The sequence below is a fragment of the Thioalkalivibrio sp. ALE17 genome (genome assembly GCF_000425605.1).
GTDB lineage: Bacteria > Pseudomonadota > Gammaproteobacteria > Ectothiorhodospirales > Ectothiorhodospiraceae > Thioalkalivibrio.
The window spans coordinates 156,618-211,838 of sequence record NZ_KE384404.1; the positions used below are offsets into that span (position 1 = coordinate 156,618).

54 protein-coding genes, 1 tRNA gene and 1 riboswitch (2 of these 56 running past the window's edge) are annotated in these 55,221 nt (G+C 68.3%); of the genes, 21 read left to right on the forward strand and 34 right to left on the reverse strand.

Going from position 1 to position 55,221, the window contains the following annotated elements; genetic code table 11:
* The 3 genes from H609_RS0111685 to H609_RS0111695 all read left to right on the forward strand — a co-directional run.
* Positions 1-478 carry the 3' portion of a methyltransferase domain-containing protein gene (locus tag H609_RS0111685; RefSeq protein ID WP_028485015.1) on the forward strand. The gene continues 275 nt to the left of window position 1, outside the view, so only the last 478 of its 753 coding nucleotides appear in the window; the start codon falls outside the window, past its left edge; it ends in the stop codon at positions 476-478.
* 10 nt (positions 479-488) lie between these two features.
* Positions 489-1,670 (forward strand): 8-amino-7-oxononanoate synthase, encoded by a 1,182-nt coding sequence (gene bioF / locus H609_RS0111690; RefSeq protein WP_028485016.1) that lies wholly within the window; start codon positions 489-491, stop codon positions 1,668-1,670.
* Positions 1,671-1,791: 121 nt separating this feature from the next.
* Positions 1,792-2,370 (forward strand): glycine zipper domain-containing protein, encoded by a 579-nt coding sequence (locus tag H609_RS0111695; RefSeq protein WP_018865900.1) that lies wholly within the window; start codon positions 1,792-1,794, stop codon positions 2,368-2,370.
* A 27-nt stretch (positions 2,371-2,397) separates the two neighbouring features.
* Here H609_RS0111695 and radC read toward each other — a convergent pair whose 3' ends face one another.
* Together radC and ilvD are read right to left on the reverse strand one after the other, a co-directional pair.
* On the reverse strand, positions 2,398-3,069 hold the full coding sequence (gene radC / locus H609_RS0111700) for a DNA repair protein RadC (protein ID WP_018876000.1): 672 nt from the start codon (positions 3,067-3,069) through the stop codon (positions 2,398-2,400).
* 85 nt (positions 3,070-3,154) lie between these two features.
* Positions 3,155-5,008, reverse strand: coding sequence for a dihydroxy-acid dehydratase (gene ilvD, locus H609_RS0111705; protein ID WP_028485017.1), 1,854 nt, complete (start codon positions 5,006-5,008; stop codon positions 3,155-3,157).
* A gap of 82 nt (positions 5,009-5,090) precedes the next feature.
* On the opposite strand from ilvD, the gene H609_RS0111710 reads away from it, so the two are divergent.
* The 3 genes from H609_RS0111710 to argA all read left to right on the forward strand — a co-directional run bounded on the left by H609_RS0111710 (position 5,091) and on the right by argA (position 7,579).
* Positions 5,091-5,363, forward strand: coding sequence for a heavy-metal-associated domain-containing protein (locus H609_RS0111710; protein WP_018865903.1), 273 nt, complete (start codon positions 5,091-5,093; stop codon positions 5,361-5,363).
* A 3-nt stretch (positions 5,364-5,366) separates the two neighbouring features.
* Entirely contained in the window at positions 5,367-5,840 is a 474-nt protein-coding gene (locus H609_RS0111715; RefSeq protein ID WP_028485018.1) for a DUF192 domain-containing protein, read from the forward strand.
* Positions 5,841-6,211: 371 nt separating this feature from the next.
* The gene (gene argA, locus H609_RS0111720) at positions 6,212-7,579 is read left to right on the forward strand and encodes an amino-acid N-acetyltransferase (RefSeq protein ID WP_028485019.1); all 1,368 of its coding nucleotides are present in this window, start codon (positions 6,212-6,214) and stop codon (positions 7,577-7,579) included.
* Positions 7,580-7,584: 5 nt separating this feature from the next.
* On the opposite strand, the gene dksA is transcribed toward argA, so the two are convergent.
* Positions 7,585-8,010: an RNA polymerase-binding protein DksA gene (dksA, locus tag H609_RS0111725; protein ID WP_018865906.1), complete on the reverse strand. Its 426-nt coding sequence runs from the start codon at positions 8,008-8,010 to the stop codon at positions 7,585-7,587.
* A gap of 161 nt (positions 8,011-8,171) precedes the next feature.
* Here dksA and H609_RS0111730 point away from each other — a divergent pair, with 161 nt between their 5' ends.
* Genes H609_RS0111730 through murU form a run of 3 tightly spaced genes read left to right on the forward strand, consistent with a single transcriptional unit; the run spans position 8,172 to position 10,630 of the window.
* Entirely contained in the window at positions 8,172-8,942 is a 771-nt protein-coding gene (locus H609_RS0111730) for a phosphodiesterase (RefSeq protein ID WP_028485020.1), read from the forward strand.
* Positions 8,939-9,934, forward strand: coding sequence for an aminoglycoside phosphotransferase family protein (locus tag H609_RS0111735; RefSeq protein ID WP_028485021.1), 996 nt, complete (start codon positions 8,939-8,941; stop codon positions 9,932-9,934). The genes H609_RS0111730 and H609_RS0111735 overlap by 4 nt, the downstream gene beginning before the upstream one ends.
* Positions 9,935-9,955: 21 nt before the next feature.
* The gene (gene murU, locus H609_RS0111740) at positions 9,956-10,630 is read left to right on the forward strand and encodes an N-acetylmuramate alpha-1-phosphate uridylyltransferase MurU (RefSeq protein ID WP_028485022.1); all 675 of its coding nucleotides are present in this window, start codon (positions 9,956-9,958) and stop codon (positions 10,628-10,630) included.
* A gap of 45 nt (positions 10,631-10,675) precedes the next feature.
* On the opposite strand, the gene H609_RS0111745 is transcribed toward murU, so the two are convergent.
* The 3 genes from H609_RS0111745 to H609_RS0111755 are packed head-to-tail and all read right to left on the reverse strand — an operon-like array spanning position 10,676 to position 12,564.
* Positions 10,676-11,164 carry a DsrE family protein gene (locus H609_RS0111745; RefSeq protein WP_019583061.1) on the reverse strand — a complete coding sequence of 163 codons (489 nt, stop codon included), beginning with the start codon at positions 11,162-11,164 and terminating at the stop codon, positions 10,676-10,678.
* Positions 11,165-11,186: 22 nt separating this feature from the next.
* On the reverse strand, positions 11,187-12,011 hold the full coding sequence (locus tag H609_RS0111750) for a hypothetical protein (protein WP_028485023.1): 825 nt from the start codon (positions 12,009-12,011) through the stop codon (positions 11,187-11,189).
* Complete coding sequence (locus tag H609_RS0111755; RefSeq protein ID WP_017942834.1) at positions 12,001-12,564, reverse strand: RNA polymerase sigma factor; 564 nt, start codon at positions 12,562-12,564, stop codon at positions 12,001-12,003. Before H609_RS0111755 ends, H609_RS0111750 begins: the two co-directional genes overlap by 11 nt.
* A 148-nt stretch (positions 12,565-12,712) precedes the next feature.
* Between H609_RS0111755 and H609_RS0111760 the strand changes: the two genes are divergently transcribed.
* The 3 genes from H609_RS0111760 to H609_RS0111770 are packed head-to-tail and all read left to right on the forward strand — an operon-like array spanning position 12,713 to position 15,636.
* Positions 12,713-13,171, forward strand: a complete 459-nt coding sequence (locus tag H609_RS0111760) for a hypothetical protein (protein ID WP_018875992.1) — start codon at positions 12,713-12,715, stop codon at positions 13,169-13,171.
* Positions 13,172-13,174: 3 nt separating this feature from the next.
* Positions 13,175-14,614, forward strand: coding sequence for a glutamate-cysteine ligase family protein (locus H609_RS0111765; RefSeq protein WP_028485024.1), 1,440 nt, complete (start codon positions 13,175-13,177; stop codon positions 14,612-14,614).
* 8 nt (positions 14,615-14,622) lie between these two features.
* A complete protein-coding gene (locus H609_RS0111770) occupies positions 14,623-15,636 on the forward strand; it encodes a M14 family metallopeptidase (RefSeq protein ID WP_018865914.1) in 1,014 nt (337 codons plus the stop codon).
* A gap of 49 nt (positions 15,637-15,685) precedes the next feature.
* Here the strand turns inward: H609_RS0111770 and H609_RS0111775 are convergent, their stop codons facing one another.
* The 4 genes from H609_RS0111775 to H609_RS0111790 all read right to left on the reverse strand — a co-directional run bounded on the left by H609_RS0111775 (position 15,686) and on the right by H609_RS0111790 (position 17,344).
* Positions 15,686-15,895: a hypothetical protein gene (locus tag H609_RS0111775; protein ID WP_018865916.1), complete on the reverse strand. Its 210-nt coding sequence runs from the start codon at positions 15,893-15,895 to the stop codon at positions 15,686-15,688.
* 166 nt (positions 15,896-16,061) lie between these two features.
* Positions 16,062-16,138 (reverse strand) — tRNA-Met (locus H609_RS0111780).
* A gap of 65 nt (positions 16,139-16,203) precedes the next feature.
* Positions 16,204-16,509 (reverse strand): ferredoxin, encoded by a 306-nt coding sequence (locus H609_RS0111785; protein ID WP_018865917.1) that lies wholly within the window; start codon positions 16,507-16,509, stop codon positions 16,204-16,206.
* Between the two features lie 97 nt (positions 16,510-16,606).
* Positions 16,607-17,344, reverse strand: coding sequence for a YdiY family protein (locus H609_RS0111790; protein ID WP_018875976.1), 738 nt, complete (start codon positions 17,342-17,344; stop codon positions 16,607-16,609).
* On the opposite strand from H609_RS0111790, the gene H609_RS0111795 reads away from it, so the two are divergent.
* Positions 17,343-18,641, forward strand: a complete 1,299-nt coding sequence (locus H609_RS0111795) for a (Fe-S)-binding protein (protein ID WP_081659445.1) — start codon at positions 17,343-17,345, stop codon at positions 18,639-18,641. The genes H609_RS0111790 and H609_RS0111795 overlap by 2 nt on opposite strands.
* 63 nt (positions 18,642-18,704) lie before the next feature.
* Positions 18,705-19,346 (forward strand): 2-polyprenyl-3-methyl-6-methoxy-1,4-benzoquinone monooxygenase, encoded by a 642-nt coding sequence (gene coq7, locus H609_RS0111800; RefSeq protein WP_018865920.1) that lies wholly within the window; start codon positions 18,705-18,707, stop codon positions 19,344-19,346.
* Between the two features lie 57 nt (positions 19,347-19,403).
* On the opposite strand, the gene speD is transcribed toward coq7, so the two are convergent.
* Together speD and H609_RS0111810 are read right to left on the reverse strand one after the other, a co-directional pair.
* Positions 19,404-20,213, reverse strand: a complete 810-nt coding sequence (gene speD, locus H609_RS0111805) for an adenosylmethionine decarboxylase (RefSeq protein WP_017942843.1) — start codon at positions 20,211-20,213, stop codon at positions 19,404-19,406.
* Between the two features lie 86 nt (positions 20,214-20,299).
* Complete coding sequence (locus H609_RS0111810) at positions 20,300-20,728, reverse strand: OsmC family protein (protein ID WP_018865921.1); 429 nt, start codon at positions 20,726-20,728, stop codon at positions 20,300-20,302.
* Between the two features lie 233 nt (positions 20,729-20,961).
* Between H609_RS0111810 and crp the strand changes: the two genes are divergently transcribed.
* Entirely contained in the window at positions 20,962-21,609 is a 648-nt protein-coding gene (crp, locus tag H609_RS0111815) for a cAMP-activated global transcriptional regulator CRP (RefSeq protein ID WP_018865922.1), read from the forward strand.
* A gap of 94 nt (positions 21,610-21,703) precedes the next feature.
* Here the strand turns inward: crp and trpC are convergent, their stop codons facing one another.
* From trpC to purE, 13 genes are all read right to left on the reverse strand, one after another.
* Positions 21,704-22,519, reverse strand: a complete 816-nt coding sequence (gene trpC / locus H609_RS0111820; RefSeq protein ID WP_018877234.1) for an indole-3-glycerol phosphate synthase TrpC — start codon at positions 22,517-22,519, stop codon at positions 21,704-21,706.
* A complete protein-coding gene (gene trpD, locus H609_RS0111825) occupies positions 22,516-23,550 on the reverse strand; it encodes an anthranilate phosphoribosyltransferase (protein ID WP_018875974.1) in 1,035 nt (344 codons plus the stop codon). The genes trpC and trpD overlap by 4 nt, the downstream gene beginning before the upstream one ends.
* A gap of 28 nt (positions 23,551-23,578) precedes the next feature.
* Entirely contained in the window at positions 23,579-24,757 is a 1,179-nt protein-coding gene (locus H609_RS0111830; RefSeq protein WP_018875973.1) for a multidrug effflux MFS transporter, read from the reverse strand.
* Between the two features lie 32 nt (positions 24,758-24,789).
* Positions 24,790-25,383 (reverse strand): aminodeoxychorismate/anthranilate synthase component II, encoded by a 594-nt coding sequence (locus H609_RS0111835; protein ID WP_028485025.1) that lies wholly within the window; start codon positions 25,381-25,383, stop codon positions 24,790-24,792.
* Positions 25,384-25,525: 142 nt separating this feature from the next.
* On the reverse strand, positions 25,526-26,320 hold the full coding sequence (locus tag H609_RS0111840) for a triacylglycerol lipase (RefSeq protein ID WP_018875971.1): 795 nt from the start codon (positions 26,318-26,320) through the stop codon (positions 25,526-25,528).
* 11 nt (positions 26,321-26,331) lie between these two features.
* On the reverse strand, positions 26,332-27,819 hold the full coding sequence (trpE, locus tag H609_RS0111845; RefSeq protein ID WP_028485026.1) for an anthranilate synthase component I: 1,488 nt from the start codon (positions 27,817-27,819) through the stop codon (positions 26,332-26,334).
* A 102-nt stretch (positions 27,820-27,921) separates the two neighbouring features.
* The gene (locus H609_RS0111850; protein ID WP_028485027.1) at positions 27,922-28,605 is read right to left on the reverse strand and encodes a phosphoglycolate phosphatase; all 684 of its coding nucleotides are present in this window, start codon (positions 28,603-28,605) and stop codon (positions 27,922-27,924) included.
* A gap of 23 nt (positions 28,606-28,628) precedes the next feature.
* The gene (gene rpe / locus H609_RS0111855) at positions 28,629-29,318 is read right to left on the reverse strand and encodes a ribulose-phosphate 3-epimerase (protein ID WP_028485028.1); all 690 of its coding nucleotides are present in this window, start codon (positions 29,316-29,318) and stop codon (positions 28,629-28,631) included.
* Between the two features lie 190 nt (positions 29,319-29,508).
* Entirely contained in the window at positions 29,509-29,832 is a 324-nt protein-coding gene (locus H609_RS0111860) for a c-type cytochrome (protein WP_018879363.1), read from the reverse strand.
* Between the two features lie 143 nt (positions 29,833-29,975).
* Positions 29,976-30,641 (reverse strand): energy-coupling factor ABC transporter permease, encoded by a 666-nt coding sequence (locus H609_RS0111865; protein ID WP_018875970.1) that lies wholly within the window; start codon positions 30,639-30,641, stop codon positions 29,976-29,978.
* A 2-nt stretch (positions 30,642-30,643) separates the two neighbouring features.
* A complete protein-coding gene (locus tag H609_RS0111870; RefSeq protein WP_028485029.1) occupies positions 30,644-31,261 on the reverse strand; it encodes a class I SAM-dependent methyltransferase in 618 nt (205 codons plus the stop codon).
* A complete protein-coding gene (locus H609_RS0111875) occupies positions 31,258-32,427 on the reverse strand; it encodes a 5-(carboxyamino)imidazole ribonucleotide synthase (protein WP_028485030.1) in 1,170 nt (389 codons plus the stop codon). Before H609_RS0111875 ends, H609_RS0111870 begins: the two co-directional genes overlap by 4 nt.
* Complete coding sequence (gene purE / locus H609_RS0111880) at positions 32,424-32,939, reverse strand: 5-(carboxyamino)imidazole ribonucleotide mutase (RefSeq protein WP_026280268.1); 516 nt, start codon at positions 32,937-32,939, stop codon at positions 32,424-32,426. Before purE ends, H609_RS0111875 begins: the two co-directional genes overlap by 4 nt.
* 266 nt (positions 32,940-33,205) lie before the next feature.
* On the opposite strand from purE, the gene H609_RS0111885 reads away from it, so the two are divergent.
* Entirely contained in the window at positions 33,206-34,102 is an 897-nt protein-coding gene (locus H609_RS0111885; protein WP_018877228.1) for a phosphoribosylaminoimidazolesuccinocarboxamide synthase, read from the forward strand.
* Positions 34,099-34,803: a dethiobiotin synthase gene (gene bioD, locus H609_RS0111890; protein ID WP_018865937.1), complete on the forward strand. Its 705-nt coding sequence runs from the start codon at positions 34,099-34,101 to the stop codon at positions 34,801-34,803. The genes H609_RS0111885 and bioD overlap by 4 nt, the downstream gene beginning before the upstream one ends.
* Here bioD and H609_RS0111895 read toward each other — a convergent pair.
* The 6 genes from H609_RS0111895 to tkt form a co-directional block, all read right to left on the reverse strand.
* Positions 34,743-35,519, reverse strand: a complete 777-nt coding sequence (locus H609_RS0111895; protein ID WP_018865938.1) for a lipid-binding SYLF domain-containing protein — start codon at positions 35,517-35,519, stop codon at positions 34,743-34,745. The two genes, bioD and H609_RS0111895, sit on opposite strands and share 61 nt — an antisense overlap.
* 104 nt (positions 35,520-35,623) lie before the next feature.
* Complete coding sequence (fba, locus tag H609_RS0111900; protein ID WP_018865939.1) at positions 35,624-36,688, reverse strand: class II fructose-bisphosphate aldolase; 1,065 nt, start codon at positions 36,686-36,688, stop codon at positions 35,624-35,626.
* Positions 36,689-36,766: 78 nt separating this feature from the next.
* Positions 36,767-38,197, reverse strand: coding sequence for a pyruvate kinase (gene pyk / locus H609_RS0111905; protein WP_018875965.1), 1,431 nt, complete (start codon positions 38,195-38,197; stop codon positions 36,767-36,769).
* Positions 38,198-38,235: 38 nt separating this feature from the next.
* A complete protein-coding gene (locus H609_RS0111910; RefSeq protein WP_018865941.1) occupies positions 38,236-39,414 on the reverse strand; it encodes a phosphoglycerate kinase in 1,179 nt (392 codons plus the stop codon).
* Positions 39,415-39,553: 139 nt separating this feature from the next.
* A complete protein-coding gene (gap, locus tag H609_RS0111915; protein WP_028485031.1) occupies positions 39,554-40,552 on the reverse strand; it encodes a type I glyceraldehyde-3-phosphate dehydrogenase in 999 nt (332 codons plus the stop codon).
* Between the two features lie 41 nt (positions 40,553-40,593).
* On the reverse strand, positions 40,594-42,594 hold the full coding sequence (gene tkt, locus H609_RS0111920) for a transketolase (RefSeq protein ID WP_028485032.1): 2,001 nt from the start codon (positions 42,592-42,594) through the stop codon (positions 40,594-40,596).
* 405 nt (positions 42,595-42,999) lie between these two features.
* Here tkt and metK point away from each other — a divergent pair, with 405 nt between their 5' ends.
* From metK to H609_RS0111940, 4 genes are all read left to right on the forward strand, one after another.
* Positions 43,000-44,172, forward strand: coding sequence for a methionine adenosyltransferase (gene metK / locus H609_RS0111925; protein ID WP_018865944.1), 1,173 nt, complete (start codon positions 43,000-43,002; stop codon positions 44,170-44,172).
* 33 nt (positions 44,173-44,205) lie between these two features.
* Positions 44,206-44,287, forward strand: a riboswitch (S-adenosyl-L-homocysteine riboswitch).
* Positions 44,288-44,306: 19 nt separating this feature from the next.
* Positions 44,307-45,719, forward strand: coding sequence for an adenosylhomocysteinase (gene ahcY, locus H609_RS0111930; protein WP_018875962.1), 1,413 nt, complete (start codon positions 44,307-44,309; stop codon positions 45,717-45,719).
* 95 nt (positions 45,720-45,814) lie between these two features.
* The gene (metF, locus tag H609_RS0111935; protein ID WP_018865946.1) at positions 45,815-46,669 is read left to right on the forward strand and encodes a methylenetetrahydrofolate reductase [NAD(P)H]; all 855 of its coding nucleotides are present in this window, start codon (positions 45,815-45,817) and stop codon (positions 46,667-46,669) included.
* A 5-nt stretch (positions 46,670-46,674) separates the two neighbouring features.
* Positions 46,675-47,418 (forward strand): 16S rRNA (uracil(1498)-N(3))-methyltransferase, encoded by a 744-nt coding sequence (locus tag H609_RS0111940; RefSeq protein ID WP_028485033.1) that lies wholly within the window; start codon positions 46,675-46,677, stop codon positions 47,416-47,418.
* 30 nt (positions 47,419-47,448) lie between these two features.
* Here the strand turns inward: H609_RS0111940 and H609_RS0111945 are convergent, their stop codons facing one another.
* The 3 genes in view from H609_RS0111945 to H609_RS0111955 are tightly spaced (at most 15 nt apart) and all read right to left on the reverse strand, a layout consistent with a single transcriptional unit that may run on beyond the window.
* Complete coding sequence (locus tag H609_RS0111945; RefSeq protein WP_018865948.1) at positions 47,449-47,940, reverse strand: hypothetical protein; 492 nt, start codon at positions 47,938-47,940, stop codon at positions 47,449-47,451.
* Positions 47,937-53,693, reverse strand: a complete 5,757-nt coding sequence (locus H609_RS0111950) for an Hpt domain-containing protein (protein WP_028485034.1) — start codon at positions 53,691-53,693, stop codon at positions 47,937-47,939. Before H609_RS0111950 ends, H609_RS0111945 begins: the two co-directional genes overlap by 4 nt.
* A 15-nt stretch (positions 53,694-53,708) precedes the next feature.
* Positions 53,709-55,221: the 3' portion of a methyl-accepting chemotaxis protein gene (locus tag H609_RS0111955; protein ID WP_018865950.1), read on the reverse strand. Its footprint extends 578 nt past the window's final position; 1,513 of the gene's 2,091 nt are visible here — the last part of the coding sequence; the start codon falls outside the window, past its right edge; its stop codon occupies positions 53,709-53,711.

A 55,221-nucleotide genomic window follows, 5' to 3' on the forward strand; every position in this document is an offset into this window, starting at 1 on the left:
GCTGGCCGACGCCTCGATAGATCTCGCCTGTGTCGCCCAGGCCGCGCACTGGTTCCGCCATGCCGACTTCCATCACGAGGTTGCACGCGTCCTGCGCCCGGGCGGCCTGCTGGCGATCTGGGGCTACGGCATCCTGCGCGCCGAGGACCCGGCGCTGGACCGCCTGCTGACCGACTTCCACGACACCACCCTGGCGCCCTGGTGGCCGGAAGAGCGCAGCCACATCCGCAGCCACTACAGCGACCTGCCGTTCCCCTGGCCGGAGATCGAAACGCCCGAGTTTCGGATCGACCGCGACTGGGACCGCGACACCCTGCTCGGCTACCTCGGCACCTGGTCGGCCATCCGCCGCGCGCAGGCCGTCGGGCAGGATCCACTGGCCGCACTGGAGCCGGCCCTGCGCGCGCTGTGGCCGAATACGGACATCACCGCCCGCGTGCACTGGCCGATCTTCCTGCGCGCCGGGCTGCGGCCGTGAGCGATTCACCATGAGCGAGTCGCTGCAGGCCTTTCTGCAGGCCCGCCTCGACCGCGTGCGCACGGACGGTCGCTGGCGCCGTCTGCGCACGCTGGACGGGCCGCAGCAGCCGGAGCAGGTCATCGACGGTAAATCTATCGTCGCCTTTTGCTCCAACGACTACCTGGGCCTGGCGGCCGATCCGGCCGTCGCTGCCGCCGCCCGCGAAGCCCTCGACCGCTACGGGGTCGGGGCCGGGGCCGCCCATCTGATCAACGGCCACACCCGCGCGCATGTGGAACTGGAGCAGGCGCTGGCGCGCTTTACCGGGCGCGAGCGCGCGCTGCTGTTCTCCACCGGCTACATGGCCAACCTGGCGCTGGTACAGACGCTGGCCGGCCGCCACGACACGGTGTTCGAGGACCGCTGGAACCATGCCTCGCTGATCGACGCCGTGCGCCTGGCCGGCGCGCGCAGCCAGCGCTATCACCATGCCGATCCCGGGCACCTGCGCGAACGTCTGGAGCAGGCTCCCGATCGCGGTCACCGTCTGATCGTGACCGACGGGGTGTTCTCCATGGACGGCGACATCGCCCCGCTGCCGGAACTGGCCGCGCTGGCGCGCGAGTTCGACGCCTGGCTGATGGTGGACGACGCCCACGGCCTGTCGGTGCTGGGCGCGACCGGCGGCGGCAGCTGCCAGCACCACGGCCTCGGCGCGGACGACGTGCCGATCCTGATGGGCACGCTGGGCAAGGGTTTCGGCACCGCCGGGGCCTTCGTCGCCGGCTCCGAGGCCCTGATCGAGGCCCTGATCCAGACCGCGCGCCCCTACATCTACACCACCGCGATGCCGGCCGCCCTGGCCGCCGCCACGCTCGCCTCCGTGCGCATTGCCGAGGCCGCCGAGGATCGCCGTGCGCACCTGCAGGGCCTGCTGCAACGCCTGGGGGCAGGCCTGGACCGGCTCGGCCTGCAGCACCCGCCGCCCCTGACCCCGATCCAGCCGGTCCACATCGGTGACGCCCGCCGCGCCAGTGCCGTAGCCGAGAGACTGCTGGCCGCCGGCTTCCTGGTCCCGGCCATCCGCCCGCCGACGGTCCCCGAGGGCCAGGCGCGGCTGCGCATCACGCTGTCCGCCAGCCACACCGAGTCTCAAGTGGATACGCTGCTACGGGCGCTGGAGCACGCGCTCGCCGCCACCACCACGTGAAACCGCGCACAGTCCCGACACGCAGCCGTTCACGCTTCCGCAAAACACCCCGCCACGTTAAACAACCGTTCAGCGAAACAACGCCAAGCTGGGCCCGTATCCGATCAAAAGGAGACGGACCATGGCACGGAAACGCACCCAATCCCGTCGCGGCCTGCCCGCGCACCTGAAGGTACTGGCCGCCGCACTGCTGTTCGGATTTGCCGCCGATACCCTGGCCTCGCCACCGCCCTGGGCACCGGCCCACGGCTGGCGCGCGCAGAACGACCCGGGCTATCACGGCTACCACGGTCACAGTTATGACCGCTGGGAGCGGGATTACGGCGTGATGGACGGGCGCTGCAACCGCGACGCGATCGGGGCCGCGATCGGTGGCGGCGCGGGGGCTGTGATCGGCCATCGGGTTGGCGATGGCGACCCGGTCGCGATCCTGATTGGCGCGGCCGGCGGCGCGGTGCTGGGCGGCATGATCGGCCGCCAGATGGATCGCAACGACCAGGCCTGCATGGGACACGCCCTGGAACTGGCCGAGACCGGCCAGACCGTGCACTGGCGCAATGCCCATGACCAGCCGGTACAGCTGACCCCGCGCCGCAACCGCGACAGTGGCTGCCGCGACTTCGAGATGACCATCGACGGCCAGCGTCACACCGGCACCGCCTGTCCGTCGGAGCCCGGGCACTGGGAGATCCGCGGCTGACCGGCGGGGCCCGCCAGGGACAAGGCGCTACAACTCGCCGCGCTCGGCCAGGGACACGCTCTCGTCGGCGACGATCACATGATCGAGGACCCGGACGTCCACGAGCCCAAGGGCATCGGCCAGGCGGCGGGTGATGGCGACATCCGAGCGCGACGGCTCGGCCACGCCCGAGGGGTGGTTGTGCGCCAGGATCACCGCCGCCGCGTTGTGCCGCAGGGCACGCCGCACCACCTCGCGCGGGTGTACGGAGGCACCGTCGATGGTGCCGCGAAAGAGCTCCTCGAAGGCGATCACCCGGTGGCGGTTGTCCAGGAACAGGACCGCAAAGACCTCGAAGGGATAGTCGCGCAGGCGCGCCGCGAGGAACTGGCGGGTCGCGGTCGGCGAGGTCAGCGCATCGCCACGCTCCAGATCGGCGGCCAGGTGCCGCCGCCCCATCTCGAGCACCGCCTGGAGCTGGGCGTACTTGGCATCGCCCAGCCCCGGCGCCGCGCAGAACCCCGCCTGATCGGCCTGTAAAAGCGGCCGCAGCCCGCCGAAGCGGCCGAGCAGGTCGCGCGCGACATCGACCGCGCTCTTGCCGGCCACGCCGGTGCGCAGAAAGATCGCCAGCAGCTCCGCATCGGAAAGCGCGGCCGCGCCGCGCTCGATCAGCTTCTCCCGCGGACGCTCGGCCGCGGGCCAGTCGGTAATCGCCATCCCCACCTCCCTGTGGTTCGGTCGTTTGGTTTTTCGGTCCAGGGCGCCGCTCAAGACATCCTGCAAGCCCGCCTGTTGCCCTCGCTCAGTCCTCGAAGCGGGAGATGTCGCGCACCGCGCCGAAGGCGGCGGAGGTCGTCATCAGGGCGTAGGCGCGCAGGGCCTGGGTGACCTCGCGGTTGCGCGACTCGGGCTTCCAGGCCTTCGCGCCGCGGGCCTCCATCGTCTCGCGCCGGGCCGCCAGGGTGGCGTCGTCGACGTCGATGCGGATCTCGCGCCCGGGGATGTCGATCTCGATGGTGTCGCCTTCCTCGATCAGGCCGATCGCGCCGCCCTGCGCGGCCTCCGGGGAGACGTGGCCGATGGACAGCCCGGAGGTGCCGCCGGAGAAGCGCCCGTCGGTGATCAGCGCGCATTCCTTGCCCAGCCCCTTGGACTTCAGATACGACGTCGGGTAGAGCATCTCCTGCATGCCGGGGCCGCCCTTCGGGCCCTCGTAGCGGATGATCACGACGTCACCCGCCTGGATGCGGTCGCCGAGAATCGCCTCGACGGCCGCGTCCTGGCTCTCGAACACCCGCGCGGGGCCGGAGAACTTCAGGATGCTCTCGTCGACCCCCGCGGTCTTCACGATGCAGCCGTCCGGGGCCATGTTGCCGTAGAGCACGGCCAGGCCGCCGTCGGTCGAGTAGGCGTGTTCGATGTCGCGGATACAGCCGTTCTCGCGGTCGATATCCAGGCTGTCCCAGGTCTTGTCCTGGCTGAACGCGACCTGGGTGGGCACGCCGCCCGGCGCCGCCTTGTACAGGGCCTCGGATTCGGCGGCGTGGCGCATCACGTCCCACTGTTCCAGGGCCTGGCCCATAGTATCGGCGTGGACCGTCGGGATGTCGCGGTGGATCAGCCCGCCACGATCCAGCTCGGCGAGGATGCCGACCACGCCACCGGCGCGATGCACGTCCTCCATGTGGTAGAGCTGGGTGGCCGGGGCCACCTTGCACAGGTTCGGGACCTTGCGCGAAAGGCGGTCGATATCGGCCATGGTGAAGTCGACCTCGCCCTCGCGCGCGGCCGCCAGCAGATGCAGCACGGTGTTGGTGGAGCCGCCCATGGCGATGTCCAGGCTCATCGCGTTCTCGAAGGCCTCGAAGGTGGCGATCGAGCGCGGCAGCACGGATGCGTCGTCCTGCTCGTAGTAGCGCTTCGCGAGTTCGACCACGCGCCGACCGGCCTGTTCGAACAGCGACTTGCGCCCGGCGTGGGTGGCCAGCAGCGAGCCGTTGCCCGGCAGCGACAGGCCCAGGGCCTCGGTCAGGCAGTTCATCGAGTTGGCGGTGAACATGCCGGAGCAGGAGCCGCAGGTCGGGCAGGCGGAGCGCTCGATGGACTCCACCTCCTCGTCGCTGGCGCTGGAGTCGGCGGCCTTGACCATCGCGTCCACCAGGTCCAGATGGATGACCTTGTCGCTACCCGGCGCCTGCACCTTGCCGGCCTCCATCGGGCCGCCGGAGACGAACACCACCGGGATGTTCAGGCGCATCGCGGCCATCAGCATCCCGGGGGTGATCTTGTCGCAGTTGGAGATGCACACCAGCGCGTCGGCGCAGTGGGCATTGACCATGTACTCGACCGAGTCGGCGATGATCTCGCGCGAGGGCAGCGAATAGAGCATCCCGCCGTGACCCATCGCGATGCCGTCATCCACCGCAATGGTGTTGAACTCCTTGGCCACACCACCGGCCTTCTCCACCTCGCCGGCGACCAGCTGCCCCAGATCCTTCAGGTGCACGTGCCCGGGCACGAACTGGGTGAAGGAGTTGGCAATGGCGATGATCGGCTTGCCGAAGTCACCATCCTTCATGCCGGTGGCGCGCCACAGGGCGCGGGCGCCGGCCATGTTGCGGCCGTGGGTGGTGGTGCGGGAGCGATAGGCGGGCATGGTCGGGTCTCGTGAACGTTTACGCAGAAGCGGAATCGTACATAATGAGTCGTACAAACCCCAGTATCCCGAGGTCCCGGCAATGAAAATCGAGGTCGAGAACATCAAGTGCGGCGGCTGCGCCAGCTCCATCCGCAAGGGCCTGCTGCAGGTCGAAGGCGTCACTGAGGCCGAGGTCGACGTGGAAGGCGGCGCCGTCGAGGTCCAGGCCCCGGACAGCGCCCGCGAGGCGGTCGCCGCCAAGCTCGCCAGCATGGGCTACCCCGAGGTGGGATCGGTCTCCGGCTGGCGTTCCACCAGTGCCAAGGCCAAGTCCTTCGCCAGCTGCGCTGTGGGGCGCATGAGCGGCGATTAGGCCGTGCCACTCCGATCGCCGGGCCGGTCCTGGGCCGGGCTGGCCTGGCTGATCCTGTTCGTCGGCCTTGGCGCGGGGTGCGCGCAGGCCGAAAACGGGCTCCCGACGGCCGACCTGGACATCGGTGAACAGACCCTTACCGTCGAGATCGCCGCGACGGACCGCGCCCGCCGGATCGGCCTGATGCACCGCGACCACCTGCCGGACGACCACGGCATGCTGTTCATATGGCCGCGTCCGGCGCAGTACGGCATGTGGATGCAGAACACCCGCATCCCGCTGGATGTGGCCTTTATCGATGCCGATTACACCATCACCAACATAGCATCCATGACACCCCACTCCACCCGCATCCATGAGGCGAAACGCCCCGTGCGCTACGCGCTGGAGGTCAATGCCGGCTGGTTCGAGCGGCACGGCGTCGCGGCCGGCGATCGCGTACCCGACCTGGAGCGAATCGTCGGCGGGAACGACTGACACCTTTCCAGCACAACGCGGCCCGGGCTGCCGACGCGCAAATTGATCCGTGTTTTCACTAGGGAAACACGGATCAATGTACACGCTCGCGCTCGAGTCGCTTTTGCGTGCGAACAAGGCGCGGTGACTGCCGTGCAGTCGTTCTGCACAAGGGAGCCGCAACGCCGTGGGCATGCAAAAGCGGCCGAGCCCCTTCGGGGTTGGCACCCCAGGTTCCCCGATCCTGCGTTGCGGCCCTTGCCGGTAGAACCACTACCGGCTGCGCACCGCGCCTTGCCTCGGAAAACCTGGGGTGCCAACGCGAGTGTGTACATTGATCCGTGTTTCCCTAGACTGTCGGCTCAGGACATCCTCAGGAAACGGACGCGCACGTGACCACCACGCCCCACCCATCCGCCCGCCCCGGCGCACCCTTGCGTCGAGCCCCGCAGCCCGGGGAACTCGCGTGGTTCCGCGATGCCGTGCCCTATATCGCGGCCCACCGCGGACGCACCATGGTGATCGCGCTGGCGGGCGAGGCCGCCCAGGCGCCGGAATTCCCGGCGCTGATGCGCGACATCGCCAAGCTCAATGCCCTCGGCATCCGGGTGGTGCTGGTCTACGGCGCCCGGCCGCAGATCGAGGCCCGCATGGGCGAGCGCGGGCTGACCCCGGCCTATGCCAATGGCCTGCGCGTGACCGACGCCCCGGCGCTGGAGGCCGTGCTGGATGCGGTCGGCCGACTGCGCCTGCAGATCGAGGGGCTGCTGTCCCGCAGCCTGGGCCAGCCGGGTACCGGCAACGCGCGGCTGCGTGTGGCCAGCGGCAACTTCGTCACCGCCCGCCCGCTGGGCGTGCGCGACGGGGTGGACTTCCATTACACCGGCGAGGTCCGCGGGGTGGATACCAACGCGCTCGCGGCCTTGCTGGAGCGCGAGCAGGTCGCCCTGGTGTCACCGCTGGGCTACTCCCCCACCGGCGAGGTCTTCAATCTCTCCGGGGAAGACGTCGCCACCCAGGTGGCGATCGCGCTGAATGCCGACAAGCTGATCTTCCTGACCGAGGCCGGCGTGCTGCGTGACCCGGAACACGGCGTGCTCGACCAGCTCACCGTACCGGCCGCGCAGGAGTTGCTGGAGACCAGCCCCGACCTGCCGGAGGAACTGGCGAACCACCTGAGAAGCGCAATCGATGCCTGCCACCAGCGCGCGATGCGGGTGCACCTGGTGGATCGGCACGACGACGGCGGGCTGCTGACCGAACTCTTTACCCGTCAGGGGATCGGGACCCTGGTCTCGCGCGAGCCGCTGGAACGCCTGCGCCCGGCCACGCTCGACGACGTGGGCGGCATCCACGCGCTGCTGGAACCGCTGGAGGCCGAAGGCATCCTGGTGCATCGCGCGCGTGAACACCTGGAGCTGGAGATCGACCGCTTTCAGGTGCTGGAGGCCGACGGCCTGATCATCGGCACCGCCGCGCTGTATCCGTTCGAGGCGGATGCGGCGGAGATCGCCTGCCTGGCCCTGCATGGCGACTACCGCGGCAGCGGGCGCGGCGACCGACTACTGCAGGCCATGGAACAGCTGGCGCGGGAGCAGGGGATCCGGCGGGTGTTCGTGCTGACTACGCGCACCGCGCAGTGGTTCCAGGAGCGTGGCTACACCCCGGGCCAGGTGGATGACCTCCCCGCGAGCCGCCAGACCCGGTACAACCAGGCGCGCAACTCGCGGGTCTTCACCCGCAGTCTGGCGGAAGACTAGCCGCGCTATTGCGCGTAGCGGGCCTCGTCGCGCTCGTGGGCCTCCTGGGCGGCAACGCTCAGGGTGGCGATGGGCCGCGCCTCCAGTCGGGCAATCCCGATCGGCTCGCCGGTCTCCTCGCAGTAGCCGTATTCGCCGCGGTCGATGCGCGCCAGCGCCGCGTCGATCTTGTTCAGCAGCTTGCGGTAGCGATCCCGCGTGCGCAGCTCCAGGCCGGCATCCGTTTCGTGGCTCGCCCGGTCGTTGGGATCGGGCTCCTGCCAGCTCTCGCTGCGCAGGTGCTCCAGAGTCTGTTCCGATTCCTCGATCAGCTCGGCACGCCAGGCCTCGAGCTTGGCGCGAAAGTAGTCCAGCTGACGCGGATTCATGTAGGGTTCGTCCTCGGACGGGCGGTACCCGGAATCCGGGCGGGTCTTGGCATCTTGGCTCATCTCGGGCCCCTCGCCAGGCCCCTTTCCGCCCCATGCGGAAAGGCCCCGGCGCGATACGCGGTACACCCGATCGAGTATAGGGCAATCCCCCCGTCGGGCGGCAAACAGAAAAACCCGCCCCGATGCACATCCCTGGAACCACGGACACCGACACAGCCCGCATGCAGCGCATCCTCCAGATCAGCGACACCCACCTGGGCCGGGAGCCAGGCCCGATCCGGGCCGGCTACCCCGACAGCGACCGCCAGCTCGCACGGGTCCTCGAGGCACTGGCCCGGAACGAGGACCGGCCGGACCTGCTCTGGCTGACCGGCGACCTGGCCGAGGATCCCACGCCGACCGCCTACGCGCGTCTGCTGGGCCTACTCGACCAGCACGTAAAGGGCTGGCCCGTCGCCGGACTGGCCGGCAATCACGACGACTGGCACACCCTGCACCGCGCGTTCGACACGGCCGGGTACCCCCTGGACGGCCACCGCATACAGGGCGACTGGCTCCTGATCGGCGTCAATTCGGCGGTCGCGGGCCAGGCGACCGGCCGTATCGAACCCGCCGAGCTGGAACGACTGGATCAGTTACTGACCAGCCATCCGGAGCACTGGGGCTTGATCGCCATCCATCACCCGGTCGTCCCGATTGGCAGCGCATGGATGGACCGGATCGGCCTGACCAATCCGGACGACCTGTTCGCGGTGCTGGATCGCCACCCGCGCGTGCGCGCCTGCCTGTTCGGGCATATTCACCAGGACTTTCGCGGCGAGCGCCAGGGCATCGAGCTGCTCGGCTGCCCCTCCACCTGCATCCAGTTCGCCCCCGGATCCGAACGCTTCGCGCTGGATACCGAGGCCGCCGGCTATCGCGTGCTGGACCTGCACCCGGACGGACGGCTCGACACCCGCATCCAGCGCGTGAGCGAGGAGGCTCGCACATGATCCCGGACGATACCCGCAGCCATCAGCTCCGGGCTTGGCTCGCGCGCCAGCCAGGCGATTTCACGGACCTTGCCCTGTTGCGTGCGGATGCCAGTTTCCGCCGTTATTTCCGCCTGCGCCGCGATGGCGAGCCGGTGGTGCTGATGGACGCCCCGCCGGAGCGCGAGGCCACCGAACCGTTCGTGCAGATCGCGGGGCTGCTGGAGTCGCTGGGTCTGCGCCCGCCGCGCGTGCTGACGCACGACCCGGCAGCCGGATTCGTCCTGCTCGAGGATCTGGGTGACCGGACCTTTACCCGGGCACTGGCCGAGGGGTCCACAGAAGGCCCGCTGTACGACCGCGCCATCGACACCCTGCTCCAGCTCCACAGCGCCTGGCCGGCCAGGGCCGCGACGGCCCCGGCCCTGCCCGCCTACGACATGCCGCGTCTGCTCGACGAGGTCGCCCTGTTTGTCGACTGGTACTGGCCGGAACAGCGGGGAGCGCCGCTGGCGACGGCCCGGCGCGACGCCTTCCTGCAGGCCTGGCGATCGGCGCTGGACGGGCGCCCGAGCCTGGACGGGACCCTGGTCCTGCGCGATTTCCACGTCGACAACCTGATGCTGCCCCCCGGCGAGGACCGGGCCTGCGCCGTGCTGGATTTTCAGGACGCAGTCATCGGCAGCCCGGCCTACGATGTCGTCTCGCTGCTGGAGGATGCCCGCCGCGAGCCGTCCCCGGACACCGTGGCGCAGGGCCTGGAGCGCTACCTCGCGGCTGCATCCTGGGACCGCGCGGCATTCATGCACCACTACCGGGTCCTCGGCGTCCAGCGCACCACCAAGATCCTCGGGATCTTCGTGCGCCTCGCGCGGCGCGATGCCAAGCCCCGCTACCTGGAGCACCTGCCCCGCCTGCACCGCTTGCTGGCGCAGGGGCTGATGCATCCGGAGGTGGAGCCGGTCGCTGCCTGGTTCCGTACCGACATGCCCGAACGCTTGCAGGACAACTAGACCATGGGGACACACGGATCCATGCGCGCGATGATCCTGGCCGCCGGCCGCGGCGAACGCATGCGCCCGCTGACCGACCACTGCCCGAAACCCCTGCTGCCAGTCGGCGGGCGCCCACTGATCACCTACACCCTGGACCGCCTGGCGGCCGCGGGCTACCGCGAGGTGGTGATCAACCTGGCGCACCTGGGCGAGCAGATCCGCACGACGCTGGGCGCGCAGCACGCCGGTCTGGCGATCCACTACTCACCAGAGCCCGAGGGGGCCCTGGAGACCGCGGGCGGCATCCGCAAGGCGCTGCCGCTGCTGGGCGACGCGCCGTTCCTGGTCGTCAACGGCGATGTCTGGTGCGACCATCCGCTGACCCCGCCGGAGACCCTGCGCCGGTCCACCAACCGGCCCCTCGCGCACCTTGTGCTGGTGGACAACCCGGAGCATCACCCGCAGGGCGACTTCACCCTGAAGGACGCACAGATCGGACTCGACGACGGCGAGGCCCTGACCTTCAGCGGCATCGGCTGGTACGACCCGGCCCTGTTCCGCGATCTGCCGCCCGGCCGCCATGCGCTCGGCCCCCTGCTGCGCCCGGCCATCGCCGCCGGCCGCATCACCGGGGAGCACCACACCGGAGACTGGCGCGACATCGGTACCCCGGAGCGCCTGGCGGCACTGGACGCCGAGCTGGGGAAACGCTGAGCGCCCGCCGTCACGAAGTGAACGGCACCCGCGCCATCGCCCCGATCAGGGCTTGATGTAGGTATACCCGGCGCGCTGCAACCGGGTCAGTTCCACGATGCCGCTGGGCACCACATCCTGCTCCGCCACCTCGTGCAGATCCTCGCGCTCCAGCCCGCGCGAGGCCATCGTGTTGCCGCACACCAGGAAGCGGACATCCTGCAGTTTCAGGGTATTCACCGTACTGCGCAGATCCGGATCGCTGCGCGCGTGCTGCAGCAGGCTGATGCCACTGCCATGCATTAGCACCTTGATCTCCAGCGGTGAGCCATCAGGGCTGCCATCGATGTGATTCTGCAGATTACGCAGGGCGTTCAGGTGGAGCTCCGGGTCATCGGAATTGATGTGATAAACCACCCGGAGCGGCTCGTCGGCGGCCGGGGCGTCGGCGACCGTGCCAAACAACAATGCCGTCGCGCCGCCCGCGGTCAGCATCAACAGAAACGCCCCGGCCAGAAACCAGCCGGGGCGTCTTGTGCGGTTCGCGGGCGACATGCGGGGTGCCGGCAAGGCCGGATCAGACCTTGATGTAGATCCAGCCCTCGGCCTGACGGCGGGCCGCCTCGGCGACGCCGGAATCGATCAGCTCGGCCTGCGGCAGGATGTCGACCGTCTTGCCCTCCTCGCGCGCCAGCCGGTTCAGGGTCTGGGCACAGGCGGTGAAGCGCAGCGTGGGGTAATCCTGCGCCATGCTGGCGACCCGCTCCGGATACGGGGCGCTGTCGGTACGCAGCAGGTCCATCGCATTGTTGTGCACCACGACCTGCACGTTCAGCTCGCGCCCGACGGCGGCCGCCTCGCGGTACATGCTCTCGATGTCATCCAGGAGCTCCGCCATCGCGCGGCGATCGGCTTCATTGATATGCAGCAGGATCTGGTCGGTCTCGGTGGCGGAAAACACCTGCTGTGGCGCCGCCGCGCCGCCCGCGACGTCATCGCCGGCGGCCATCTGCGCCATGGCCCCGGCGTCCTGATCGATCGCGGCCGACGGCTCGCCGCCGAAGAAACCGGCATCCCGGGTGATCTCGTAGCCGCCCAGCGAACCCACGACCAGCGCGAGCACCCCGGCGGCGACCGAAGGGAACCAGGCCGAACGACCGCCGCGCGACAGCCGGCAGCGCCCGCCGGGGGCCCCGGTGCGACCGGCCGGCACATCCTCGTACGCCATGTTCACCAGCTCCTTGAGCTGGTGCATGTCGCAGACTTCGCGGCTCAGGTGCTCGCTGGAGGCAATCGTCTTCAGGGTGTGGAGACGATCCTCGGGCGAAAACTCGCCATCCACGAAGGCGTTGAGGATCTCCTCGCTGGGGCGGTTCCTTGCACTCAGTCGTTCATTCGACATGCCGATTCCTCACTACCTTGAGATAGGGTGTATCGGCCGCTTTCCCCGTGTCGGCCTGCTGCTCCAGCAGCACCTTCTTCAACTGTGCCCGAGCGCGGCTCAGGCGACTCATCACGGTGCCGATGGGTACATCCAGCACCTCCGAGACCTCGGAGTAGGCAAAGCCTTCGAGGTCCACCAGCGCGACCACCTGCCGGTGATCGGTGCTCAGTTCGGCCATCGCCCGGTGAACGTCCGCCACCATGCGGTTGCGTTCGGTCTGCTGCTCCGGGCAGTCCTCGCAGGGCAGCTCCATGCTGTCCACGTCCACCGTGTCCTTCTGCCGCCGTCCCCAGTCGCGGTAGCAGTTGGTCATGATCCGGAACACCCACGCCTTCAGGGCGCTCTCGTCCTGCAGCGACTTCAGCCGGGTCAGGGCCTTCATCATCGCCTCCTGCACCAGATCATCCGCCAGCGCGGCATCGTGACACCACGCAAAGGCCATGCGGTACATCTGGGGCCGCAGGTCGCATACCTTCTGGCGCAGCCTGCGCTGCGCGAACCAGGTTGCCATGTTGTGTTTCCTCCATCCGCAGGCCGTACATGCGGCCTTGCTTGTTCTTGTACCCTGTAGGACGCTACCGGGCGCGGGGCTATTCCGATACTCCGGCCTTGCGACCGCACAAATCGCGCATCCCCGATTCCGTCGATCAGGATACCCAATGCCATTCGATCCGCAACAACTGGAGCGCGCGTTCGCGTTCGACCCTGACACCGTGCAGGACCTGCGCGAGCGCTGGTCACGGCTGATCACCGACGCGGTCTGGGGTGAACTCAAGACCGGCACCATCGGGGCCGTCCCGCGCCTGCGCAAGCGCCTGCTGGAGCTGGGCGAGAACCTGCGCTCCATGCTGTCGGACCGCGCCTGGATCCCGCACGAACGCGAACGCGTGAAGGGCGCGATGGCCGCCAGCCTCAACCTGCGCGACAGCCTGCAGCAGACCGACCGCGCCGCCAAGCTACTGAACGGTGGTGCCGATTTCGAGACCTTCGAGGCCGACTACCTCGCCTTCCGCAAGCACCTGCTGGCCTTCATCGAGCACCACGAACAGATCTGGGGCGACCTCCTGGAGAGCCTCTACGACGAGGCCCCGGACACCGACGACCGGGACGAGGACTAGATCTTGGGCCGGGAAATCCGCGAAGAGCACTTCGGCGCGGCGGATTTCGACCGTTTCCACGAGGCCCTGGCCGACGAGACGGCCCGGCTGCTGGACTGGCTGCGCACACAGCCGGCGACCGACTCCGCGCCGCCGCCGCGGCTCGGCTTCGAGATCGAGGCCTGGCTGTGCGACGCGCAAGGGCGCCCGCTGCCGGTCAACGAGGCCTTTCTCGCGGCGATGGACAGCCCACTGGCCACCCTGGAGCTGGCCCAGTTCAATGTCGAACTGAACAGCAGCGTCTTCCGCGCCGGGCCCGGCTGCTTCGGCGCGATCCTCGAGGAGCTGCGCGAGACCCTGCGCCAGGCGCGGCGAGCCGCCCGTCATGCCGGAGCCGACCTGCTGATGGCCGGGAGCCTGCCGACCCTGGAGCCAGCCGATCTCGGGCTCCACCACATGTCCCGGCAGGCCCGCTACCGGGCGCTGAACAGCGCCATCCTGGAACAGCGCGCCCAGCGCCCGCTGGAGGTGGATATCGTCGGCCACGAACACCTGCAGCACCGCCACGCGGATGTGATGCTGGAAGCGGCGGCGACCTCCTTCCAGGTGCATATCGAGACCCGGCCCGATCGCGCCCATCGGGCCTACAACGCCTCGCTGGTGGCGGCCGCTCCGGTCCTCGCCGCCGCCGGGAACACGCCCTACATCTTCGGCCACGACCTGTGGGCCGAGAGCCGCATCCCGCTGTTCGAGCAGTCCGTGGAGGTAGGCGGATTCGCCAACTCGGCACGCGGCCCGATCCGGCGCGTGACCTTCGGCACCGGCTATCTGCATGACTCGATCGGCGAGCTGTTCACCGAAAACCTGGAGCACTTTCCGGTCCTGTTGCCGGTGGCACTGGACGAACCGGCCGACCAGCTGGCTCACCTCGCCTTCCACAACGGGACCATCTGGCGCTGGAACCGCCCCATCGTCGGCTGCGATGCGGATGGCCACCGCAGTCTGCGCCTGGAGTTCCGCTGCCTGCCCGCAGGCCCCTCACTGATCGACATGCTGGCCAACACGGCCTTCGCCCTGGGCCTGATCGAGCACCTGGTCGCCGAATCGCCGGACGGCACGCTGGAGACCCCGTTTTCCGAGGCCCGCGACAACTTCTACAATGCAGCCCGACACGGACTGGACGCGCGCCTGCGCTGGGGCCACCGCGAACCGGCCCCGGCGCCCCGCCTGATCACCCGCGACCTGCTGCCCCGAGCAGCCGAAGGCCTGGAGCGCCTGGGCATCGAGCGCAGCGAACGCGACGCCCTGCTCGGGATCATCGCCGCGCGCGTGGCCAGCCGCCAGACCGGCGCACGCTGGCAGCGGGACTGGGTCGCACGCCACGGGCGCGACTGGCCCGGGCTGGTTCGCGCCTATCGTGGCTGGCAGAACACCGGCGCGCCGGTCCACACCTGGGGACTCTGAGGAAACCCGTGACGCAATCCATCATCGAACACTTCGAACTACCCGACGGCTTCCTCGAAGCCACGCCCGAGACGTTGCACCAGTGCGTGCCCGGCCCGGCCCTGATCCACCTGGAAGGCCAGCGCGAACCCGCGGTGGCCGTGGTCCTGTTGCTGCACGGCAACGAACCGGTGGGCCTGCACGCGGTACAGCAGCTCCTGCGTCATTACACCGGGCGGCCGCTGCCACGCGCCCTGACGCTGATCGTGGGCAACCCGCAGGCGGCGGCGGTCAATCAGCGCCACCTGGACGACCAGCCGGACTTCAATCGCATCTGGCCGGGCACCGAACAGGCCGGTTCGCGCGAGGCCGATGTCTTTGCCGAGCTCTGCCGCCGCCTGGAGGGACGCGGCCTGTTCGCCGCGATCGACCTGCACAACAACACCGGGCGCAACCCCCATTACGCCTGCATCAATCGCCTGGAGTCCCCGTTTCTGAACCTGGCCGCGCTGTTCGGGCGCACCGTGGTCTACTTCACCCGGCCGCGCGGGGTTGCCTCCATGGCCCTGGCACGCATCGCGCCGGCCGTCACTCTGGAGTGCGGCCACCCCGGCGACGCCGCCGGCGTGGACCACGCCCGCGAGATGATCGACGCGGTGCTGCACCTGGACCACTTCGTGCCCGAACCGCCACGCGAGGGCGCCATCGAGCTCTTCCACACGGTGGCTCAGGTCCGGGTGCGCCCCGGCTTGCAGGCCGGACTGGAGGCACAGCACGACGTGCGCCTGGAACCCGACCTCGACGGCCTGAACTTCCAGCTGCTGCCCGCCGGTTCCCGCCTGGTACAGGTGCACGAAGATGCCGACGAGCCGCTGGTCGCGATCGCCGAGGACGGCTCCGAGGTCACCGGGGATTATCTGGAGCGCGCCGGCCAGGAGATCCGGCTCAAGCGCCCGGCCATGCCGTCCATGCTCACACTGGACACCCGGGTCATCGCCCAGGACTGCCTGTGCTACCTGATGGAGCCGCTGTCCCTGCCCTAACCCATGCTGACCCATGGGCCGGCCGCAGCCGGGAGGACGCGATGCGCGATCAGGCGTCGCGTTCGACGCGCTCGAGGACCTGGGCTACGTGATCGCCCTTGCGGTAGTTGGGGAGGTCACGCTGCATGTCGGCCAGCGCCTTCTCGCGCGCCTGTTCGCTGTCGTACCAGCGATAGGATTCCCAGTCCGGCCCCAGCAGGTGCGGCATGGCCATGGTGCTGCCTTCCGGCAGGCGGATGCGGATTCCGTAGCGTTTCATGGATTCGTCCGAGGTTGCTCCCTTGAGGGGCCGCCCGCGCGCAGGCACGCGACCCGGCGCGCAGTCTATCCGAGCCCCTGCATACCGGCAATACAACACCGCCGCGCCGGGTCCCCAAACAAAACAGGGGCTGTCATGTCGCTGACAGCCCCTGTCCGGGATTCGGTGGTGGCTACGCCCTGATTCGAACAGGGGACCCCATCATTATGAGTGATGTGCTCTAACCAGCTGAGCTACGTAGCCACGCGGGCTGCGAATTCTCCGGAGGCCGGCGCATAAAGTCAAGCCAGCGCGGCGCCGGGCGGGGTTCAGATCTGCAGGCGTTCGACCACGCGACCGTTCTTGAGGTGTTCTTCCAGGATCTCGTCGATGTCGCGCTCGTCCTGGTAGGTGTACCAGACGCCCTCCGGGTAGACCACCGCGACCGGACCCTCGTTGCAGCGATCCAGGCAACCGGCGGTGTTCACGCGCACCTGGCCCTTGCCGTGGATGCCCATGGCCTTGGCCTGGGTCTTGGCGTAGGCGCGCATCTCGGTCGCCCCGTGGTCCTCGCAGCAGTTGCCGTCCTCGCGGCAATTGGTGCAGAAGAAGATATGGCGCTGGTAGTAGCCCATGGAAGTCTCCAGTGATCCCTGCGGCTTATGATAACGCTGCCGCCCGCAACACGACGGATGGCAACGTTCGCGTCGGTGCCTTCAGCGCGCCGACGCTTCAGCGAAAGCGATAAACCAGACTCACGTCCGTGATGGTGTCGGTATTTTCCACGCCGGGCTCGACGTCGGTGTTGTGCTTGACGGTAAAGCTGGTGCGCAGGGACATCCGACTGGTGACATCCGCGGTCAGGGCGAGGATGTTCTCGATCTCGGTGTTGTCGCTGCCGGTCAGGACCAGCAGCTCGTCGGTAAGACGGGCGTTCTCGCTGATCTCCCAGCGGAAATTGCCGGCCAGGCGACCGACCGGCTCGCTCTCGGTCTCGCCAGTGGTGCGGATGCGCACCTGGCGCATACCGGCACCAATCTCGCCGTCCAGCCGCACGCGTTCGCCGTCGATCAGGCGACGACCGTAACCGGCCGTGGCCGAGCCCTGGTAGTCGTAGTTGCTGAAGCGATCCCGCTCGTAGCGCAGCGCCCCGAACAGATAGTCGTGTTCGCCCAGCTTGCGGTCCGCCTGGTAGCCGGCGACGTAACGCTCGCCGGTAGTCTCGTCATCCTCCTCGTGGAAGTAGGCATCCAGCCGGATGCGATTCCGCCAGTCGATGGTGGTGTGCTCCGCGCGGAAGCGCCCCGAGGCCGTGGTGGATTCGGTATTCCCGGTGGTCATGGAAGCCCCCAGCTCGATCGTCGACTGCCAGCCTTCGGCCTCCCAGGCCAGGCCCTGCGAGACTGGTATGCTCAGCAGGATGAGCGAGGCAAACGCAGACCCGACGGGCCGAAACGAACGCACGAGCATGGGAAACCTCCCGGAATCAAATGAAGGCAAAACCCTAGCAAAGCCGCTGGGGGCATCGGACCAGCCCCTGAGATTCTCGGGGCTTTCCGCCGCCGACCAGTGCGTACACTGCGGGCTGTGCCTGCCGCACTGCCCGACCTATGGCTGGCACGGCGTCGAGGGCGACTCTCCGCGTGGACGACTGACCCTGATGCAGGGTCTGGCGCAGGGCCGGCTTGCGCCCGAATCCGAGCGCCTGCGCGGGCACCTCGAGGGGTGCCTGGGCTGTCGTTCCTGCGAGGCAGTGTGCCCGGCACGGGTGCCCTTCGGGGCGCTGATCGATCGCGCCCGCGAGATCCTCGACGAGCACCCGGCCGCCCCGTCGCGGGCGGACCGCTGGCGGCACAGCGTCCAGCATCGGGCGCTGCTGCATCCAACCCTGCGCAGCCTTGGGGGACTGGTCGCGCGGACCGGTGCACGCCTGGGGGCAGAGCGCCTGCTCCCGCGCGGCGGCTGGGAACGCAGCCTCGCCCATACCCGGGACTCCCTGGTCCCCGCCCCCCGGCTGCGCCCAACCGCGAGGCCGGACGAGGCCGACGTCCTGCTGTTCACCGGCTGTATGGACCGCTTCTTTACCGGGCCCGACCTGGACGCGGCGCTGCACGTCCTCGAGGCCCTCGGTCTGCGCGTGGCGATCCCGCAACGGCAGGTCTGCTGCGGCGCGCTGGACCAGCACACCGGCCATCGCGCGGCCGCGCAGGCCCTGCAGACACGAAACCTCGAGGCCTTCGGCGACGGGGATCAGCCAGTCATCGCCCTCGACAGTGGCTGCGAGGCCACGCTGCGCGAATACCCCGAGGGCACCCTGGGCCGGCGCAGCCTGAGCCTCACGCGCTTCCTGGCGCAGCACCTGGAAGCGGGCACCACCGCGGACCTCTGGGATGACACCCCCGTCCGGATCGCGCTGCATCTGCCCTGCACCCAGCGCAACGTCACCCGCGAGGCGCGCGAACTGCCCGCTTTGCTGGAGCGCCTGCCCGGGGTCTCCCTGACGCCTGTGGCCGGCGCACCGAATTGCTGCGGCGCGGGTGGCACTGCGATGCTGACCCAGCCGGCCATGGCGGACGGCCTGGGCACCGAGACGCTGCAGGCGCTCTGCGATGGCACGCCGGACGTGATCATCAGTCCAAATGTCGGGTGCAGCGTGCACCTGCGCGCCCTGGCCGGCGACCAGGCGGATATGCCGGCCATCCTGTCACCCGCGCGATTCCTGGCGCGGCGGCTGAAAAACCCTGCCCACGACCCCGCTGGGCGCTGATCCCGGGCCCCGCTTGCGGTACTCTTGAGGGGTACGCCTTGATGCCCCAACCGGACCGGAACCATGCGCCGACTCTCCCCGCTGGATCACCTGATCAACCAGGCCGATGCCTTCGTCAAGGTCATCTCCGGCCAGGCCCGTTCCACCGGCCGCCCGTCGCCGGGCGGGGACGATATCGGCCCGCATCTGGAGGATCATGAGCGCGACCTGTCCACCCGTCTGATGCGCGTGAACCACGCCGGGGAAGTCGCGGCGCAGGGGCTTTACCAGGGCCAGATGCTGACCGCCCGCACCCCCGCGATCCGCGACCACCTGGACCAGGCCTCGCGCGAGGAGGGCGACCACCTGCACTGGTGTGCGCGTCGGGTGCACGACCTGGGCGGGCGCACCAGCCTGCTGGGGCCGTTCTGGTATGTCGGCTCGTTCGGGATGGGTGCCCTGGCCGGCCTGACCGGCGACGCCTACAGCCTGGGCTTTATCGACGAGACCGAGCGCCAGGTGGAACGCCATCTGGACCGCCACCTGGAGCGGCTGCCGGCCCAGGACGAGGTCTCGGCGCGCATCCTGGCGCAGATGAAGCAGGACGAGGTGGAACACGGCGCGCATGCCATGGCGCTGGGCGGCAAGGCGCCACCGTGGCCGGTGCGCAATCTGCTGATGCCCCTGACCTCCAGCGTGATGACGCGCACCGCCTACTGGATCTGACTCGCCAGGCGAGAGGACGGGCGTCAGGTGCCGCGCGCAACGCGCGGCGCATGCCGCTCAGCTCGGGCGGCTCATGTTCTTGCCGTAGAAGATCTCCATCATCTCGTGCTTGAGCAGCTTGGAGATGCGCTTGGCCTCCTTGGCCGAGTAGTCGTCCTTGCCCAGCCCGAACAGGTAGCTGTCGAGGTCAAAGTCCTTCAGCACCATCTTGGTGTGGAACAGGTACTCCTGGTACACGTTCACGTCCACCATCTGGTACTTCTCCTTGGTATCGCGCGAGAGGAAGTCCTGGATGGAATTGATCTTGTGATCGATGAAGTGCTTCTTGCCGCGCACGTCGCGGGTAAAACCGCGCACGCGGTAGTCCATGATCACGATGTCCGATTCGAAGCTGTGGATCAGGTAGTTCAGGGCGCGCAGCGGCGAGATGCGCCCACAGGTGGACACATCGATATCGGCACGGAAGGTTGCAATCCCGCCCTCCGGGTGCGCCTCCGGATAGGTATGCACGGTGATGTGGCTCTTGTCGAGGTGACCGACCACCGTCTCCGGCAGCGGGCCGGGGCCCTCGGTGTAGCCGATCTTCTCGGTGGCCACCGGCTCCTCCGAGATCAGCATGGTCACCGACGCGCCCTGCGGATCGTAGTCCTGGCGCGAGATATCGAGGATATTGGCCCCGATCAGATGGGCCACATCGGAGAGGATCTGCGTCAGCCGCTGGGCGTTGTACGCCTCGTCGATGTACGCGATGTATTCGTCGCGATGCCGGTCACCCGAGGCATAGCAGATATCGTAGATGTTGAAGCTCAGGCTCTTGGTCAGGTTGTTGAAACCGTGGAGCTTGATCTGCTTCTTGTGACGAGGCATGGCGTGTCCTCTTGCCCGGGCCGCAGCGAGCGGCGAATTGTAGACGCCTCGGCCTCCGAGTCCAAGGAAAGAACCCGGGTTCCCGTTCAGCGCGGGGCCGGCCCCTCGACGATCTCGAAGTCGTGGGTCACCTTCGCCGAGGCCCCCAGCATCAGCGAAGCCGAGCAGTACTTCTCGGCCGAGAGCCCGACCGCGCGCCCCACCTGCTTCTCCGACAGGTCATGGCCGTACACCCGAAAATGCACGTGGATATCGGTAAAGACCTTGGGCACGGTCTCCGCCCGGGTGCCTGCGACCGTCACCTCGCAGTCCAGCACCTGCTGGCGCGCCTTCTTCAGCATCGCAATCACGTCGAAGCTGGTACAACCGCCCATCCCCAGCAGCAGCATCTCCATCGGCCGCGCGCCCAGGTTGCGGCCGCCCGCGTCCGGCGCGCCGTCCATCACCACCGCATGACCGCTGTCGGTCTCGCCGACAAAGGCCACCTGGTCCAGCCATTTCACTTTCACCTGCATCGCGCTCGTCCTTTAAAGAGGTGCCAATCAATGAACCAGTGCTCCCTTCCTGCTGTTGGATGAAGGGATCCATGCCTATACTTCAGAGGGACTCTACTCAGGGCGGACCTGCTGCACAAAATCAGTGGCCTGTCGGCGGATTTTGTGAACGGTTCCAGCCACCCCGGCGTGCGGGGGCCAGATGCTGCATTACACTGGCGCACATCCACAGGAAGCTGCTATCGGACGTGACCATGGAAGCCTTGAACAACCCGTTCGTCTACCGCCCGGCCCAGCCGTCGCCCGCGCTGGAGCGTTTTCTCGGCTACTGCCACCGCCGCCAGTACCGCAAGCGCACCACCATCATCCATTCGGGCACGGTTCCCGACACGCTGTACTACGTCGTCAGCGGCTCGGTCTCGGTACTGGGCGAGAACAACGGGCACGAGCTGGTGCTGGCCTATCTGAACAAGGGCGAGTTCTTCGGTGAGCTGGGCATGTTCGAGGACGACCCGCGCAGCGCGACCGTCACCACCCGCGAGGACACCGAGACCGCGGAGATCCCCTACACCCAGTTCCGCGAGATCGTCCAGCGCGACCCCGAGATCCTGATGCTGCTGACCAGCCAGATCGCCACCCGCCTGCGTCAGACCTCGCGCAAGGTGATGGACCTCGCGTTCGTCGACGTCACCGGCCGTATCGCCCACACCCTGCTGGATCTCGCCCGCCAGCCCGACGCGATGACCCACCCGGACGGCATGCAGCTGCGCATCACCCGCCAGGAGATCGCGCGCATTGTCGGCTGCTCGCGCGAGATGGCCGGTCGCGTGCTGAAGGATCTGGAAGAGCGCGGCCTGATCACCGCGCACGGCAAGACCATCGTGGTGTTCGGCACGCGCTGACGCCCGTGCCGCCGCGCCGGGCCCTGCGGCCGGAAAGGGCGTAGTACCTGGCCACCGCCTCCAGCCTGAAGGCACGACGCCCCGCTGGAGGCGGTTACGATTCGCCGCGGAACAACTGCCCCAGGGCCTTGCCCGGATCCTCGGTCCGCATAAAGGCCTCGCCCACCAGGAAGGCATGGATCCCGGCAGCCTGCATGCGCGCGACGTCCTCGCGGGTGTGGATGCCGCTCTCGGTTACCAGCAGCGCGCCCTCCGGCGCCTGATCCTTCAGCTCCAGCGTGGTTTCCAGTCGGGTCTCGAAGCTGTGCAGGTCGCGGTTGTTGATGCCGATCAGGTCGGCGCCGATCTTCCTCGCCCGTTCCAGCTCCTCGGCATCATGCACCTCCACCAGGGCATCCATGCCCAGCTCGCGGGTCAGGAAGTACAGCTCGTGCAGGGCCGTGTCGTCCAGCGCCGCGGCGATCAGCAGCACGCAGTCCGCCCCCAGCACCCGCGCCTCGTAGACCTGATAGAGGTCGATCACGAAGTCCTTGCGCAGGATCGGCAGCTGGCAGGCCACGCGCGCATCGCGCAGGTCGCCATCGCGCCCCTTGAAGAAGTCCACGTCGGTCAGCACCGACAGGCAGGTGGCCCCGTGTTCCTCGTAGCTGCGGGCGAAGGCCTCCGGGTTGAAGTTGGGGCTGATCTGGCCCTGACTCGGGCTGGCCTTCTTGATCTCCGCGATCACCGCGGCGCGGCCGGCGTCGATGTCGCGCTGCAATGCCGCGCGGAACCCCCGCGGCGCAGGCGCCGAGCCCATCCAGCCGCGCAGCTCGCGCAGCGGCCAGAACGCCTCGCGCTCCTTCAGCTCCTCGCGCTTGCGCTCCAGGATGCGCTGCAGGATATCGGGTACTGCGTTGGCTTCGGTCATTGTGCTTCCTTGTTTGCCAGTCGTGCGCTGGTCGCCTGCAGGCGCTCCAGCCGTTCGCGGGCCGCGCCGGAGTCGATGGCCCGGGCGGCGGCCTCGACGCCCGCGGCCAGCGTGTCCGCGCCACCGCCGGCGTAGATCGCCGCCCCGGCGTTCAGCAGCACGATGTCACGCGCCGCGCCCGCCTGGCCGTCCAGCACACCGCGCAGCATGTCGGCCGAGGCCTCCACGCTGTCGACGCGCACGGCATCCAGTGCGGTGGTCGCCAGCCCGAAGTCCTCCGGACGGATGGTGTATTCGCGGATCTCGCCGTCCCTGAGCTCGGCCACCCGGGTGGGCGACGCGATGCTGATCTCGTCCAGGCCGTCCTCGGCATGCACCACCAGCACATGCTCGCTGCCCAGGCCCTTCAGGGCCTCGGCCAGCGGCCGCACCCAGGCATCCGAGAACACGCCGAGCACCTGGTTCGGCGCCCCGGCCGGGTTGGTCAGAGGCCCCAGCACATTGAACAGCGTGCGCACGCCGAGTTCCTTGCGCGGCCCGATCGCGTGTTTCATCGCGCCATGATGGGCCGGGGCAAACAGGAAGCCGACGCCGACCTCCTCGATGCAGGACCCGACCGCCTCCGGCGACAGCCCGAGATGGATCCCCAGGTGCTCCAGAACATCGGCGGAGCCGGATTTCGACGACACCGAACGGTTGCCGTGCTTGGCCACCCGCACCCCGCCGGCCGCCGCCACCAGCGCCGAGGCGGTGGAGATGTTGAAGGTGCCGGAGGCGTCGCCGCCGGTCCCGCAGGTATCCACCAGTCCGGTTCGCGGCACATCCACCCGAGTGGCCAGCGAGCGCATCACGCCGGCCGCCGCGCGGATCTCCTCGATCGTCTCGCCCTTCATGCGCAGGGCCACCAGGAACCCCCCGATCTGGGCATCGGTGGCCTCGCCGGTCATCACCGCCTGCATCACCGCGGTCATGGTGGCCGCGTCCAGGTCCTGGCGCTCGATGAGGGCCGCTATCGCTTGTTGCACCGTCACGGGTTGCTCCTGCGGAAAATCGAAGCCGCTAGTTTAACGTCCGCGCCGGGGCGCGACGACCGCGCGCCTCCGGCCCGCTCCACCACAGCAGCGCCGCGGCGGCCCAGATTACCAGCGACCCGCCGATCAGCCACGGCAGGTGGTCGTCCAGTCGGTCCACCAGGAACAGCGCCAGCAGGGCACTGAACCCCAGTTGCAGGAAGGCCTGCATGGCCGAGGCCATGCCACGGGCGCCCGGATAGCAGTCCAGCGCCAGCAGGTTCAGCGACGGAACGGCCGTGGCCAGGGAAAAGCTGTACAGCGCGAACGGGAGCGTCACCGCGACCACCGAACCCTCGGTGAGGATCCCCAGCGCCACCAGCGCCAGCGAGATCCCGGCCAGCCCCACGCCGATACTGATCGCCAGCGGCGGACTCAGCAGACTGGCGGTGCGCCCGGCCACAAAACCGCCCACCACCAGGCCGCCCACCAGCGGCAGAAACAGCCACCAGAAGTCCTGTTCCTGTCCGCCCAGGTGGACATAGATCACCGTTGGCGAGGCGGCGACGAACAGGAACATCGCCCCGAACAGCCCGGCATGTACCAGGGCCGGGCGCAGAAACGGCGGGTTGCGCAGGGTCCCGAGATACCCCCGCAGGATCAGGGCCGGCTTGCCGGAGGCGCGGCCGACCGGTGGCAGGGTCTCCGGCAGCCAGGCCCGGATCGCCAGTAACAGGATCACGCCGTACAGGGTCAGGAACAGGAATACCGAGCGCCAGCCGAACCCCGCCTGCAAATAGCCGCCGACAATCGGGGCGGCCGCCGGGCCAATCGCGAACATCATGGTGATCAGCGCCAGGACACGGCGCGCATCGGTGGCCTCGAAGCGATCGCGCACCACTGCACGCCCGACCACAATCCCGGCCGCCGCGGACAGCCCCTGGGCCACCCGCAACCCGATCACCTGCCAGTACTCCACCGCCAGCACCAGCAGCAGCGAGCTGAGCACGTATCCGGCGAGCGCCCACAGAACGACCGGGCGCCGACCGAAGGTATCCGACAGCGGACCAGCCACCAGGGTGGCGAGCGCAAAGGCGACCAGGTACGCCGACAGGGTCGCCTGCATCGCGCCGGAGTCGACCCGCAGGGCCTCCGCCATCGCCGGGAACGAAGGCAGATAGGTATCCAGCGAGAACGGCGCCAGCATCGACAGCGGCGCCACCAGCAACGCGAAGCGCCACCGGGTGCGTCGAGTCTGGGTCACGCCGGCTGGGGCAGGCGACGGAGGAAGTTGTCGAGCAGTTCGTGGCCCTGGCGGGTCAGGATGGATTCCGGGTGGAACTGCACGCCCTCGACGTCCAGTTCGCGGTGGCGCAGGCCCATGATCTCGTCGCGCGCGCCGTCCTCGCGCTGGGTCCAGGCGGTGACCTCCAGGCACTCCGGCAGCGAGGACGACTCGACCACCAGCGAGTGGTAGCGCGTGGCCTCCAGCGGATTCTCCAGCCCGGCGAACACCCCCACCCCGGTGTGATATACCGGCGAGGTCTTGCCGTGCATGATCTCGCGGGCGCGCACCACGCGCCCGCCGAAGACCTGGCCGATCGCCTGGTGCCCGAGACAGACCCCGAGGATCGGGATCTCGCCGGCGAAGCGCCGGATCACCTCCAGCGATACCCCGGCCTCGTTCGGCGTGCAGGGTCCCGGCGAGATCACGATCCCCTCGGGGGCGAGTTCCGCGATCCCGTCCGGGGTGATGCAGTCGTTGCGGTGGACCACCACCTCGGCCCCCAGCTCGCCCAGATACTGGACCAGGTTGAAGGTGAACGAATCGTAGTTGTCGAGCATCAGGATCATGTCGAACGTCCCTGCAGAACGGAGGAAACAGGACCGCTACGCGAATCGATGTTCACGCGCGTAGAGCGGACAGGGCCCAGCATAACCCGGCCCCGGGTCCGCCGGCCCGCAACCGCATGGGCGCTGGCGAAACCCGGCACGCTCATCGCGGCAACAGCAGCGCGGCCAGCAGGGTGCCGTCGGCGGCCTCCAGCCGGTGCCCGCCGGGGCTCGGCAGGGTGTGCGCCCGGCCGCGCAGGGCCGGGAGACGATTCATGTCCTGACTGGCCGCATCCACCCACGGGTCGGCCAGGCGCACCACCGACACGTAGCGGATGGGCGGGTGTTCCCGCGTATTCAGCCACTCGAGGTGGGCCGCATCCGGCGAGGTGCCCTCCGGCCCCCAGAGACCCTCGCGCCGGTGCATACCCTCGATCCCGATAAACGGGGCATACAACCCCAGGGCAGAATCGGCCAGCGCATCCGTCACCGAACGCGCCAGGGCGGACCAGCCGCTCCCCGCATGCGGAGCGGAAAACGTCACCAGAGTGGAGATTGCCGGGTGCGGCTGGCGCACCAGCAGCTCGCGCGCCACAACACCGCCACTGGAATGCCCGACCAGCACCAGTTCCTGCCCCGGATGGCGCCGCGCCAGGGCCTCGACGACCTGACCCAGCGCCCGCGCGCGCTCGGGCGGCACTCCGCCCGCCGGCAGGTCCACGGTATAGAACTGGCGCGGGGCCGGGTCGGGAGCACGATCGAACCAGGGGGCCTCCGGCCGAGCCCGGCCGCCATCGGCATACCCGGCGGCGTTCAGGGCCGCGGTGACGCCGGCATGGCGAAAGCCGTCGCCGCGATCCCAGCCACCGGGCACCAGCACCACGATCTGCGCCGCCGCCAGCCCCGGTAGCAGCCATACCAGCAGCGCCAGCAACAAGATGCGAAGGCGGCCGCGCATAGTTGGCCCTCTCAGTCGCGGTGGCGCCGGGGCCCCAGGCCACCCAGGGCGGTCTCGGCCGCGCGCACCACCGCACGTCCCTTGTTCAGGGTCTCCTGCCACTCGCTCTCGGGTACCGAGTCGTGCACCACGCCGGCCCCGGCCTGGATATGCAGCTCGCCGTCGTGCAGCACGGCCGTGCGGATGGCGATCGCGGTGTCCATGTTGCCGGACCAGGAGAGGTAGCCGACCGCGCCGGAGTACGGGCCGCGCTTGACCGGTTCCAACTCGTCGATGATCTCCAGTGCCCGGATCTTCGGCGCACCGGAGACCGTCCCGGCGGGGAAGGTCGCGCGCAGCACATCCATCGGCGAGTGCCCCGGGGCCAGTCGGCCCTCCACGTTGGAGACGATGTGCATCACGTGCGAATAGCGCTCGATGCTCATGGTGTCGGTCACCTCCACCGAGCCGATCTCGCAGACCCGGCCAACGTCGTTGCGTCCGAGATCGATCAGCATCAGGTGCTCGGCGCGCTCCTTCGGGTCCGCCAGCAGTTCGGCCTCCAGCGCGCGATCTTCCTCCTCGGTGCGCCCGCGCGGGCGGGTGCCGGCGATCGGGCGCACGGTCACACGGTCGTCCTCCAGGCGCACCAGGATCTCCGGCGAGGCCCCGACCACGTGGTGGTCGTCCAGGTCCAGGTAGTACATGTACGGCGAGGGGTTCAGCGCACGCAGGGCGCGGTACAGGTCCAGCGGCGGTGCGGAGAACGGCACGCTCATGCGCTGCGCCAGCACCACCTGCATCACGTCGCCGTCCATGATGTATTCCTGTGCCCGCGCGACCGCGGCCTGGAAACCCTCGGCCGACCACCCCGGCACGTACTCCGGCACCGCATGCGGATGTGGTGGATCCTCCGGGGGCACCAGCGGCTCGCCGAGACGGGTCTCCAGCTCATCCAGACGCGTGGCCGCCACGGCCTGGCCATCGGCCTGGGTCGCATCGGCGTGCACCACCAGGTACAGCCGGCCGGAGAGGTTGTCGTAGACCACGACCTCCTCCGAGACCATCAGCAGGATGTCCGGCAGCCCCAGGGCATCGGGCTTTTCCGGGCCTTCCAGGCGCGGCTCGATCAGGCGCACGGTCTCGAACCCGAAATAGCCGACCAGACCACCGGTGAAGCGCGGCAGGCCCGGCAGTTCGGCCACCTTGAAGCGCGCCTGGTAGGCCTCGACCCAGGCCAGCGGGTCGGTCTCCGTGGTCTGTTCGACCACCTCGCCATCGGTCTCCACCGTGATGTCATGGCCGTGCACCCGCACCCGGGTGCGTGCCGGCAGCCCGATAAAGGAATACCGACCCCAGCGCTCCCCGCCCTGCACCGACTCGAACAGGTAGGAGTACGGCCGGTTGGCCAGCTTCAGGAAGATGGACAGCGGGGTTTCGAGATCCGCCAGGACCTCGCGCACCAGCGGGATGCGGTTATAGCCCTCGCGGGCCAGCTGATCGAACTGTTCGGGGGTCATCACAACGGTTCCTGACAAGGGGGATGGACGGCGCGGCGGATCATTCACCGTCTCGCCATCGCTCCGTTGTCCGGTCCGTTGCAATCATGGGTCCGTGTTTCCCTAGGCCGCCCGAGCGGGCAGCAGTCCGGGCAGTTCGTCCAGCCGGTCGAGAACCGCGTCCGGGTCCTCGTCGCGGATGTCGTCGCCGTGATTGTAGCCGTAGGTCATGCAGACGATCTGGAAGCCGGCGGCGCGCGCCGCCTTCACGTCGCTCTTCGAGTCCCCGACCATCAGCGCCTCGGAGGGGTCGACACCCAACTCCTTCGCCGCATGCAGCAGCGGCGCCGGGTCCGGCTTCTTCTGCGGCAGGGCGTCGCCAGCGACCACGATCTCGAAGTCGTCGAGGATGCCCTTCTCGCGCAGCAGCGGCACCGTGAAGCGCTCGGCCTTGTTGGTCACGCAGCCCAGGCGGAAGCCCGCGGCCTTCAGCTGGTCCAGCCCCTCGCGCACCCCCGGGTACAGCGGCGAGCGCCCCGCGGTGTTCTCCTGGTAGATGCGCATGAAGACGGGCAGCGCCCGCTCGAAGGCCTCCGGGTCCGGCTCGCCCTCGAGGTCGTTCACCAGCGCCCGCTTGACCAACCGTTCCACCCCGTTGCCGACCCAGTTGCGCACGGCCGGCTCGCCACGTTCGGGCAGCCCCAGTTCGCGCATCATCGCGTCCACGCTGTAGGCCAGGTCCGGCACGCTGTCGATCAGCGTGCCGTCCAGGTCAATCAGGATCATGCGGGGGCGTTTCAGGGACATCCCGGTCTCCAGTGGCCGTCGATTCAGGCCTTGGCCAGCTCGTCGCGCATCTGCTGGATGATGCTGTCGTAGCGGTTCGGATCGGAGTCGCTGCCGGCACCGAAGATCGCAGACCCGGCAACGAAGGTGTCAGCCCCGGCGGCCTTGATCTCGCGGATGTTGTCGGCCTTCACGCCGCCGTCGATCTCGAGGCGGATATCACGCCCGGAGTCGTCGATCATCTTGCGCGCGGCGCGCAGCTTGTCGAGCGTGGCCGGGATGAACTTCTGGCCACCAAAGCCCGGGTTCACCGACATCAGCAGGATCATGTCGACCTTGTCCATCACGTACTCGAGATAGGACAGCGGCGTGGCCGGGTTGAACACCAGTCCGGCCTTGCAGCCCTCGGAGTGGATCAGCTGGAGGGTGCGGTCGATGTGGTCGGAGGCCTCCGGGTGGAAGGTGATGTAGCTGGCACCGGCCTGGGCGAAGTCCGGGATGATACGATCCACCGGCTTGACCATCAGGTGCACGTCAATCGGCGCGGTCACGCCGTGCTTGCGCAGGGCATCGCAGACCAGCGGGCCAATGGTCAGGTTCGGCACGTAGTGGTTGTCCATCACGTCGAAGTGGACGGTGTCGGCCCCGGCGGCCAGGACGTTGTCGACTTCCTCGCCCAGGCGGGCAAAATCGGCGGACAGGATGGACGGGGCGATGAAATCGGGTTGTGCCATGGAAAGCCTCGCAGGAATCTCTGGGATAGCGGGACCGACCATCGGCCACGCTCTCGGAACCGCGAAACTTTACCGGATGCCGCCATGCCAGGCAAAAGGCGACGCATGTGACGCGCCCTCCAACGCAAACGGGCCGGGGGAGAACCCCCGGCCCGTCGCGGTCTCGCCTGCCAGCGGCAGTGCGCCCGGATCAGTTGAACTCGGCCGCCATGTAGCTGGACAGATTGGCGATGTCGTCATCGCTCAGCCCCTGGGCCTGCGGACGCATCAGGGCCGTGTGATCACCCACCTCCTCGCCGGCGCGATAGCGCTCCAGCTTGTCGGTCAGGTAGTCCGCGTCCTTGCCGGCCAGTGCCGGGAAGATCGCCTGGCCCTGACCCTGCGCGCCGTGGCAGCTGGCGCAGGTGTTCTGGTACTTGGTCTGGCCGGCCTGGATGTCGGCGGCCTGCGCCATGGTGGACAGCATCAGGACACTGCCGGCGATACCGGCCAGCACGAACAGCTTGGTTTTCATTGTTGTGGTCTCCTCGTTCTCGATCCTGGACGGAGTTCACGCCCCGCCTTGATGCGAACATTAGCAGGCGCTTCCTGAATGCTGCATTAACACAGAATCAAACAGGGGCATCCCTGCAGCGCGGCACCAGGCCATTCTCGGCCTCAGCGGCCGTGGATGTAGCGCTCGTCCGACCAGGTCGCCAGCCACTCGGGGCGCACCATCACCAGCCCGGTAATCACGATCCCGTTGACCACCGCCTCGGGCAGCACCAGCAATGCCAGGTAGCGCAGGTAGTCGCGATAGATGTCGACCCAGGCCAGCTCGGTGAACAGGCCGTAGATCGCCGCCGAGGCCAGCACGGTCGCCACCACCGAAAGCGCGCCGCCGAGGAAGCCCACCGCATAGAGATAGATGAACATGTGCGCGGGCAGGTAGTTCTGGGACAGCCGCAGCAACCCCCAGGTGACCGCGACCGGCAGGATGCCGGCCAGCAGGACCGTCAGCGGGAAGGCCGCCAGCGGCAGGGCGCCGAACAGGCCCAGGGTCGCCACCACCAGAAACACCATCAGGATCGCCAGCTGCCAGCCGAACATCAGGGTCACGGTGGTCATGCCAAGGAAGTGCAGGGCGAGGCCATCGAGCGTCTGCGCCCGCAGGCTCCAGATCAGCAGCAGGCACAGCGTGGCGATCACGAACAGCTGCGCGCGACCGGGCACGAAGAAGGCCTCCCAGGGCATGCGCCGGAGCATGACCAGCATGCCGAGGCCCAGCAGCACGGCGGACAGCACGCGGAGCGCGACCGGGAGTTCGCCCGCCCCCTCGACCATGGTCAGTCGGGCTCGCGCACGGCGGCCGCGACAGTGTACTCGCGGCCCTGCTTGACCTTGTCGTAGTTGCCGAACACGTCCTTGAACCCCTTCTCGATGAACCGCCGCAGTCCGGTAATGGTTACGACATAGATGCGTCCGCCGGGGTTCATCTGCTCGTGGGCGTCCAGCAGATAGGTCTGCAGCATCTCGCGCCCGACCTTGGCCGGCAGATTGGAGGTCACCAGATCGAACCGCCGATCGCGGATGCGCGAGAAGCCGTTGCTGGTCAGACACTCCACATTGGCGATGCCGTTGAGCTCGGCGTTGCGCTGGCTGTACTCCACCGCCAGATAGTTGGTATCGACCAGGGTCGTCAGCCCCTGCGGGGCCTTGCGCGCAAGCGTCAGGCCGATCGGGCCGTAGCCGCAGCCAAGGTCCAGGCAGGCGTCCGCCGGATGCACCTCGATGCGCTCCAGCAGCATGCGGGTGCCGTCGTCGATTCGCCGCGGGGAGAACAGCCCCCAGGTGGTGCGAAACCGCAGATGCTCGCCCGCCAGGGTGTCCTCGAACTCAAGGTCGCGCTTGAGCTCCGCCTGTCGGGCGCGTCGCGCCTGGGCATTTGGGAATGCCTCGGTCATGCGGCGCCCTCCCCGCCGGCACTGGCCAGGCCCTGCCACAGGGTCTCGGCAGTGGAGGCCACCGCGGTGGCATCATCCTCGCCCGGCAGGCCGAGTACGTTCACATGCCCCATCTTGCGCCCCGGGCGCGCCTCAGCCTTGCCGTACAGGTGCAGTCGCGCCCGGCCGGCCGCCAGCACGCCCCGCCAGTCGGGCGTGCCGCCCGCGGGCCACAGGTCACCCAGCAGATTCACCATCGCCACCGGCGCGGTCAGCAGGGCCGGCGCCAGCCCCAGGGCGCAGACCGCGCGCACCTGCTGCTCGAACTGGCTGACGGTGCAGGCATCCAGGCTGTAATGCCCGGAATTGTGGGGACGCGGCGCGATCTCGTTGACCAGCAGTTCGCCGTCCGCCGTGAGGAAGAACTCGACCGCCAGCACCCCCTGATAGTCGAGCCGCTCGGCGACGTGCCGGGCGATGGCCGTGGCGCGCTCGCGCACCTCGTCCCCGGCCCGTGCCGGGACGCGCGTCAGGTGCAGGATGCCGTCACGATGGGTGTTCTCCGCGACCGGAAAGGCCTCGGTGGCGCCATCGGCGGTACGCGCAACCAGCACCGACAGCTCGCGCTCCAGCTCCACCCGGGACTCCAGCACGCAGTCCACCTGGCCCAGCTCGGCATGCGCCGCCGGCAGTTCGCCGGCCGCGGCCAGCCGCACCTGCCCCTTGCCGTCATAACCCAGGCGCGCGGTCTTCAGGATTGCCGGGAAACCCGGGGCTCCGGCATCGGTTTGCACCTCGGGCGTCAGACCCGCCGGCACCGCCTGCCACGGGGCCACCGCCACGCCGATCTCGCCGAGAAAGGCCTTCTCCTCGAGGCGGTCCTGGGCAACCGTCAGGGCGCGTGGCCCGGGGCGCAGACAGGCGTGGGCATCCAGCCACTCCACCGCGGCGCGCGGGATGTTCTCGAACTCGGTGGTAATCACCTCGCAGGCCCCGGCCAGCGCCTGCAGGGCATCGGGGTCGTCAAAGGCCTGGCACAAGTGGCGCGCTGCCACCCGCCCGGCCGGGCTGGCCGGGTCCGGGTCGAGCACCCAGACGGCATAACCCATGCCCTGTGCGGCCTCCACGAAATAGCGGCCGAGCTGCCCCCCACCGAGCAGCCCGAGAGTCGCAGGTGGCTGGATCATGACGGGTCCGGCGGCAGGGTCTGCCCGAGCACGGCCTGGCTCTGGGACTGGCGGAAGGCATCCAGACGCTCGCGCAGTTCGGGATCGGTATTGGCCAGCATCGCGGCGGCAAAGAGCGCCGCGTTGGCGGCCCCCGCCTCGCCGATCGCGAAGGTCGCCACCGGGATCCCGCGCGGCATCTGGACGATGGAGAGCAGCGAGTCCTGGCCCTTCAGGTGACGCGAGGCCACCGGTACGCCCAGCACCGGTACCGGGGTCTTGGAGGCGAGCATCCCCGGCAGGTGCGCGGCCCCGCCCGCCCCGGCGATGATCGCCTGCAGCCCGCGCCCGCGCGCCTGTTCGGCGTACTCGAACAGCAGATCCGGCGTGCGATGGGCGGAGACCACCCGGGCCTCGAACGGAATGCCGAGTTCATCCAGCACATCCACCGCCCGCTCCATCGTGGCCCAGTCGGAGGTGCTCCCCATTACCACGCCCACGCGCGGCGCCCTATTGCCAGCCGTCTCAGTCATGGCCCGAACGATAGCGACCCCGGCCCCACCCGACAAGCCGTGTTCACCACGAAGCACACGAAGGCACGAAGAAAACCCCGGTCGGAGCTACAGAGACATGATGCGATTCGCTTTGCTCTGCACATCTCTGCACATCCTGCCGCCCCCGATACCATTACGGCCTTCTCTGTGCTCTCTGTGTCCTCCGTAGTGCAACCGCCGTTGACCTTCTTCGTGTCTTCGTGAGCTTCGTGGTGCATCAAGCCCGCGCCCGGTAGAATCGCCGCATGACCGATACCCTGCTCGAAAGCCATATCCCCGACCTGGAACTCGTCCATCGCGGCAAGGTGCGCGACCTTTACGCGGTGGATGCCGATCACTGGCTGATGGTCACCACCGACCGCCTGTCCGCGTTCGACGTGATCCTGCCGACCGGCGTGCCCGGCAAGGGCCGGGTGCTGACCGAGATCACCCGGTTCTGGATGGACAAGATCCAGCGCGAGCTGGGCATCCCCAACCAGCTGACCGATATCCCGCTGGAGCAGGTCATCCCGGACCCGGCGATTCGTGCCCCACTGGAAGGACGCAGCCTGGTGATCCGCCGGCTGGAGGCCCTGCCGGTGGAGGCCGTGGTGCGCGGGTACCTGATCGGCTCCGGCTGGAAGGACTACCAGGCGAGCGGCGCGGTCTGCGGCATTCCGCTGCCGGACGGGCTGGAACTCGCCTCGCAGCTCCCGGAGGCGATCTTCACGCCCAGCACCAAGGCGGACGTCGGTGACCACGACGCCAATATCGACTTCGATGCGGTGGTCGCCACCATCGGCGCGGAGCGGGCCCGCCAGGTCCGCGATGCGGCGCTGGCGATCTACGCGATGGCACGCGACTACGCGGCCGGGCGCGGGATCATCATCGCCGACACCAAGTTCGAGTTCGGCGTCGACGCCAACGGCACGCTGCACCTGATCGACGAAGTGCTGACCCCGGACTCCTCGCGCTTCTGGCCGGCCGACCAGTACGCGCCGGGGCGCAGCCCCGAGTCCTTCGACAAGCAGTACGTGCGCGACTACCTCGAGACCCTGGACTGGGACAAGCAGCCGCCGGGCCCCGAACTGCCCGCGGCGGTGGTGGAACAGACCGCCGCGCGCTACCGCGAGGCCCTGGAGCGCCTGACCCGCGCCGCATGAGCGAGACCCTGCAGGGCCTGTTCGTCACCGGCACCGATACCGGCGTCGGCAAGACCTTCGTCGGCTGCGCGCTGCTGGAGTGCTGGCGGCAGCAGGGCCTGGCGCCGCAACCGCGCAAACCGGTGGAGTCGGGCTGCCCGCCGGGCCCCGACGGCCTGCTGCCCGAGGACGGGCTGAACCTGACCCGCGCGGCCGGCCTGCCGGACACCGCGATCGCACAGGTCACCCCCTGGCGCTTCCCCGATGCCATCGCCCCCGACCAGGCCGCCGCGAACCAGGGCGTGCACCTGACGCTCGCGGAACTGGCGGCGGCCTGCGCCGGCGAAGGCACGGGGCCACGGCTGGTGGAGGGCGCGGGGGGCTTCTACTCGCCGCTTTGTGCCGACGGCCTGAACGCGGACCTCGCCGAGCACCTCGGGTTGCCGGTGCTGCTGGTCGCGGAGGACCGGCTGGGCACGCTGAATACCTGCCTGCTGACCCTGGAGGCGCTCGAACGGCGCGGCCTGAGTCTGGCCGGGATTGTGCTCAACCGCCGCCGAGCGGACTGCGACCCGCGGCTCGACAACGCCACGGCCCTGCGCGCCCGGACCCGCGCCCCGGTCATCACGTCACCGGAAGGCATCACCCGCGCAGCGCTGGTTCAGAAGCTCTCGACCTCGAAGTTGTCCGGGCGCACCCCGCCGGAGGACTCGCGCTCCTGACCACGGGCTTCGGAGTCGGCCGGGGCCGGCTCCTCGTCGGCGGCATCGGCACGGAAACCGGCCAGCGTCTCGCGCAGGGCGCGGGTCCCTTCGCGGTCGACCCGGCGGGTCTCGATGATATGCACCGGGCGCTGCGATTCGCCGTAGTAGGCCTCGTTGAAGTCGTCACGCACGGTCATACGCGAACCGGAGAGACTCATCCCCAGGTAGGCGCCGCGGGCGCGGGAATACGACAGGAAGTCGGCCGTGGGGGTCGCACTGCGACCGGCCCCCACCGGGCCCGCGGCCACCGACGCATCCGCCCCGAGACGGATGGCAGAGCCGAACATGGAGTCGACCGCATCCTGGGTGCGCGCGACCATCACCACCTCGGCGGCATCGCCGCCGAACTGCATGCCGAAGCTGACCGAGCCGAGCGAGTAGAAGGCCACCGGGGAATAGTCGCCGCGCTCGTCGTCCCACGCGAGGAACACCCCGATTCCGCCAGACCCCCCGATCAGGAAGGCACCGCGTGCCACGCGCGGGAAAATAACCACGCCGCGCGCGTCGCGCAGGTCCTCCTTCAGGGACTCGTACTCGGGATGGGTGGCCATGTTCTCCACCGTCGCCTGGGCGCGGTCGATAATGTCCTGCGGATCGATCTCGCGGCTGAACGGGTTGGCCTGAGCCGCTCCGGCGAACGCCACGAACAGCAGAAGAGCAAGAATCTGGGGCATCCTTCGGTGCATCGAGGAATCCTCCATAACGGTGTTCCGATGGCGGCATCATGGCACAAAAAAAGGGGGCCGAAGCCCCCTTTTTCGTGCTGCAATCCGCAGGATCAGTTGACCTTGGGATCCAGCTCGCCGGACAGGTAGCGCTTGACCATGTCGTCCAGGGAGATCGGCTTGATCTTGGACGCCATGCCGGCGCAACCGAAGGCCTCGTAACGGGCCTGGCAGATGTCCTTCATGGCCGCGGTGGAGGCCTTCAGGAATTTGCGCGGGTCGAATTCCTTCGGATTCTCGGCCAGGAACTTGCGCACCGCACCGGTGGAGGCCATACGCAGGTCGGTGTCGATGTTGACCTTGCGCACGCCGTGCTTGATGCCTTCCTGGATCTCTTCAACCGGCACGCCATAGGTCTCGCCCATGTCGCCGCCGTACTTGTTGATGATGTCCAGCCACTCCTGCGGAACGGAGGAGGACCCGTGCATGACCAGATGGGTATCCGGGATGCGCTTGTGGATCTCCTTGATGCGCTCGATGGCGAGGATGTCACCGGTCGGCGGACGGGTGAACTTGTAGGCGCCATGGGAGGTACCGATGGCGATCGCCAGGGCGTCGCACTTGGTGTTCTTCACGAAGTCGGCCGCCTCGTCCGGGTCGGTCAGCAGCTGGTCGTGGGACAGGGTGCCCTCGGCCCCGGAGCCGTCTTCCTCGCCGGCCTGACCGGTTTCCAGAGAGCCCAGGCAACCCAGCTCGCCTTCCACGGAGACACCGCAGGAGTGCGCCATCTCGGAGACCTTGGCGGTTACGTCACGGTTGTACTCGTAGGTGGCCGGGGTCTTCATGTCGGGCATCAGGGAGCCGTCCATCATCACCGAGCTGAAACCGGACTGGATGGAACGCAGGCAGACCGCCGGCTCGGAGCCGTGGTCCTGGTGCAGCACGACCGGGATGTCCGGGTACTGCTCGATCGCGGCGATGATGTTGTGACGCAGGAAGGGCTCGCCGGCGTACTTGCGGGCTCCGGCGGAGGCCTGAATGATCACCGGGGAGTCGACCGCAGCGGCCGCTTCCATGATCGAGTGGACCTGTTCCATGTTGTTGGCGTTATACGCCGGCATGCCATAGCCATGCTCGGCGGCATGGTCCAGAAGCTGGCGAAGTGAGATCAGTGCCATGGATTCCTCCTTACGGGATTCGGACTGAGGTAGTAGATAAACCGATTCTTGACTGCTCGACCACGGGCGGTGCGCGGGTCAGGCCAGTTCGCCGACGCGCACGATCTTCATGGCGTTGGTACCGCCATGCTCGCCCTGCAGGTCGCCCTTCGTAATGATAACCAGCCCGCCATCCTGCACGACGCCCTCGGCCTTGAGCAAGTTCACCGCTTCACGGTTCACACTTTCGTGGCTCTCGGGGATCGGGTTCAGGGTCACCGGGTAGACGCCGCGATATAGCGTCATGCGGCGGCTGGTGGACTCGTGCTGGGTGAGCGCGTAGATCGGGATGCCCGAACTGATGCGCGACATCCACAGTGCGGTGGAGCCGGACTCGGTCAGCGCGGCGATCGCGGCGACATCCAGATGGTTCGCCGTGTACATGGTGGCCATCGCGATGGCCTCGTCGACCCGGCCGAAGGTCGAATCCATGCGGTGGTCGGACTGACGCGCGGCGCGCTGACGCTCCGCGGCCTCGCAGATCCGGTCCATGCTGGTGACCACGCGCGCCGGGTAGCGCCCGGTGGCGGTCTCGCCGGAGAGCATCACCGCGTCGGTGCCGTCGAGCACCGCATTCGCCACGTCGAACACCTCGGCGCGGGTCGGGATCGGGTTCTGGATCATGGTCTCCATCATCTGGGTCGCGGTGATGACCAGACGATTGAGGGTCCGTGCCCGGGTGATCAGGGTCTTCTGCACGCCCGGCAGCTCGGCGTCACCAATCTCCACACCCAGATCGCCGCGCGCGATCATGATCACCTCGGAGGCGGCGATGATCTCGTCGATCACCTCCAGGGCCTCGGAGCGCTCGATCTTGGCGCAGATCCCGGCCTCCCAGCCGGCATCCTTCAGCAGGCTGCGCGCCAGGTGCAGGTCCTGCGCGGAACGCGGGAAGGACACGGCGAGGTAGTCCACCTGCAGCTCGGCGGCCAGGCGGATGTCTTCGCGGTCCTTGTCCGTGATCGCCGGAGCGGAGAGTCCGCCGCCCTGGCGATTGATGCCCTTGTTGTTGGACAGCTCCCCGCCGACCTGCACCGTGGTCTCGATCCGGCTGCCCTTCACTGCCTTGACCTTCAGCACGATGCGGCCGTCGTCCAGCAGCAGGATATCCTCCGGCACCACATCGGCCGGCAGGTCCTTGTAGGTCAGCCCCACCTGGGTGGCATCCCCGGCATCCCGATCCAGCTCGGCATCCAGCGCGAAGGGCGCGCCCTCTTCCAGATGCACCTTGCCCTGCTGGAACCGGTCGATCCGGATCTTCGGCCCCTGCAGGTCACCGAGGACCCCGACACAGCGTCCGGCGCGCTCGGAGGCCGCGCGCAACCGAGCCAGGCGCTGACGATGGTCGTCCGGGTCGCCATGCGAAAAGTTCAGCCGGACCACATCCACACCCGCCCGGATGATGGCCTCCATGGCATCGTCGCTGTCCGTGGCCGGCCCGAGGGTGGCCACGATCTTGGTACGTCTCATCCGCGTCGATCTCCGTCAGCGGTGGACGCGCCCGGGCGTCAGCCCTTGGCGCGTTCTTCCAGGATGGCGACGGCCGGCAGGGTCTTGCCTTCCAGGAACTCGAGGAAGGCGCCACCGCCGGTGGAGATATAGCTGATGCGATCGGCCAGGTTGTACTTGTCGATCGCGGCCAGGGTGTCGCCCCCGCCGGCGATGGAGAACGCGTTGCTCTCGGCGATGGCCTCGCCCAGGGCCTTGGTGCCACCGGCGAACTGGTCGAACTCGAACACGCCCACCGGGCCGTTCCAGACGATGGTGCCGGCGTTGCGCAGGGCCTCGGCGTAGGTCGCCGCGGTCTCGGGGCCGACGTCGAAGATCATGTCGTCATCGGCCACCGCGTCGACCGACTTGGTCTCGGCCGGGGTCGATTCGGAGAATTCCTTGCCCACGGTCACGTCAGTGGGGACCGGGATCTCGCCGCCCTTCGCCCGAGCCGCCTCCATCAGGCGCTTGGACTCGTCCACCAGGTCGGCTTCAAACAGCGACTTGCCCACGCTGTGGCCCTGGGCGGCGATGAAGGTGTTGGCGATCCCGCCGCCGACGATCAGCTGATCCACCACGTTGGACAGCGACTCCAGCACGGTCAGCTTGGTCGAGACCTTGGAGCCGCCGACGATGGCCACCAGCGGGCGCTTCGGGGTCTCCAGGGCATGGCCGAGGGCCTCCAGCTCCTTGGCCAGCAGCGGGCCGGCACAGGCCTGCGGGGCGAACTTCGCCACGCCGTGGGTCGAGGCCTGGGCGCGGTGGGCGGTGCCGAAGGCGTCCATCACGAACACGTCGCACAGGGCCGCGTACTTCTTCGCCAGGGCCTCGTCGTCCTTTTTCTCGCCGGCGTTGAAACGCACGTTCTCAAGCAGGATCACCTCGCCCGGCTGGGCGTCCACACCGTCGAGGTAATCGCGCACCAGACGCACCTCTCGGCCCAGCAGACCGGCCATGTGCTCGGCGACCGGGGCCAGGGAATCCTCCTCGGAGAACTCGCCCTCGGTGGGGCGGCCCAGGTGCGACATCAGCATCACGGCGGCGCCACCGTCCAGCGCCTTCTGCACGGTCTCGAGGCTCGCACGGATGCGGGCGTCGGAGGTGACCTTGCCGTCCTTCACCGGGACGTTCAGATCCTGACGCACCAGTACGCGGCGACCCTGCAGGTCGAGATCGGTCATCTTGATGACAGACATGGGAGTACCTCTCGAAATACGGTTGAAAAGAAAGATAAAGGAAAAAGGCTTCGGGCTAGCCCCCGAAGGGGCTGGCCCCAGGCCTCTGGACCCGGGAAGAGAAACGGCCGGACCCTGGAGAGGGCCCGGCCGTCCGCCATTACTTGGCGACGTGCTCCACCATGCGCAGCATGTTGCAGGTGTAGCCGTACTCGTTGTCGTACCAGGCGACGACCTTCACGAAGGTCGGGTCCAGCTGGATGCCGGCGCCGGCGTCGAACACGGACGGGGCGGTGTAGCCACGGAAGTCGGTGGAGACCACCAGCTCGTCGGTGTATCCCAGCACGCCCTTCAGCTCGCCCTCGGAGGCCTTCTTCATGGCCGCGCAAACGTCGTCGTACTTGGCGTCGCCGTTCAGTTCCACGGTCAGGTCGACCACGGAGACGTCGGAGGTCGGCACACGGAAGGCCATGCCGGTCAGCTTGCCGTTCAGTTCCGGCAGCACCTTGCCCACAGCCTTGGCCGCACCGGTGGAGGACGGAATGATGTTCTCCAGGATGCCGCGGCCGCCGCGCCAGTCCTTCATGGACGGGCCGTCGACGGTCTTCTGGGTCGCGGTGGCGGCGTGCACGGTGGTCATCAGGCCACGCTTGATGCCCCAGGTGTCGTTCAGCACCTTGGCCACCGGGGCCAGGGCGTTGGTGGTGCAGGAGGCGGCGGAGACCATGTTCTGGCCCGCGTAGTCACCGTGGTTCACGCCGTAGACGAACATCGGAGTGTCGTCCTTGGACGGCGCGGACATCACCACCTTCTTGGCGCCGGCGTCCAGGTGCTTCTGCGCGGTCTCGGCGGTCAGGAACAGGCCGGTGGACTCGATCACGATGTCGGCGTTGATGTCGCCCCACTTCAGCGCGGCCGGATCCTTCTCGGCGGTCAGGCGGATGCGGTTGCCGTTCACGACCAGGTGGTCGCCGTCGACGCTGATGTCGCCGTCGAAGCGGCCGTGCACGGAGTCGTAGCGCAGCATGTAGGCCAGGTATTCCGGGTCCAGCAGGTCGTTGATACCGACCACCTGCAGGTTCGGGAAATCCTTGGCGATGGCGCGGAAGGCCATGCGACCGATACGACCGAAGCCGTTGATACCAACCTTGATAGACATGGGAGTCTCCTCTCTATTGCTTATGCGAAATCGTTGCGGACTCAGCCGTTCAGCACGTCACGCGCGACCTGGGCGACGTTCGCCGGCTTGAAGCCGAAGTAGTCGAACAGGGCGCCCCCCGGCGCGGACTCGCCGAAGCGGTCCAGCCCGAACACCGCGCCGTCGAGGCCGGTGAACTTGTACCAGGTGGTCGTTGCGCCGGCCTCGATGGCGACCCGCGCACGCACCGCGTTCGGCAGCACGGCCTCGCGGTAGGCCGGGTCCTGCTGTTCGAACAACTCGACGCAGGGCATGGAGACCACGCGCACCTTCTTGCCCTCGCCGGCCAGTTCGTCGGCGGCCTGGACGGCCAGCTCGACCTCGGAACCGGTGGCGATGAGGATCAGGTCGGGGGTGCCGTCGCAGTCCTTCAGCACGTAGCCGCCGCGGGCGATGTTGGCGAGCTGCTCGCCATCACGTTCCATGTGCGGCAGGCCCTGACGCGACAGGATGAACGCGGACGGGCCGTCGGTGCGCTCGATGCCGGCCTTCCAGGCCACCGCGGTCTCGACCGCGTCGCAGGGACGCCACACATTGAGGTTCGGGATCAGGCGCAGGCTCGGGGTCTGCTCGACCGGCTGGTGGGTCGGGCCGTCTTCGCCGAGACCGATGGAGTCATGGGTCAGCACGTACATCACGCGCTGCTTCATCAGCGCGGACATGCGGATGCCGTTGCGGGCGTAGTCCGAGAAGATCAGGAAGGTGCCGCCGTACGGGATGAAGCCGCCGTGCAGGGCGATGCCGTTCATGATCGCGGCCATGCCGAACTCGCGCACGCCGTAGAACACGTAGTTGCCGGCGGCGTCGTCCTTGCTGACGCCCTTGGAACCGCTGTACATGGTCAGGTTGGACCCGGCCAGGTCGGCGGAGCCGCCCAGCAGTTCCGGCAGCGCCGGGGCGTAACCGCCGATGGTGTTCTGCGAGGCCTTGCGCGAGGCAACCTTCTCGGCCTTCTCGACGGTCTCCTTGATGAAGGCACTGGCCTTCTCGCTCCAGTCGGCGGGCAGATCACCGGCGATGCGGCGTTCGAACTCGGCGGCCAGTTCCGGGTGCGCCTGCTTGTACGCGGCAAAGCGCTCCTTCCACTCGGACTCGGCCTTGGCACCCTTGTCCTTCGCGCTCCAGCCAGCGTAGATATCGTCCGGAATCTCGAACGGGCCGTGGTTCCAGCCCAGCTCCTTGCGGGTCAGGGCCACTTCGTCGTCGCCGAGGGCGGCGCCGTGGCACTCTTCCTTGCCGGACTTGTTCGGCGAACCGAAGCCGATCACGGTGCGGCAGCAGATCAGGCTCGGCTTGTCGCTGTGCTTGCGGGCCTCTTCGATCGCGGCCTTGACCGCATCGGCGTCGTGGCCGTCCACGCCGCGCACCACGTGCCAGCCGTAGGCCTCGAAGCGGCCCGGGGTGTCGTCGGTGAACCAGCCCTCGACTTCGCCGTCGATGGAGATGCCGTTGTCATCCCAGAAGGCGATCAGCTTGCCCAGGCCCAGGGTGCCGGCCAGCGCGCAGGTCTCGTGGGAGATCCCTTCCATCATGCAGCCGTCGCCGAGGAAGGCGTAGGTGTTGTGGTCGACGATGTCGTGCCCGGGCTGGTTAAAGTGGGCGGCCATCATCTTCTCGGCCAGCGCCATGCCCACCGCGTTGGAGATCCCCTGGCCCAGCGGCCCGGTGGTGGTCTCGACGCCGGCGGTGTAGCCGTATTCGGGGTGACCCGGGGTCTTGGAGTGCAGCTGACGGAACTGCTTGATCTCGTCCATCGGCAGGTCGTAGCCGGTCAGGTGCAGCAGGGAGTAGACCAGCATGGAGCCGTGGCCGTTGGACAACACGAAGCGGTCGCGATCCGGCCAGCTCGGGTTCGCCGGGTTATGCTGCATGTAATCGTTCCACAGCACCTCGGCGATGTCTGCCATCCCCATCGGCGCACCCGGGTGACCGGAATTGGCCTTCTGAACCGCGTCCATCGACAGGGCGCGGATGGCGTTGGCAAGCTCTCTACGGGTCGGCATGCTGATCTCCTGCTCTAAAGTAGTGTTGGGTTTGGCTGATGGCGGGCGGCGGCGCGAGGCGACAGCGGCGACCGACCCGGACGAGTCGGCCGAACGAGGGGCTCACGGTTATCGGCCGGCGCTCCGGCGCGCGGCGGCCCGAGCAGCCTGCGGGAGCAGGTACCACCCGACGGCGCAGCCAGCGCGGCGGGCAGCTCTCCCCATCAAACGCGGTGCATTTTGGCCACTTTCTCGCACCGGGGCAAGTCGCCCCCAGGGCGCGCCACGCTGCGCCCTCGCCACCGACCAGGGGGGCACATGCCCCTACCCTCGCCGGGGAGGGGCTTAGAAAAATCCCGCGAGTCGCGTTACACTAGAGGTCGTTTTGCGCAAAACTAAATGGAAACGACCATAAAGGAACGCCTAATGTCCAACGATTACATCTTCACTTCCGAGTCGGTCTCTGCGGGTCACCCCGACAAGATGGCCGACCTGGTCTCCGACACCATCGTCGACGCCATCATCGAGCAGGATCCGCACGCCCGTATCGCCTGCGAAACCGCCACCAAGACCGGCATGGTCATGCTGCTGGGCGAGATCACCACCGGCGCGCAGATCGACTACGAGAAGCTGGTGCGCGAAACGGTCTGCGAGATCGGCTACGACGACTCCGACAAGGGCTTCGACGGCAAGACCTGCGCCGTGCTGAACGTGCTGGGCGAACAGTCCCAGGACATCGCCATGGGTGTGGACCGCGACGTCTCCGACCGCGCCACCCAGGGCGCCGGCGACCAGGGCCTGATGTTCGGCTACGCCGCGCGCGAGACCGACACCCTGATGCCCGCCCCGATCTTCTACGCCCACAAGATGGTGCGCATCCAGTCCGAACTGATGAAGAGCGGCAAGCTGCCGTGGCTGCGCCCGGACGCCAAGAGCCAGGTCTCCCTGCGCTATGAAGACGGCAAGCCGGCCGGCCTGGACGCGGTGGTCCTGTCCACCCAGCACAGCCCGGACATCTCGCAGAAGGACCTGAAGGAAGCGGTCTACGAAGAGATCTTCAAGAAGGTCCTGCCGGCCGAGTGGCTGAGCCAGGTCTCCGACGACCAGATCCACATCAATCCGACCGGCAAGTTCGAGATCGGTGGTCCCGTGGGCGATGCCGGTCTGACCGGCCGCAAGATCATCGTCGACACCTACGGCGGCATGGCCCGTCACGGTGGTGGCGCGTTCTCCGGCAAGGACCCGTCCAAGGTGGACCGTTCCGCTGCCTACGCGGGCCGCTACGTGGCCAAGAACATCGTCGCCGCCGGCCTGGCCGACAAGTGCGAGATCCAGGTCTCCTACGCCATCGGCGTGGCCGAACCGACCTCGATCACCGTCGACACCTTCGGCACCGGCAAGCTGGATGACCGCAAGATCGAAGGCTTCGTCCGCGAAGCGTTTGACCTGCGTCCGTGGGGCCTGGTCCAGATGATGGATCTGCTGCGCCCGATCTACAAGCCGACTGCCGCCTACGGTCACTTCGGCCGCGAAGACGTCGACCTCCCCTGGGAGCGCACCGACAAGGCCGAGGAACTTAAGAAGATGGCGGGCCTCTAATAGCACCCGACATTTTGTAAGCGAAATACCCATCCGGCTGAGGAGCGCTGCAGCGGTTTAACCGTCAGGCTCAGCCGGATGCTCCCCTGAAACGTGAACACGGCGCTCATCCAGATAGACGGAGAAGTTAATCCATGAATGCTGTGATGAACGACAAGAAAACGACCGATTACGTCGTCAAGGACATCAACCTTGCCGAATTCGGCCGCAAGGAAATCGCGATCGCCGAAACCGAGATGCCCGGTCTGATCCAGACGCGCGAAGAGTTCGCGGCCTCCAAGCCGCTGAAGGGCGCGAAGATCGCCGGCTCCCTGCACATGACCATCCAGACCGCGGTGCTGATCCAGACCCTGGAAGCCCTGGGTGCCGACGTGCGCTGGGCCTCCTGCAACATCTACTCCACCCAGGACCACGCCGCGGCCGCGATCGCCGACAACGGCACCCCGGTCTTCGCCGTGAAGGGCGAAACCCTGGAAGAGTACTGGGACTACTGCCACCGCATCTTCGAATTCGACGGCGGCGCCAACATGATCCTGGACGACGGTGGTGACGCCACGCTGCTGCTGCACCTGGGCGCCAAGGCCGAGAAGGACCAGTCGGTCATCGCCAAGCCGGAGAACGAGGAAGAAGAAGCCCTGTTCGCCAAGATCAAGGAACGCCTGGCCGAACAGCCGACCTGGTACTCCGACATGCTCGCCAAGATCCAGGGCGTGACCGAAGAGACCACCACCGGTGTCCATCGCCTGTACCAGATGGCGAAGGACGGCGAGCTGGCCTTCCCGGCGATCAACGTCAACGACTCGGTCACCAAGTCCAAGTTCGACAACCTGTACGGCTGCCGCGAGTCCACCGTGGACTCCATCAAGCGCGCCACCGACGTGATGATCGCGGGCAAGATCGCCGTGGTTGCCGGTTACGGTGACGTCGGCAAGGGTGCCGCCCAGTCGCTGGCCGGCCTCGGTGCCACCGTGTGGATCACCGAGATCGACCCGATCTGCGCCCTGCAGGCCTCGATGGAAGGCTTCCGCGTGGTCACGATGGAAGAAGCGGCCGACAAGGCCGAGATCTTCGTTACCGCCACAGGTAACAAGGACGTGATCACCGAAGATCACATGACCCGCATGAAGGATCAGGCCATCGTCTGCAACATCGGTCACTTCGACTCCGAGATCGCCGTGGCTGCGATGCGCAAGTACGAGTGGGAGAACATCAAGCCGCAGGTTGACCACATCATCCTGCCGAACGGCAACCGGATCATCATGCTGGCCGAAGGCCGCCTGGTGAACCTGGGCTGCGGCACCGGTCATCCGAGCTTCGTGATGTCCAACTCCTTCACCAACCAGACCCTGGCTCAGATCGAGCTGTGGACCAAGGGCGACCAGTACGACAAGAACGTCTACGTGCTGCCGAAGCACCTGGACGAGAAGGTCGCGCAGCTGCACCTGAAGAAGCTGGGTGCCAACCTGACCCGTCTGACCGACGAACAGGCCAAGTACCTGGGTCTGCCGGTGGATGGCCCGTTCAAGCCGGAACACTACCGCTACTGATCGGCCAGCCTCACATTTCAATTCGTTGTTAATGTGAACGCCGGGGCGGGCCGCATGTTCGTGCGGTCCGCCTTCTTTTTGTCTGGAGGACAAACATGTCTGCACAAGAACGCGTCTACAGCGTTGAGTTTTTTCCGCCCAAGGACGAGGCCGGAGCCGAGCGACTGGCCAAGGCCCGCAAGCGTCTGGGCGCCCTGAATCCCGAGTTCTATTCCGTCACCTTCGGCGCCGGGGGTTCCACCCGCGACCGCACCCTGGAGACGGTCAAGGACATCATCACCAACGACGGCATCCCCGCCGCCCCGCACGTCTCCTGCATCTCCTCGACCAGGGGCGAGCTGCACGAGCTGCTGTCGAGCTACCGCGACATCGGGGTGAACCGCATCGTCGCGCTGCGCGGCGACCTGCCGTCCGGCACCAAGAACTCCGGCGGCGACTTCCGCTATGCCTCCGAGCTGGTGGAGTTTGTGCGCTCCGAGTTCGATGACCAGTTCAAGATCGAGGTCGCGGCCTATCCGGAGTTCCATCCGCAGGCCCCGAACGCCGAGAAGGACCTGGAGAACTTCAAGACCAAGGTGGACGCCGGCGCGGACGCCGCGATCACCCAGTACTTCTACAACGTGGATGCCTACGAGGCCTTCATGGAACGGGTGGAGAAGATGGGCATCACCATCCCGATCATTGTCGGGATCATGCCGATCACCAACTACACCCAGATCGTGCGCTTCTCCGAGATGTGCGGTGCCGAGATCCCGCGCTACATCCGCAAGCGGATGGAGGCCTACGGCGACGACAAGGAGTCGATCCGCAAATTCGGTATCGAGGTCGCCACGCGCCTGACCGATGACGTACTGAACAAGGGTGCCCCCGGGATCCACTTCTATTCGATGAACCAGGCCGGGCCGACCGAACAGATCTGGAAGGCCCTGGACCTCGACAACCGGAAGTAGCCCCCGTGCGCTGCCCCCGGCTGCTGCTCGAATCCGAGGCACTGGCCGCGGGGCGGTCGCTTCCCGCCCCGCAGGACCGCCTGCACTACGCCACCACGGTCCTGCGCCTGAAGAGCGGCGCCCCCTGCCGCGTCTTTGACGGCCTTGGCAACGAATTCGAGGCCACTCTCGAACTGAACGGTCGCCGCGACGGCACCTTCCACCTGGGCGAGCGTGCCGCGCCGCCGACCCACCCTGCCTTTCCGATCCACCTGCTCCAGGGCATTGCCCGCGGCGATCACATGGACCTGGCGATCCAGAAGGCCGTGGAACTTGGGGTGCAGTCCATCCGTCCGGTGCTCTGCGAACGCTCACGTTCGGCCGCCGCCCACAAGGGCCTGGACAAGCGCCAGCGTCACTGGCACGGGATCCTGCGCGCCGCGGCGGAACAGTGCGGGCGCAACGAGCTCCCCCAGTTGCAGGAACCCGCTCCACCGGACACGGTCCTCTCGGGCTGGCATGACACCCTGGGCTTGCTTGCCGAGGAAGGGGCGCCGGGACTGGATGCGCGCCTGGACGGCCGCAGCCGACCAGCGGCGGTCGCGCTGTTCGTCGGGCCGGAAGGCGGCCTCACGCCCGCGGAGATCGCGCTGGCACAGGACCGGGGATTCCTGGGGGTCGGGATGGGCCCGCGCACCCTGCGCACCGAAACCGCCGCGATGGCCCTGCTGACCCTGGTCCAGGCCCGCCTGGGCGACCTGCAGGGATAACGCCCGTCCCGCCCGGAGACCAATGCGGCCTCAGGCCGGCTGGGCCTCGGCAATCTCCAGCAGGCGCTGTTCGAGGGTGTCGAGGCGCAGCAGGTGCGTGGTCACACCGGAGGCCTTCACCCGCCAGGACCAGGGGGTGGCGTCGGAATCTTCCAGCGCGTAGATGTTCTGCGGGGTGATCTGCACAGGGTGCGGCGTCCCGCGCACCTCGAGCGCGTAGAACGGCAGGTGCTCCGGCTGCATGACCGCCTGCATCACCAGCAGGCGGGTAAAGCGGCGACGGTCCTCGCCGCTGTCGCGGCCAGGGTCCAGCAGCTGATTCACGTTGATCACCGGCACCTGCACGTCCTGCCAGACCAGGCTGGGCTCCAGCCAGGGGATCTCCGGGTGTTCGGCGTCCTGCTCCACGGCACCCGCGCGGGTGGTGACCTCGAGAAAGGCGCTGCGCGGCAGCAGGATGGAGCCTGTGTCCAGCTGCACGATCACGGCCTCGACCGCCTGGGTCTGTGCGTCGTCGCTCATGCCGGCACCTCCTGCAGCTGCTCGCGGATGGCATTCAGCAGATCATTCTCCAGATACGGCTTGCCCAGATAACCATTCACCCCGAGGCGGTCGGCCCGCTCCCGGTGCTTGGTGCCGCTGCGCGAGGTGATCATGATGATCGGCACCTGCCCGAAGTCCGGGTGGTCCCGCACATGGGCGGCAAACTCGAAGCCATCCATGCGCGGCATCTCGACATCCAGCAGGATCAGGTGCGGCCGGCGCTCGTCGAGCAGACCCACGGCGTCCAGACCGTCGCGCGCGGTCACCACGTCGTAGCCGTGGCGGGTCAGCAGACGGGCCGTGACCTTGCGGATCGTGATCGAGTCGTCGACCACCATAATCCGCTTCGAGCTCGAGGCCTCGGATACTGCCTGCGGGGCTTCCGGCAGCGACGCGGTGGCCTCGGCAAAGCGCACCAGCATACTGAGGTCCAGAATCAGCATCACCGAGCCATCGCCCTGCAGGGTGGCACCCGCCACCCCCGGGATGCGACTCAGCACCGGGCCCACCGACTTCACCACGACCTCCTGACTGCCCAGCAGGCCGTCGATGCGCAGAGCCACGCGCCGGTCATCCGCCCGCACCAGCAACAGCGGGAAGGGATGATCCGGGAAGTGCTCGACCCCGGCCTGGCTCTCCACGCCCATCAGGTCGCCCAGGCCACGCACCTCGTAGTCCTGCCCGATGTAGTTGTAGGTCGCCTTGGCATCCTGCGAGTCGATCTCTTCGGCGCGGGCGCGGACCACGCCCTCGACCGAGGCCATCGGGACCGCGAAGGTCTCCTCGCCCACCTGGACCAGCAGGGCCTGGGAGATGGCCAGCGTGAACGGCAGGCGCATGGTGAAGCGCGAGCCCTTGCCGGGCGTCGACTGGATCTCCAGCGTGCCGCCGAGCTGCTTCACATCGCTGTTCACCACGTCCAGGCCTACCCCGCGACCGGCCACCTGAGAGACCTCCGCAGCGGTGGAGAAGCCGGACTGCAGGATCAGCTGCAGGGCCTGGGCGTCCGAGACTTCGGCATCGGGGGCGATCAACCCGCGCTCGAGCGCGCGGGCGCGGATGGCCTCGGCGTCGATGCCACGACCATCGTCGGTCACCTGCAGACGGATCTCGCTGCCCGACTGCTCCAGGCTGACATCGATCTGACCCTGGACCGCCTTGCGCGCCTGCTCGCGCTCGGCCGGTGCCTCGATACCATGGGCGATGGCATTGCGCAGCAGGTGTTCCAGGGGCGACACCAGTCGTTCCAGCAGGGCGCGGTCGAGTTCGGCCCCCTGGCCGGTGAACTCCACCCGCACCGGCTTGCCGAGATCCTCGCCCGCCTGGCGCACCACGCGGCGCAGACGGGGCGCCATGCGGGCGAAACGCACCATACGCTGGCGCATCAGCTGATCCTGCAGGTCCGTGCCGACGCGGCGCTGCTGCAGCAGGATGCCGCCGGCATTCTGGAGTTCGTCGCCGACTTCCTGCTTGAGGGCCTCGAGGTCACTGACACTTTCGGCCAGGGCCCGCGACAGCTGCTGGATCCCGGAGTAGCGGTCCATCTCCAGCGGATCGAAGTCCAGGGCCTCCTCGCCACTCTCCTCCTCCACCCGGAACAGGATCTGCGCCTCGGTCTCGATCTCGAGCTTGCGCAGCTGGTCGCGCAGACGCGCGATGGTGCGCTCGAGTTCGTCGACCTGGCCCTCGACCCGCCCGACCGTCTGCTCGAATCGACGATGGAAGGTTGCCAACTCGCCGGCGTTGTTCACCAGGCTGTCGAGGACCTCGGCGTCCATGCGGACCTGGTCCTGAATACGGCGCCCCTCGGATTCCGGCGGCTCGTGGCTGCGCTGGTCCCCCGCTGCGGCCGGCATTGCCGCCTCGGCAGCCGGTGCGTCGGTCTCCGCGTCGCCCGCATCGGCCTCGGTCTCCGCTGGTGCGCCCGCCTCAGGCTCGGGCGATTCGCCGGCCTCGCCGGCGGCCCAGCTCCGCAGCGCCGGCAGCGATTCGCTGGCCGACTCGTCCATCTGCCAGGCCCCGACCCCGCGCTCCACCAGATGCTGGACATCCGTCAGGGCGCGCTCGGTGAGCTGGAAGAAGCCATCGCGCGGCTCGAGACCGGTCTCGGTCTCCACGCTCAGCGCGCTCTCGAGCGCGTGCGCGATGGCGCCGACCACAGTGAAACCGGCCATGCGGGCACTGCCCTTCAGGGTATGCACCTCGCGCTGGAAGGCGTTCTGGTCCGGACCGGGCCGCCCCCCGGCCTCGCGCCAGCCATGGAGGGCGGCGAACGCGGCCTCCAGGATATCCCGGGCCTCCTCGATGAAGACCTCGGCAAACTCCCAGTCGATCTCCAGCTCGGGCTCGGCGCCCGCTTCCGGCTCCGGGGACACCTCGGGCACCGCTTCGGCGGCTTCGGGTTCGTCGAATTCCGGCGATTCCTCCTCGCTGGACTGCTCCTCGGCACGCAGCAGTTGCTCGGCGGTCGCATGATCCAGCAGGGCGTAGACCTCGGGGGCCCAGGACGGCGGATCCAGCACCTTGGCCGGATCGGGTTCCTCGTCGGCCACCGCCTCGGCGACGTAGGTCTCCAGCCGGCGCAACAGCTCGACGGCCTCGCCCGACAGGGCCCATTCCATATCCCGGTGGATGCGAATCAGGCGCTCGAACGGGCCGCAGACCGAGTAGATACCGCGGATGTCGGCCGTGCGCGCGCTGCCGTTCAGGGTGTGCAGCGCGCGCTCCAGATCATGATTCGGGATCCGGTCCGGGCGCCATTGCGATTCATCCAGCCAGCCCCGCAGGGTGAGCAGGTGCACCTGGGCCTCGGCGGCAAAGACCTGCCATAGCTGTGGGTCGGTCTCCATGCGCGCGGCCGAGTCTCCCGCCGAGGCCTCCGCGAGGTCCCCCTCGTCCGGTGCCGGTTCGTCGATCCCCGGCTCTCCGGGCGCAACCCCCTCCAGTTCCGGGGTATCGGCCTCCGGCTCGAGCGCGCCCTCCACGGGCAGCGAGTCGCCCCCCTCCAGGATCTCTTCCGTCACCTCGAAGGCATCGGCCGGGAGCTCGAGATCGTCCAGATCCAGCGGTTCGACATCCGGCGCGGAAGCCCGCAAGTCGTCGCTGCCCGCCACCGGGGCTGACTCCCCTTCCGGCTCTGCGTCGGGAACAGACGCGTCCGACTCGGGGACGGATGGCTCCAGCGCATCCGGCGGGAGGTCCGGCACGAACGCACCGGATTCCTGGAGGAGTTCGTCGGCAGCCTCATCCTGGTCTGGCTCCACAGGCTCCAGGGTCTCGCTGGATGCCGCAGCGGCCGGGGCGTCCAGATCATCCAGGGTGCGCGCCAGTGCCTCGAATTCGGCTTCCGCACCGGACGGAGCGGCGGGGGCCATGGGCTCTTCGTCCGCCTCGGCCTCGGCTTCCGGCTCGCCACCGGCCAGGGCCCGCAGGCGCAGGGCGATATCGAGGACGGGGGTATCCGGTCCGGTGTCATCCCGGACCTCGCTCACCAGGCCCGGCAGGACCCCGATGGCGTCCTCGATAACCTGCAGGGTGGCGTGGTCCGCCTCATGCCCGGAATCCAGCAGGCGATTGAGGAAGGACTCCACCGCCCAGGCGAACTCGCCCAGACGCAGGGCCCCGGCCAGCCGCCCCGAACCCTTCAGGGTATGGAAGGAGCGGCGGATCACCGAGAGGGTGTCGAGGTCCGCCGGGTTGGACTGCCACAGCGGGAAATGCTGGGTCAGGCTGGCCACCTCCTCGTCCGCCTCCTCGAGGAAGATCTCGAGGATCTCCGGATCGACGTCGGGGCCACGCACCTGGTCCGCCAGCACCGCATCGTCAAAGGGCAGGGAATCACGTCCCCCGGCGGGCACCGAGCTCGTCGGGGGTGCAGCGGCCGCGACGTCGGTCGCGGGGATCCCGGCCTCGGCCCCCGGCTCCGGGGCGTTCTCCGCCGGCAGATCCTCGAGCGTGCCGGAGTCGAACGCCACCTCGTTGTCAGTCACCGGTTCGGCCGAGTCGTGCTCCGGCGCCGCCTCCGGGGCGTCCCCGGCCTCGGGAACCGCGGCCAGCGGCGCATCCGCGCCATCACCACCGGAGATCGCGCCGATGCGCTGCAAGGCCGCGATGCCGCGCTCGTGCACGCTGTCCAGTTCGCGCCAGGGCTGACCGGACGACTCGAGGGCCACCTCGATGCTGCTGAGGACCTCGGCCAGGGCCTCGACCTCGCCCTCCTCCAGCTCCGTGGCCGCCCTGCCGGCGCGGGCATCCAGATGCCGGATCAGCGGACCGAGGAGGGCATGCAGTGCCTCGAAGCCCGACATCGACATGGCCCCCTCGATGCGCCGCAGGCCCTCGCGGGCCTCGTCGAGGCCACCCTCGCCGGCCTCCGCCCCGGCGTCGAGGAAACCAAGGAAGATGTCGCGCACCCGGCGAACATCGACCAGGGCCTCCTTGTAGACCGCGGCCGCCAGCGCGCGATCGAACTCCGCCTGTGGCGTGGGACTGTGGCTCTTGCGCCGCAGACCGGATTCCAGCAGGGACTCGAGGGCCAGCAGATGTTCCGCCAGTACCATGTCGACCTGTTCGTCGGCCTCGCCCGCACGCTCGGGGGTCAGCGACGCCGCCAGGGCATCGGTATGCTCCTGCCCGGATTCCAGACCCAGCAGGCTGAGCGTGGAACCGATCCGCTCGACCTGTTCGCGCAGGTGAGCCAGATCCTCGGCCCCGCGCACCGGGGAGCGCATGAGTACGTCCAGCCGCTCGCGTACCTCGGCGAGGTCGTCTTCCAGCGCCTGGCGCAGGTTGTCGTAGACCGAACGACCGACCCTGCTGGCGTCGTCCTCGAGGCCGAGGCCGTCGAGGCCGAACACCTCGCGCACCGCTAGGGTCTGCTCCCCTTCCGAAGTGGCACAGGCCACGTGAAACAGCAGGGTCTTGATCAGGTCCGAAGGCGCCGCGTATTCGGGCTCCGAACCCGCATCGCCGGCTTCCAGGTGGGCCGTTAGCGCGTTCAGGTAGCGCCCGAGTTCACGATCGACCCGCCCGACCAGGCGCCGCACGTCGGTATCGGCCTCGACCCCCCCGGCGGCGACCGCCTCCAGCACCGCACCGGCGACCCAGAACAGGCGGCGGGCCTCGCCCGCCGGGACGACCTCCTCGACTGTGCGGACAGTCGCCTGCAGGCGTGCGGCCGGTGCCGTCGCATCCTCGCCGCGCACCAGTTCCAGGAGATCGCGCTGAAAACGGCGGCGCGCCTGCTGCAGGACCGGGAGCCGGGCCGCCGGGTCCAGCACCTCGCCACCGGAACCCACGCGGTCATCGTCGACGGCCTGCGGGTCCGGCATCAGCGCCGCGACGTCCAGCAACAGCGATGCCCCCCGGCTGCTGCGCAGCTCGTTCAGCAGGGGGACCAGGATCATCGGCGAGGGCAGTTCGCCATCGCCCTCGTTCTCGAGATAGTCCGGAAGCTGCAGGGACGCCCGCAGCAAGGGCTCGGTGGCCGCCACGTTGGGCTCGTCGGCCTGCTGCAGTTCGTCCAGGACCTGGAGCATCTCGTCGAGGATCAGGACCACGCTCTCGACCTGGACCATGACCAGGGTATTGCGGATCTGCTCGACCCGACTGCGCGCCTCGGCCAGACAGTCACCGCAGGTCGGGTCGTCGGAATACCGCCGCAATGCGTCCTGGACCTCGACAAACAGCTTGTCGAGCTCGTCGCGGACCCAGTTCAGTGCGCTGGATGCCATCGGCCGGGTCCGCCGTCAGGCCCGTTGTTCGTCGGAGGACGTCGTATCGGCGTCGGGATCGGGATCCATCGCATCGGGGTCCTCGCCAACGGCCTCGGTAGCGCTGCCCGGCTCGGGCAGCTTGAAGTCCGATACCGAGGACTGCAGCTGGGCCGAGAGCTGGGCCAGATCCCCGATCGCCGCCGCGGTGGACTGCGTCCCCTGCGTGGTCTCGGAGGTAATCTCGCGGATCTGCGCCATGATGGAGGTCACGTCCTGCGCCATCTCGGACTGCTTGCGGGCCGAGGAGGAGATACCGTCGATCAGGTCCGCGAGATCGGCGGAGACCTGTTCGATCTCGGACAGCGCCTCGCCCGCGGCCTGGGCCAGTTCGGCCCCCTGGACCACGTTGGCGGTACTTTGCTCCATGGAGCTCACGGCCTCGCTGGTATCCGCCTGGATGGCCTTGACCAGGCCTTCGACCTGACGGGTCGCGGAGGACGAACGTTCCGCGAGGCGCTGGACTTCGTCGGCCACCACCGCGAAGCCGCGGCCGGCCTCGCCCGCCGCGGAGGCCTGGATCGCCGCGTTCAGTGCCAGCACGTTGGTCTGTTCGGCGATGTCGTTGATCAGCCCGATGATGTCGCCGATCTCCTGCGAGGATTCGCCCAGTCGCTTGATCCGCTTCGCGGTCTCCTGGATCTGCTCGCGGATACTGTCCATGCCCTCGATGGAGCGGCGCACGGTGCCGGCCCCGCGGGACGCGATCTCCACCGAGTTACGTGCCACGGAGGCCGACTGCTCGGCATCCTGGGCCACCTTGTCCACCGAACGCGAGACCTCGTCGATCGCGTCATCCGCGCGCTGGATCTCGCGGGCCTGTTCTTCCGACTTCTCGGCCAGCCCCAGCACCTGCGAACGGGTGGACGCCGAGGACTCGCTGATGTCGGCCGCCACCGTGTTGATGGTCGCGACCAGGGTACGCAGGTTCTCGATCGCGTAGTTCATCGAGTCCGCGATGGCGCCGGTGAAGTCCTCGGTCACCGTCGCGTTCACGGTGAGGTCGCCATCGGCGAGGTTCATCATCTCGTCAAGCAGGCGCAGGATCGCCTGCTGGTTGCGCTCGTTCTGGGCCTCGGTCTCGGCCAGTTCGCGCTTGGTGTCGCGGTAGAGGAACAGCCCCATCGCGATCAGCAGCAGCAGCGCCAGGCCACCAAAGCCGAAGCCGATCAGGGCGATCACGCCCGCCCGTTCGGCCTCCCGCGTGATGGCGGTCTCGAACGCGCCGGTCGTCTCGAGCATCGCGCCACTGCTGGCCTCGACACTGGAGGCCGCGGCATTGACCTCGAACACCTGGGTGGAGGTATCCAGAACCCCTTCCACCGCCTCGCTGAAGGCCACGAACAACGTGGCGATTTCCTGCAGCAGGGCCCGTGCCTGCGGGTCGTCAACCGGCTCCACACCCAGCGGGGCGAAGCCCTCGATCAGCCCGTCCAGCACCCGCCCGTACAGCGTCGCGTCACGCTCGAAGCGTTCGATGGCGGCGGCG

What these genes read in the sequence shown, in the direction of transcription:
- radC (WP_018876000.1), bottom strand. Translation starts at nt 3,069, where the DNA reads ATGGCGATTACCGACTGGCCCGCGGCCGAGCGTCCGCGGGAGAAGCTG.
- H609_RS0111730 (WP_028485020.1), top strand. Translation starts at nt 8,172, where the DNA reads ATGCAGCGCATCCTCCAGATCAGCGACACCCACCTGGGCCGGGAGCCA.
- H609_RS0111775 (WP_018865916.1), bottom strand. Translation starts at nt 15,895, where the DNA reads ATGAAACGCTACGGAATCCGCATCCGCCTGCCGGAAGGCAGCACCATG.
- H609_RS0111895 (WP_018865938.1), bottom strand. Translation starts at nt 35,519, where the DNA reads ATGCCCCAGATTCTTGCTCTTCTGCTGTTCGTGGCGTTCGCCGGAGCG.
- murU (WP_028485022.1), top strand. Translation starts at nt 9,956, where the DNA reads ATGCGCGCGATGATCCTGGCCGCCGGCCGCGGCGAACGCATGCGCCCG.
- pyk (WP_018875965.1), bottom strand. Translation starts at nt 38,197, where the DNA reads ATGAGACGTACCAAGATCGTGGCCACCCTCGGGCCGGCCACGGACAGC.
- H609_RS0111910 (WP_018865941.1), bottom strand. Translation starts at nt 39,414, where the DNA reads ATGTCTGTCATCAAGATGACCGATCTCGACCTGCAGGGTCGCCGCGTA.
- H609_RS0111865 (WP_018875970.1), bottom strand. Translation starts at nt 30,641, where the DNA reads ATGGTCGAGGGGGCGGGCGAACTCCCGGTCGCGCTCCGCGTGCTGTCC.
- purE (WP_026280268.1), bottom strand. Translation starts at nt 32,939, where the DNA reads ATGACTGAGACGGCTGGCAATAGGGCGCCGCGCGTGGGCGTGGTAATG.
- H609_RS0111710 (WP_018865903.1), top strand. Translation starts at nt 5,091, where the DNA reads ATGAAAATCGAGGTCGAGAACATCAAGTGCGGCGGCTGCGCCAGCTCC.
- fba (WP_018865939.1), bottom strand. Translation starts at nt 36,688, where the DNA reads ATGGCACTGATCTCACTTCGCCAGCTTCTGGACCATGCCGCCGAGCAT.
- H609_RS0111875 (WP_028485030.1), bottom strand. Translation starts at nt 32,427, where the DNA reads ATGATCCAGCCACCTGCGACTCTCGGGCTGCTCGGTGGGGGGCAGCTC.
- trpE (WP_028485026.1), bottom strand. Translation starts at nt 27,819, where the DNA reads ATGACCCCCGAACAGTTCGATCAGCTGGCCCGCGAGGGCTATAACCGC.
- H609_RS0111760 (WP_018875992.1), top strand. Translation starts at nt 12,713, where the DNA reads ATGCCATTCGATCCGCAACAACTGGAGCGCGCGTTCGCGTTCGACCCT.
- H609_RS0111885 (WP_018877228.1), top strand. Translation starts at nt 33,206, where the DNA reads ATGACCGATACCCTGCTCGAAAGCCATATCCCCGACCTGGAACTCGTC.
- speD (WP_017942843.1), bottom strand. Translation starts at nt 20,213, where the DNA reads ATGCCTCGTCACAAGAAGCAGATCAAGCTCCACGGTTTCAACAACCTG.
- ahcY (WP_018875962.1), top strand. Translation starts at nt 44,307, where the DNA reads ATGAATGCTGTGATGAACGACAAGAAAACGACCGATTACGTCGTCAAG.
- bioF (WP_028485016.1), top strand. Translation starts at nt 489, where the DNA reads ATGAGCGAGTCGCTGCAGGCCTTTCTGCAGGCCCGCCTCGACCGCGTG.
- H609_RS0111735 (WP_028485021.1), top strand. Translation starts at nt 8,939, where the DNA reads ATGATCCCGGACGATACCCGCAGCCATCAGCTCCGGGCTTGGCTCGCG.
- tkt (WP_028485032.1), bottom strand. Translation starts at nt 42,594, where the DNA reads ATGCCGACCCGTAGAGAGCTTGCCAACGCCATCCGCGCCCTGTCGATG.
- coq7 (WP_018865920.1), top strand. Translation starts at nt 18,705, where the DNA reads ATGCGCCGACTCTCCCCGCTGGATCACCTGATCAACCAGGCCGATGCC.
- metK (WP_018865944.1), top strand. Translation starts at nt 43,000, where the DNA reads ATGTCCAACGATTACATCTTCACTTCCGAGTCGGTCTCTGCGGGTCAC.
- H609_RS0111755 (WP_017942834.1), bottom strand. Translation starts at nt 12,564, where the DNA reads ATGGCAACCTGGTTCGCGCAGCGCAGGCTGCGCCAGAAGGTATGCGAC.
- H609_RS0111795 (WP_081659445.1), top strand. Translation starts at nt 17,343, where the DNA reads ATGGGAAACCTCCCGGAATCAAATGAAGGCAAAACCCTAGCAAAGCCG.
- H609_RS0111745 (WP_019583061.1), bottom strand. Translation starts at nt 11,164, where the DNA reads ATGTCGCCCGCGAACCGCACAAGACGCCCCGGCTGGTTTCTGGCCGGG.
- crp (WP_018865922.1), top strand. Translation starts at nt 20,962, where the DNA reads ATGGAAGCCTTGAACAACCCGTTCGTCTACCGCCCGGCCCAGCCGTCG.
- H609_RS0111835 (WP_028485025.1), bottom strand. Translation starts at nt 25,383, where the DNA reads ATGATCCTGATGCTCGACAACTACGATTCGTTCACCTTCAACCTGGTC.
- H609_RS0111695 (WP_018865900.1), top strand. Translation starts at nt 1,792, where the DNA reads ATGGCACGGAAACGCACCCAATCCCGTCGCGGCCTGCCCGCGCACCTG.
- rpe (WP_028485028.1), bottom strand. Translation starts at nt 29,318, where the DNA reads ATGGCACAACCCGATTTCATCGCCCCGTCCATCCTGTCCGCCGATTTT.
- trpC (WP_018877234.1), bottom strand. Translation starts at nt 22,519, where the DNA reads ATGACCGAAGCCAACGCAGTACCCGATATCCTGCAGCGCATCCTGGAG.
- H609_RS0111860 (WP_018879363.1), bottom strand. Translation starts at nt 29,832, where the DNA reads ATGAAAACCAAGCTGTTCGTGCTGGCCGGTATCGCCGGCAGTGTCCTG.
- H609_RS0111785 (WP_018865917.1), bottom strand. Translation starts at nt 16,509, where the DNA reads ATGGGCTACTACCAGCGCCATATCTTCTTCTGCACCAATTGCCGCGAG.
- H609_RS0111840 (WP_018875971.1), bottom strand. Translation starts at nt 26,320, where the DNA reads ATGCGCGGCCGCCTTCGCATCTTGTTGCTGGCGCTGCTGGTATGGCTG.
- H609_RS0111810 (WP_018865921.1), bottom strand. Translation starts at nt 20,728, where the DNA reads ATGCAGGTGAAAGTGAAATGGCTGGACCAGGTGGCCTTTGTCGGCGAG.
- H609_RS0111790 (WP_018875976.1), bottom strand. Translation starts at nt 17,344, where the DNA reads ATGCTCGTGCGTTCGTTTCGGCCCGTCGGGTCTGCGTTTGCCTCGCTC.
- ilvD (WP_028485017.1), bottom strand. Translation starts at nt 5,008, where the DNA reads ATGCCCGCCTATCGCTCCCGCACCACCACCCACGGCCGCAACATGGCC.
- H609_RS0111750 (WP_028485023.1), bottom strand. Translation starts at nt 12,011, where the DNA reads ATGTCGAATGAACGACTGAGTGCAAGGAACCGCCCCAGCGAGGAGATC.
- H609_RS0111950 (WP_028485034.1), bottom strand. Translation starts at nt 53,693, where the DNA reads ATGGCATCCAGCGCACTGAACTGGGTCCGCGACGAGCTCGACAAGCTG.
- H609_RS0111945 (WP_018865948.1), bottom strand. Translation starts at nt 47,940, where the DNA reads ATGAGCGACGACGCACAGACCCAGGCGGTCGAGGCCGTGATCGTGCAG.
- H609_RS0111870 (WP_028485029.1), bottom strand. Translation starts at nt 31,261, where the DNA reads ATGACCGAGGCATTCCCAAATGCCCAGGCGCGACGCGCCCGACAGGCG.
- metF (WP_018865946.1), top strand. Translation starts at nt 45,815, where the DNA reads ATGTCTGCACAAGAACGCGTCTACAGCGTTGAGTTTTTTCCGCCCAAG.
- bioD (WP_018865937.1), top strand. Translation starts at nt 34,099, where the DNA reads ATGAGCGAGACCCTGCAGGGCCTGTTCGTCACCGGCACCGATACCGGC.
- dksA (WP_018865906.1), bottom strand. Translation starts at nt 8,010, where the DNA reads ATGAGCCAAGATGCCAAGACCCGCCCGGATTCCGGGTACCGCCCGTCC.
- gap (WP_028485031.1), bottom strand. Translation starts at nt 40,552, where the DNA reads ATGTCTATCAAGGTTGGTATCAACGGCTTCGGTCGTATCGGTCGCATG.
- H609_RS0111850 (WP_028485027.1), bottom strand. Translation starts at nt 28,605, where the DNA reads ATGTCCCTGAAACGCCCCCGCATGATCCTGATTGACCTGGACGGCACG.